Below are 56853 nucleotides of genomic sequence, written 5' to 3' on the forward strand. Positions count from 1 at the left end.
GCGATCGGCGCGGCCGTCGGCAGGCAGCTGACGTTCGTGGAGACCGACCCCCGCGAGGCGGGCCCGGAGCTGTTCCCGCACGTCCCGCCGCACATGCTGGAGCGGCTGCTGCGCACCTTCGAGGAGACGGTCGGCGTGCCGCCGGAGATCACCGACACGGTGCAGAAGGTCACCGGCACCCCGGCCCGCACCTTCGCCCGGTGGGCGCGGGACCACGCGGACGACTTCGGCGGAAGGGCCTGAGCACTCCGCTTCCGCCGTACCCACTTTCGGGTTCCGATCGTTGGGCTTTCGGGACACACGGGGCTCTTCCCGTACAAGGTGGAAGCTCAAGGGTCCGTAAAAGACGGCATCCAGGGGTCGTTCCGCGAGTGGAGGGTCAGCCGATGAGCGGTGAGGAACCTCTGCGCATGCCGCCCCTCGCCTCGGGCCCCAACGGCCCCGCCGCCCTGCGCCCCCTCCTCGGCACCGTCCTCGACGCGCTCGCGGCCGGTACGCGGGCGCGCGGCGGGCCGTTGCCCGGCGGGGGACCGGAGGCCGTCGCCGCGCGCGTCGCCGACGTGCTCGGCGACGCGCTTCCCGGCCAGGGCGACCCCGACGCGCTGCGCGCCCTCGTGCACGCCCTGGCCGAGGGCGCCGCCGACCCCGCCGACCCGCTGTGCGCGGCCCATCTGCACTGTCCGCCGCTCGCCGTGGCCACCGCCGCCGACCTCGCCGTGAGCATCCTCAACCCGTCCCTGGACTCCTGGGACCAGGCCCCGGCGGCCTCCGCCCTGGAAGCCGCGGTCACCCGCGCCCTGGCCCGCGCCGCCGGCCTCTCCGACGCCCTCGTCACCACCGGCGGCACCGAGTCCAACCAGCTCGCCCTGCTCCTCGCCCGCGAGGCGTACGGCGGCAGCGTGCGGCTCGTGTGCGGGGCCAACGCCCACCACTCGCTGCCGCGCGCCGCCTGGCTGCTCGGCCTGCCCGACCCGGTCGTCGTCCCGGCGGCGGGCGGCACCCTCGACCTCGCCGCCCTCGACGAGGCCCTCACCACGCTCTCCGGCCCGCTGCTGGTCGCCGCCACCGCCGGCACCACCGACGCCGGTCTCATCGACCCGCTGCCCGAGATCGCCGGCCTGTGCGCCGTGCACGGTGCCCGCCTGCACATCGACGCCGCCTACGGCGGATGCCTCCTCTTCAGCGACCGGCACCGCGACAGGCTCGCCGGAATCCAGGCCGCCCACACCGTCACCCTCGACCTGCACAAGCTCGGCTGGCAGCCGGTCGCCGCCGGCCTCCTCGCCGTCGCCCGCCCCGGCGAACTCGCCGTGCTCCACCAGCGCGCCGACTACCTGAACGCCGACGACGACACCGAAGCGGGGCTCCCCGACCTGCTCGACCGCTCCCTGCGCACCACCCGCCGCCCCGACGTCCTCAAGATCGCGGTCACCCTGAAGACCCTCGGCCGCACCGGCCTGGGCGCCCTGGTCGACCAGGTCTGCGCCCGGGCGGCCGAGTTCGCGGCGCTCGTCCGGGACCACCCCGGCTTCGAGCTGTACGACCGGCCCGCGATCAGCACCGTCCTGTTCCGGCCCATGGACGCCACCGACGACGCCGTGGCCGCCGTACGCCGCAGGCTGCTGCACGAGGGCCGGGCCGTCCTCGGGCGCGCCCGGCTCGACGGCAGCCTCTGGCTCAAGGCCACCCTCCTCAACCCCCACACCCGGCCGGACCAGCTGGCCCAGCTCCTGAAACTCGCAGAAGAAGGCACCCCCGTATGACCAACCCCCCACGCCACGAGCCCACCTCCCCCCCCGACCTGGTCGGCATCGGCATCGGCCCCTGCAACCTCTCCCTGGCCGCCCTCGCCCATCCGCTCGCCGAACTCGACGCCGTCTTCTACGAACAGCGCCCCGGCTTCGACTGGCACCCCGGCCTCCTCATCGAGGGCGCGACCATCCAAGTGCCGTTCCTGGCCGACCTGGTGACCCTCGCCGACCCCACCAGCCCCTGGAGCTTCCTGAACTACCTCAGGACCCGCGAACGGCTCTTCCCCTTCTACTTCGCCGAGCGCTTCCACATCCAGCGCGCCGAGTACGACGCCTACTGCCGCTGGGTCGCCCAGAGCCTGCCCGGGCTGCGCTTCCGCCACCAGGTCGACGCGGTCCGCTGGAACCCCGAACGGGACGTGTTCGAGGTCGACTTCACCCAGCTCGACGCCGAGGGCGAAGCCGAGGCGCTGGGCCGTACCTACACCCGCAACATCGTCCTGGGCGTCGGTGCCGAGCCCCATGTACCCGATCCGCTCCAGCCCCTCGTGGACGCCCCGGGCGTACCGGTCGTGCACGCCGCCGACTACCTGGACCACCGTTCCGGCATCCTCGCCGCCGAGCACGTCACCGTCGTCGGCTCCGGACAGTCCGGTGCCGAGGTCTTCCTCGACCTGCTGCGCCACCGCCCCGCCGGGCGGGAGAAGCTGCACTGGATCGGCCGCAGCGAGGCGTTCGCGCCGATGGAGTACTCCAAACTGGGCCTGGAACACTTCACCCCCGACTACACCCGCTACTTCCACGCCCTCGCCGAGCCCGTCCGGGACCGGCTGGTCGCCGCGCAGTGGCAGCTGCACAAGGGCATCGACGCCGGCACCCTCGCCGCCATCCACGACGAGCTGTACCGGCGCACCCTGCGCGGCGGCTGGCCCGACGCCGTCCTCACCCCGGGCGTCCGGGTCCGCACCGCCGGCCGGATCGCCACCACCAAGATCGAGCTGCACCTGGAACACCTCCAGCAGGACAGCCGCTCCCGGCTGACGACCGACGCGGTCGTCCTCGCCACCGGCTACCGCGACCGCCCGCTCGACCGCGTCCTCGCCGGGCTCGACCCCTATCTGCGCCGCGACAGCGGCGAACGCCTGCGCATCGACGAGGAGTTCCGGCTCGTCACCGACCCGTCCGTGACCGGCTCGGTGTACGTCCAGAACGCCGAGCTGCACACCCATGGCGTGGGCGCACCCGACCTCGGGCTCGCCGCCTGGCGCAGCGCCACCATCCTCAACTCGCTCACCGGCAAGGAGTCGTACCCGCAGCCCTCGCGAACCGCTTTCACCACATTCGGACTTGAGGCATCCCGGCACCCCGGGCACCGCATGCCGCAGGCCCGCCAGGCACGGCACCTCACGCCACTGGTCGACGGCACATGATCCCGAAGGGAAATTCGCTCATCGGAGCGAGCGACCGCACAATTCAACACTTGTCAATAACCCTTTACGCAAAGGTTGTTGAGTGGTCATGTGGGGCCGATTCTCTACCCGCGGGTAAGGCCTAGGCTCGACATATGCGCCGAGCAAAGATCGTCTGTACTCTGGGGCCCGCCACCGACTCGTACGACCAGATCAAGGCACTGGTCGACGCCGGAATGGACGTGGCCCGATTCAATCTCAGCCACGGCACCCACGCCGAACACGAGGAGCGCTACCGGCGAGTGCGCAAGGCGGCCGACGAAACCGGCCGCAGCGTCGGAATTCTCGCCGACCTTCAAGGCCCGAAGATCCGACTCGCCCGTTTCGGGGAAGGACCGGTACTCCTTGAACGCGGCGACGCATTCACCATCACCGTCGAGGAGGGCGTCGAGGGCGACCGCCACCGCTGCGGCACCACCTACGCCGGACTCGCCGCCGACGTCACCCCCGGTGAGCGCATCCTCGTCGACGACGGCAAGGTCTGCCTGGAGGTCACCGCCGTCGACGGCCCGCGCGTCCGCACCCGCGTGGTCGAGGGCGGCGTGATCTCCGACCACAAGGGCCTGAACCTCCCCGGCGTCGCCGTCTCCGTCCCCGCCCTCTCCGAGAAGGACGAGGAGGACCTGCGCTGGGCGCTGCGCACCGGCTTCGACGTCATCGCGCTCTCCTTCGTCCGCAGCGGCGACGACGCCAGGGGCGTGCACCGGATCATGGCCGAGGAGGGCCGCCGCCTCCCGCTGATCGCCAAGGTCGAGAAGCCGCAGGCCGTCGCGAACCTCGACGACATCGTGGCCGCCTTCGACGGGATCATGGTCGCGCGCGGCGACCTGGGCGTGGAGATGCCCCTGGAGCAGGTGCCGATCGTGCAGAAGCGCGCGATCAAGCTCGCCAAGCGCAACGCCAAGCCGGTCATCGTCGCCACCCAGATGCTCGACTCGATGGTCGACAACGCCCGGCCGACCCGCGCCGAGGCCTCCGACGTGGCCAACGCGGTCCTCGACGGCACGGACGCGGTGATGCTCTCCGGCGAGACCAGCGTCGGCAAGTACCCGGTCGAGACCGTGCGCACCATGGCGAAGATCGTCGCGGCGGCCGAGGAGGACATGCTGGCCAAGGGCCTGCCGCCGCTGACCGAGCGCAACAAGCCACGCACCCAGGGCGGTGCGGTCGCCCGTGCGGCGGCGGAGATGGGTGACTTCCTGGGCGCCAGGTTCCTGGTGGCGTTCACCCAGTCGGGAGACACCGCCCGCCGCCTGTCCCGCTACCGCTCCCCGATCCCCCTCCTGGCCTTCACCCCCGAGCCGGCCACCCGCTCTCAGCTGAGCCTCACCTGGGGCGCCGAGACCTTCCTCGGCCCGCACGTCGACTCCACCGACGCCATGGTCGACCAGGTGGACGAGCTGTTGCTGAAGTACGGCCGGTGCGAGAAGGGCGACGTCGTGGTGATCACGGCCGGCTCCCCGCCCGGGGTCTCCGGCTCGACCAACATGGTCCGCGTCCACCACATCGGCGAGGACGACAGCCCGAGGTGACGGGTCGGGGCCCCTCTTATAGCGGGGCCCCTCTTATAGGGGCCCCTTTTCAGTGCTTGGGGCCGACGTGGGTGTCGAGGAGGGCGACCGAGGCTTTGCGGGCGATGGAGATGTTGAACGGGTGGCTGCCGCGGGCCAGGGTGGTCCACTCGACGCCGACTCGGTCGAGGGCGCCGGTGAAGAGCTTCCGGATGTCGCCCGACTTGTTGGAGAAGAAGTAGCGCGGGTATTCGTACCGCTTGCGCTCACCGGCGACCATGCGGGTCGTCCAGTTGGTGATCCGGCAGCCGTCGGAGTGGATCAGGCCGCGGATGAACTCCCAGGGGTGGGCATTGACGATGGCTTGCTGCCAGGACTCCAGCGCGATCTTGCGGTTGTGCTTCGGGCCGGGGCCGTGCTGGGGGAAGAGACAGGGCCAGTGCTTGCTGCTGACGGTGACCGCCACGCAGCCCTGTTTCCGGACGCGGACGACGCTGTTGTCCGGGCGCACGGCGCGTAATGCCGCCTCGCACGCATCGATGATGCCTGGCCAGGCGTTGTCCAGAACGACGCGCATGAAGTAGACGCCTCTGTGATGAGCGTTGATGCAGCCGTCGCCGAGGTAGAGACCAAGAAGGTAGGCGTAGGCGGACGGGTTCTGAGGCGGGCCGGGGATCTCCTGGCATCGAGGACAGGGCTTGCCTGCGCTTTCAAGGGGCTCGATGCGTGTCTGCCAGGAGCGGATCGCATGCCGGGATATCCCCGTCTCCCTGCTGGCGGAGCTGAGGCTGCGCCCCTGTGCCACCAGCGCGAGGGCTCGCTTGCGCGTGCTGATGTCGTACATGTGAACACCATGCGGGAGTGATCGCGGAGACACGCAGCAAAAAGTGGAAGATCACGCGAACGTGATCCTTCACTTGCCTGGTCGACCTTGGAATCCAAGGAAAAGTGCCCCGGGTCGGACTCGAACCGACACTGTACGGGTTTTGAATCCGTTGCCTGCTGCCAATTGGGCTACCGGGGCTCGCAGAATCCAAGGTTTCCCCCGACCCTCCGCGCGTCCACCATACCGTAGCTAGGTAGGCTCTTGTCAGCAGTACCCTGCCTGGAACAAGGAGCCCCCGTGACCGCCGAGTCGCCCCAGCCCGTAGACGCGCCCGACGACGACAAGTCGCACGTGCCTCCGCTGACGACCCGTGTCGTCATCGCCGAGGACGAGGCCCTGATCCGGCTCGATCTGAAAGAGATGCTGGAGGAGGAGGGGTACACCGTCGTCGGCGAGGCCGGGGACGGTGAGCAGGCCGTCGAGCTGGCCCGCGAGCACCGGCCGGACCTGGTCATCCTGGACGTGAAGATGCCCAAGCTGGACGGGATCTCCGCGGCCGAGAAGATCGCCGAGGAGTCCATCGCGCCGGTGCTGATGCTCACCGCCTTCTCGCAGCGCGACCTCGTCGAGCGCGCCCGGGACGCCGGTGCCATGGCGTACCTGGTCAAGCCGTTCAGCAAGAGCGATGTCGTCCCGGCCATCGAGATGGCCGTCTCCCGCTTCACCGAGCTGAAGCAGCTGGAGCAGGAGGTCGCCGACCTCACCCAGCGCCTGGAGACCCGCAAGCTGGTCGACCGCGCGAAGTCCGTCCTGCAGACCGAGTACGGCCTGACCGAGCCGGCCGCGTTCCGCTGGATCCAGAAGACGTCCATGGACCGCCGGATGTCGATGCAGCAGGTCGCGGAGGCCGTGATCGCGGACAACGAGGAGAAGAAGTCGGCCAAGAAGGGCTGACCTGTACGACGAGGCCCGCGCCCCGGAGAAGGGGGCGCGGGCCTCGTCGTAGCCCTGGTCAGTCCTCGCCCAGGTACGCCTTGCGGACCGACTCGTCGTGCAGCAGGTCCTGACCCGTGCCCGACAGGACGATGTTGCCGACCTCCATGACATGGCCCTGGTCGGCGAGCGAGAGGGCCGCCTGGGCGTTCTGTTCGACCAGCAGGATCGTCGTGCCCTGGGACTTCAGCTCGGCGATCGTCGACATGATCTTCTGCATCATGATCGGCGACAGGCCCATCGACGGCTCGTCCAGCATCAGCAGCTTCGGCCGGGACATCAGCGCCCTGCCCATCGCCAGCATCTGCTGCTCACCGCCGGAGAGGGTGCCCGCGGCCTGCTTGCGCCGCTCGCCCAGGATGGGGAACAGGTCGTAGGCGCGCTGGATGTCCTTCTCGATGCCCTCCTTGTCCTTGCGGAGGAAGGCGCCGAGCTGGAGGTTCTCGGCGATGGTCAGGCGCGGGAAGATGTGCCGGCCCTCGGGGGAGTGGGCGAGACCGAGCGCGACGATCTTGTGCGCCGGCACGCCCGTGAGCGGCTTGCCGTCGAAGACGATCCTTCCCGACGTGGGCTTGAGCAGGCCCGACAGGGTGCGCAGCGTGGTCGTCTTGCCGGCGCCGTTGGTGCCGATGAGGGTGACGACCTGGCCGGCCTCGACACTGAACGAGATGCCCTTGACGGCCTCGATCTTGCCGTAGGCGACCCTGAGATCCTCGACCTCCAGCAGTGCGGTCACTGGGCCTCTCCCTTGGTGGTGCCGGTGCTCTCCGCGTCGGCCGACTCCGCCTCCGAGTCGGCTTCGGCTGTCTCGTCCGCCGCGGCTTCGGCCTCGTCCGCCGCGGCTTCGGCCTCGTCCGCCGCGGCTTCGGCCTCGTCCGCCTCGGCCGCGTCCGCCGCGGCTTCGGCGGCCTCGACCTCCGCGACCTCCGCCGCCCCCGGGTCGCCCTCGAAGGGCTCACCCAGATAGGCGGCGACGACACGCTCGTCGGCCTGTACGACGTCGGAGGTGCCCTCGACGAGCTTCTCGCCCTGCACGAGCACGGCGACCCGGTCGCACAGGTTGAAGATGAAGCGCATGTCGTGCTCGATGACGAGGACGGCGATGCCCTTGTCCCGGATGGCGAAGACCAGTTCCTCGGTGGACCGGGTCTCCTGCGGGTTCATGCCGGCCGTCGGCTCGTCGAGCAGCAGCAGGCCCGGCTCGCTCGCCAGTGCCCGCGCGATCTCCAGCTTGCGCTGCTCGCCGTAGGGCAGGTTGCGCGCGAGGTGCTCGCGCTTGGCGGCGAGTCCGACGAACTCCAGGAGTTCCATGGCCTTCGCCTCGGACTCCTTCTCGGCCTTGCGGAACCCGGGGCCGCGCAGCAGGGCCGACCACAGGCCCTCCTTGGTCCGCGTGTGGCGGCCCACGAGGACGTTCTCCAGGACGGTCATGTTGGCGAACAGCCGGATGTTCTGGAAGGTACGGGCGATGCCCGCCTGCGTCACCAGGTGCGGCTTGGGCGGCAGCACCTTGCCCTCGTAGGCGACCGTGCCCTCGGTGGGGACGTACAGGCCGGTGAGGCAGTTGAAGAAGGTGGTCTTGCCGGCGCCGTTCGGGCCGATGAGGCCGACGATCTCGCCGCTGTTGACCGTGAAGTCGACGGACCGGACGGCGGTCAGACCGCCGAAGCGCATCGTGACGTCGCGGGCTTCGAGTACAGGTGTCGTCATGGTTCCTTACGCCCCTGCCTTGGTGACGGCCGGTTCGTCGGTCAGCGTCTTCTGCGCCGGTACGTCGAGCTGGCCGGTCTCGTGGAACTCCAGCTGGCGGCGGCGGTTGGCGATGATGCCCTCCGGCCGGAAACGCATCAGCAGGATCAGCGCGAGGCCGAAGGCGAACAGCTCGTAGTTCTGCAGGAACTGGAGCTTCTCCGGGACCAGGTAGAGCACGCTCGCGCCGAGCAGCGGGCCGCTGACGGTGCCCATGCCGCCGAGGACGACGGCGGCCAGGAGGAAGGCCGAGTTGGGCGGGGCGGCGCCGGCGAACTGGTACGGCTGCGGGTTGACGCTGTAGTTGACGTGCGCCATCACGGTGCCGGCGAGGCCGGCGAGGGAGGCGCCGAGCGCGAAGGCGATGAGCTTGACCCGGAAGCCGTTGATGCCCATGGCGGTGGCGGCGGTCTCGTCCTCGCGGATGGCGATCCACGAGCGGCCGATACGGGAGTCGGCGGCGCGGGTGAAGACGAGGACGACGATCGCCGTGATGAGGAGCATCAGGAAGAGGTAGTTGGCGAAGCGGCCGAGGGTGAATCCGCCGACGTCGTGGGCGTCACCCAGGTTGAACCCGAAGATCTTGATGTCGGGGATCTGGGTGATGCCGTTGGGGCCGCGCGTGACGTTCGGTCCGGAGTCGCCGTCCAGGCTGTTGACGGTGATGCGGAAGATCTCTCCGAAGCCGAGGGTGACGATGGCCAGGTAGTCGCCGCGCAGTCGCAGCGTGGGGCCGCCGATCAGGACGCCGAAGACCAGCGAGGCGGCCATGCCGGTGAGGGCGGCGGCCCAGAAGGGGAAGTGGACGCCGTAGGGGGAGTACTCGGAGCCGGAGACCAGCGCGGCGGCGTAGGCACCGACGCCGAGGAAGGCGACGTAACCGAGGTCGAGCAGGCCGGTGAGGCCGACGACGATGTTCAGGCCGAGGGCGACGGTGGCGAAGATGAGGATGTTCACGCCGATGTTGGCGTTGTGGTCGTCGCTCTGGGTGAAGGGGAAGATCACGGCGGCGACGAAGGCCAGGGTGGTGGCGAAGCCCTTGTGCCGGGCGGACATCGTCGCGAACCGGTCGAGGAGGCCGGCGTGGACCAGGCCCCAGGCGCCGAAGACGAGGACGAGCAGGAACCCGATGAAGGTCTCGCTGTCGTCGTCGTTGATGCCGATGCCGTAGGTGAAGACCACCAGGGCGAGAGCGGTGCCGACGGTGACGGCGGCACGCTCGGCGAGCGGCGAGAGCGCGCCGGGACGGGGCTGGTCGGGCTTGGTGAGGTAGCCGCGCAGGCCCGTACCGGGGTTCGGGTGGGGCAGCGCGAGGGCGCCGACGACGGGCAGCGCGGAGGCCGCCATCGCCACGAAGGCGCCGGGGTCCAGGTTCACCAGGCCGCCGAGGTCGACGGCGATGGCGATGCCGGTGAACCAGCAGACGGCGAACGCCGAGAGCGTGATCAGCAGGACCGGGGAGGTGGCCCTGCCCGGGTTCAGCCAGTTCAGCCCGCGTACGTTCCACAGGGTGAGCCCGTACAGCAGGGTGAGGGCGCCGGCCACGAGGGCGATGACCTGCAGGCCCGCCGGGTAGCCGTAGATCGTCAGGTCACCGGGGAAGTTGGGGGTCCAGGTCCAGCTGAGGAAGGTGCTGGCGATGGTGCCGATCGCGCCGACCGCGATGAGCGGGCGGGCCGCGGCCGGCGGGAGCGGGACGGGCCCGCGCCCGGCCGATTCCGGGGCCTGGGCGGTGGTCTCGGTGGTGGTGTCGGTCATGCTGCTCACGCCCTGTCCGCGACGCGTTCGCCGAGCAGGCCCTGTGGCCTGAAGAGGAGTACGAGAATGAGGAGGACGAAGGCCCACACGGGAGCCCAGCTGCCGCCGCCGAGCTGGTGCATGCCGGGGATGTCGGCGATGTAGGCGGTGGCCATGGCCTCGGCGAGACCCAGGACGAGGCCGCCGAGCATGGCGCCGTAGATGTTGCCGATGCCGCCGAGGACGGCTGCGGTGAACGCCTTCAGACCGGCGAGGAAGCCCATGTCGTAGGAGACCGAGCCGTACTTGAGGCCGTAGGAGACACCGGCGACGGCCGCGAAGAAGCCGCCGATGGCGAAGGCGATGACGATGATGCGGTTGGTGTCGATGCCCATCAGCTGGGCGGTGTCCGGGTCCTGGGCGGTGGCCTGCATGGCGCGGCCGGTGCGGGAGAGCCGGACGAAGAAGGCGAGGACCGCCATGCACACCGGGGCGGCGATGATCAGGAAGACGTCACCGCTCTGCACGGTCACGGAGCCGATGTGCAGCGGGCCGAACGGCAACTGCGGGAAGACGCGGGCGGACTTGGCGTCGCCGTCGACGTGGTACCAGTTGAAGACCGCCTGCTGCAGTGCGAGCGACAGGCCGATCGCGGTGATCAGCGGGGCGAGGCGTGGCGCGCCGCGCAGTGGACGGTAGGCGAAACGCTCGGCGCCGACGGCGATGAGCACGGCGACCAGTGCACCGCCGATCAGCATCGCCGGCAGGGCTATCCACATGGATATGCCGTCCGGCAGGACGAGGTAGACCGTGAGGGCGCCGAAGCCTCCGGTCATGAAGATCTCGCCGTGGGCGAAGTTGATGAGCTGGACGATGCCGTACACCATCGTGTATCCGATGGCGATCAGCCCGTACATCGAGCCGAGGAACAGCCCGTTGGCCAGCTGCTGCGGCAGGGTGTTCACCGCATGGCCTCCATGTGGTGGGGAGAGTCAAGGGGGCGGTAGAAGGCGGGCCGCGCGGTGACGGTGGTCTGCGCCGCGCGGCCCTGGTGAGGCGATGTGCTTCGGTGGCTTACTTCGGGTTGGCCGTACCGCTCTTGACGGACTTCCACACACCGTTGGTGACCTGGTAGACGGTCAGCTGCTTGTTGGTGGTGTCGCCGTACTCGTCGAACGAGATCTTGCCGGAGATGCCGTCGAAGGAGGTCTTCTGGACGGCGTCGACGACCTGGCTGCGGGCGTCGGACGGAAGCTTGCCGTCCTTCACGACCTGGCCGACGGCCTTGATGATGGCGGTGGCGGCGTCGTAGGCGTACGAGCCGTAAGTGCCGTAGTCACCGGGGTACTTCTTGGCCTTGTAGGTGGCCACGAAGTCCTTGGCGGCGGGCAGGGTGTCGACCGGGACGCCGATGGAGGTGACCAGGTCGCCCTCGGCGGACTTGCCGGCGGTCTTGATGTAGGTCGGGGTGAACATGCCGTCACCGCCGAACAGCGGGATCTTGGCGCCGGCGTCCTTGAGCTGCTTGGTCAGCACCTCGGACTCGTCGTACTGGCCGCCGTAGTAGAGCACGTCGGCACCCGAGTTCTTGATCTTGGTGACCAGGGTGGAGAAGTCACGGTCGCCGGTGTTGACGTGGTCGGTGCCGATGACCTTGCCGCCCTGCTTGGCGAACTGCTCCTTGAAGATCTTGGAGAGGCCCGCGCCGTAGGTCTGCTTGTCGTCGACGACGAACGCCTTCTTCGCGTGGACGCCGTTGAAGGCGTAGTCCGCCGCGTAGGCGCCCTGCAGAGCGTCGGTGGTGGCGGTGCGGAAGTAGGTCTTGAACGGGCGGGACTTGCTGGTCTGCCAGTTCTTGCCCTGGGTCAGCTCGGGGGCGGTGTTGGACGGGGAGATCTCCACCAGGTTGGCGGTGGCGAAGACCTGCTGCATCTGCGTGGCCACGCCGGAGTTGAGCGGGCCGACCACGCCGAGCACGGTCTTGTCGGAGACGAGCTGGGTGGCGTTCTGCTGGCCGGTGGCGGGGATCGCCTTGTCGTCCAGCGATTTGATCTTGAAGGTGACGCCCGGGACCGTCTTGTTCTTGTTGGCGTCGTCGACGGCGATCTGGGCGCCGTATTGAATACCCAGGCCGGTCGCGGAGTTCTGGCCGGTCAGCGGAGCGTCGACGCCGATCGTGACGGTCACGTTGCCACTGTCGCCGCCCTTGCTGTCGTTGTTTCGGGAGCCGCAAGCGGTGAGAGTCAGAGCTCCGGTGGTCAGCACGGAGGTAAGAATCACCAGAGAACGCTGTCGCACTATCGATCCTTTCCGCAGGCACGTTCCGCCCCTTGAGGGTGCGAAGCTGCCGCGCCGGTACCGAACTCCCTATGGAGCGGTGACTGGCGGTGACTCTAAGCGTGTGTGAGGAACGTGGAGGAGTGCTTGACCAAGGCTGTGACGCTCTTGTTATGACACGAGGTAATGCAGAGCGGTACTGCGTGGGGGGAAAGCAGGAATTCGGCCCGATTCACCCTGTCCGCATTCTGAGAACCTGCAGGCCTTGCCGTAATCGGTTCAGGCGTCTCGAGGGTTTTGGTGATTACATCGCGCCGTTGCTGCAGGCGACTTCCGTGGCTCCGGATGATGTTGTGCATCGGGGGCCGCAGGGATGAAAATATGAATGCGTATTGCATGCATATTACGCAGGGTTACGCGCAGGAAAAGGAAGTTGAGGGCTGGGAGGCGAGGGTGGAAAGCGAGGGCGGAAGGGGGGCGCAAGGAAGACGCAAGGAGGGCGCAAGGGAGGGGTAAGGCGAGGCTTCGGAGCTTCTTCGCGTCCCATGCCGGGGCGGGCCGGGGAAGGCCGTGTGACGGGCGGTCAGGCGCGGTGCGTGCGCCACGGGCGGTACGTGCCCGTTGGCCCGTCAGTTCAGCGGCGACACCGGTCCGTTGCCATTCCGCACCCGAGGTCCGCGCCCGGCGAAGGGACCGCTGCAAGGAGCAGCCCCTTCGCCGGCCGTCGTCAGGCGCCGGTGCCCTGGACGCGCCTGGCGTCGGCCTCGTTCACGTCCCGCAGCAGGCAGGTCAGCCGGGCGCTGCACACCCGGCGGCCCTGCTCGTCGCTGATCACGATCTCGTACGTCGCCGTCGAACGGCCCCGGTGCACCGGCGTGGCCACACCGGTCACCAGGCCCGAGCGGGCCGCGCGGTGGTGCGTGCAGTTCAGGTCCACGCCGACCGCGATCTTCGAGCTGCCGCCGTGCAGCATGGAGCCGACCGAGCCGAGCGTCTCCGCCAGCACCGCGGAGGCGCCGCCGTGCAGCAGGCCGTACGGCTGGGTGTTGCCCTCCACCGGCATGGTCCCGACGACCTTCTCCGCCGAGGCCTCCAGGATCTGCACCCCCATGCGGGTGCCGAGGTGTCCGGCCGAGAAGAGGGCGGGCAGGTCGACACCGAGCGCCGCGTACTCGTCGATGACTTCCTGCGGGAATTTCACCTGCTGCTGCTCGCCCATGGGCCCGGCTCCTTCGTCGTACACCTGAATGTGGTGGCTGAGCAAACGCTCAGTCGGTCGCCGATTGTTCCAGACGGCCCTCCGCCTGCCCGGTGTGACCTTCGAGACGTACGACCACGGACTTGCTGGCCGGGGTGTTGCTGGTGTCGGCGGTCGCGTCGAGCGGGACCAGGACGTTCGTCTCCGGGTAGTACGCCGCCGCGCATCCCCGGCTCGTCGGGTAGTGCGCGACCCGGAAGCCGGGCGCCCGCCGTTCCACGCCGTCCTTCCACTCGCTCACCAGGTCGACGTACGACCCCTCGGCCAACCCGAGCGCCCGCGCGTCCTCGGGATTCACGAGCACCACCCGGCGGCCGCCCGTGATGCCCCGGTAGCGGTCGTCCAGGCCGTAGATCGTGGTGTTGTACTGGTCGTGCGAGCGCAGGGTCTGCAACAGCAGTCGGCCCTCGGGCAGTTCGGGGTACTCCACGGGCGCCGCCGTGAAGTTCGCCTTGCCGGTGGCGGTCGGGAAGCGGCGCTCGTCACGCGGGGCGTGCGGCAGCGTGAAGCCGCCGGGGCGGGCCACGCGCGCGTTGAAGTCCTGGAAACCGGGGACCACGCGCGCGATGCGGTCACGGATCGTCGCGTAGTCCTTCTCGAACTCCTCCCACGGCACGACGCTGTCCGTGCCGAGCACGCGGCGGGCCAGGCCGCAGATGATCGCGGGCTCCGACCTCAGCCGCGGGCTCGCCGGTGCCAGCCGCCCGCGCGAGGCGTGCACCATGCCCATCGAGTCCTCGACGGTCACGAACTGCTCGCCGCTCGCCTGCAGATCCCGCTCGGTGCGGCCCAGCGTGGGCAGGATCAGCGCCCGCGCGCCCGTGACGACGTGCGAGCGGTTGAGCTTGGTCGACACGTGCACCGTCAGCCGCGCCCGCCGCATCGCGGCCTCGGTGACCTCGGTGTCGGGGGAGGCGGAGACGAAGTTGCCGCCCATGGCGAAGAACACCTTCGCCTCGCCGTCGCGCAGCGCGCGGATGGCCCGTACGACGTCGAAGCCGTGCTCGCGCGGTGGCGCGAACCCGAACTCCTTCTCCAGCGCGTCCAGGAAGGCCGCAGCGGGCCGTTCGAAGATGCCCATGGTGCGGTCGCCCTGGACGTTGCTGTGCCCGCGCACCGGGCACACGCCCGCGCCCGGTCGGCCGATGTTGCCGCGCAGCAGCAGGAAGTTGACGACCTCGCGGATGGTCGGGACGGCGTGCTTGTGCTGGGTGAGGCCCATGGCCCAGCAGACGATGGTGCGCTTCGAGGCGAGCGCCATGCCGAGGGCCTGCTCGATCTCCGCGCGCGTGAGGCCCGTCGCCCTCAGGGTCTCCTCCCAGTCGGCGGCGCGCGCGGCCTCGGAGAACTCCTCGAATCCGTGGGTGTGTTCGCGGACGAACTCCTCGTCGACCGCGCCCTCCGTCTCCAGGACGAGTTTGTTGAGCAGCCGGAAGAGGGCCTGGTCACCGCCGATGCGGATCTGCAGGAACAGGTCGGTGAGGGCGGCGCCCTTCAGCAGGCCCTGCGGCGTCTGCGGGTTCTTGAACCGCTCCAGGCCGGCCTCGGGCAGCGGATTGACGCTGATGATCCTCGCGCCGTTCGCCTTGGCCTTCTCCAGCGCGGAGAGCATGCGCGGATGGTTCGTCCCCGGGTTCTGCCCCGCGACGATGATCAGGTCGGCCTTGTGGAGGTCCTCCAGCAGAACGCTGCCCTTGCCGATGCCGATGGTCTCGCTGAGCGCCGAACCGGACGACTCGTGGCACATGTTCGAGCAGTCCGGCAGGTTGTTCGTACCCAGCTCGCGCGCGAACAACTGGTAAAGGAACGCGGCCTCGTTGCTGGTGCGGCCCGAGGTGTAGAAGACCGCCTCGTCGGGGGAGGAGAGGGCGGTGATCTCCTCGGCGACGATGTCGAAGGCGCGCTCCCAGCTGACCGGTTCGTAGTGCGTGCCGCCTTCGGCGAGATACATGGGGTGCGTGAGCCGCCCCTGCTGCCCCAGCCAGTACCCGCTCCTCGCCGCCAGGTCGGCCACGGAGTGCGCGGCGAAGAACTCCGGGGTGACCCGGCGCAGGGTGGCCTCCTCGGCCACCGCCTTCGCGCCGTTCTCGCAGAACTCCGCCTTGTGCCGGTGGTCCGGCTCCGGCCAGGCGCAGCCCGGGCAGTCGAACCCGTCCTTCTGGTTCACCCGCAGCAACGTCAGCGCCGTGCGCCGCACGCCCATCTGCTGCTGGGCGATCCGCAGCGTGTGCCCGATGGCGGGCAGCCCCGCCGCGGCGTGCTTCGGCTCCGCGACCTGCGGCGCGTCCTGAACCGGATCACCCTTGGGCGGCTTCGTCGCCATCGCACGCTCCCCTTCGACTGCGTGTGAGAAGTACGGTGCCGATCCTCCCACGGGGCACCGACAACGACACCGCCCCCTTCTCCCGCCCGCCCTCTTCCCGCGAGCGCCACCACTCCCGGGCCGACGGCAACACGCCGAGTGACGGGCCGGCAACCCTCGGCAGCCCGCCGGTGCACGCGGCCCGGAGTGTCAGTGGGGCGTGGCAGGATCGGGGGCGTGGCAGAGACAGCATCGAAGAAGACCGACAAGATCCCCGGCGGCACTCGTCCCCGGCTGATGCTCATGGACGGGCATTCGCTGGCCTACCGCGCGTTCTTCGCGCTGCCCGCGGAGAACTTCACGACCGCGACCGGCCAGCCGACGAACGCGATCTACGGCTTCGCGTCGATGCTGGCCAACACCCTGCGTGACGAGGCGCCCACGCACTTCGCGGTGGCCTTCGACGTCTCGCGCAAGACTTGGCGCTCCGAGCGGTTCACCGAGTACAAGGCGAACCGCTCCAAGACCCCGGACGAGTTCAAGGGCCAGGTCGAGCTGATCGGCGAGCTCCTCGACGCGATGCACGCCCCCCGCTTCGCCGTGGAGGGGTTCGAGGCGGACGACGTCATCGCCACCCTCGCCACCCAGGCCGAGGCCGAAGGCTTCGAGGTGCTGATCGTCACCGGCGACCGCGACTCCTTCCAGCTGGTCACCGACCACATCACCGTGCTCTACCCGACCAAGGGCGTCTCGGAGCTGACCCGGTTCACCCCGGAGAAGGTTTTCGAGAAGTACGGATTGACGCCCGCCCAGTACCCGGACTTCGCGGCCCTGCGCGGCGACCCGTCCGACAACCTCCCCGGCATCCCCGGCGTCGGTGAGAAGACCGCGGCGAAGTGGATCAACCAGTTCGGCTCGTTCGCAGAGCTGGTCGAGCGCGCCGACGAGGTCAAGGGCAAGGCCGGGCAGAACCTCCGTGACCACTTGGAGTCGGTCAAGCTCAACCGCGTCCTCACCGAGCTGGAGCGCCAGGTCGAGCTGCCCAGGGCGGTCGCCGACCTGGAGCGGGCCGCGTACGACCGCAAGACCGTCACGATGGTCCTGGACACCCTGGAGATCCGCAACCCGTCCCTGCGTGAGCGTCTCTTCGCCGTCGACCCCGGCGCCGAGGAGGCCGAGACCACGCCGATCACCACCGACGGCGTGGAGCTGGACGGCAAGATCCTGCGCACCGGCGAGCTGGCCCCCTGGCTCGCCGAGCACGGCGCCGAGACCCTGGGCATCGCCACCGTCGACACCTGGGCGCTGGGCACCGGCTCGGTCGCCGAGGTCGCCCTGGCCGCCGCCGGGGGAGCGGCCGCCTGGTTCGACCCGGCCGAGCTGGACGAGGCCGACGAGAACGCGTTCGCGGCCTGGCTGGCCGACGCCGGCCGCCCCAAGGTGTTCCACAGCGCCAAGGGCGCCATGCGCGTCTTCGCCGAGCACGGCTGGTCCGTCGCGGGCGTGTCCATGGACACCGCGCTCGCCGCCTACCTCGTCAAGCCCGGCCGCCGCTCCTTCGACCTGGACGCCCTCTCCCTGGAGTACCTGCACCGCGAGCTCGCGCCCGCCGCCGCGGCCGACGGCCAGCTGGCCTTCGGCGCCGACGAGGGCGCCGAGGCCGAGGCCCTGATGATCCAGGCCCGTGCGGTCCTCGACCTCGGTACGGCCTTCGAGACCCGCCTCGAGGAGGTCGGCGCGGCCGACCTGCTGCGCGACATGGAGCTGCCCACCTCCGCCCTGCTCGCCCGCATGGAGCGCCACGGCATCGCGGCCGACCGCGCGCACCTCGAGGCGATGGAGCAGACCTTCGCGGGCGCCGTGCAGCAGGCCGTGAAGGAGGCGCACGCGGCCGCCGGTCACGAGTTCAACCTGGGCTCGCCCAAGCAGCTCCAGGAGGTCCTCTTCGGCGAGCTGGCCCTGCCGAAGACGAAGAAGACCAAGACCGGCTACACCACGGACGCCGACGCCCTGGCCTGGCTCGCCACCCAGACCGACAACGAACTGCCGGTGATCATGCTCCGCCACCGCGAGCAGGCGAAGCTGCGGGTCACGGTCGAGGGCCTGATCAAGACCGTCGCGGGCGACGGCCGTATCCACACCACCTTCAACCAGACGGTGGCCGCGACCGGGCGCCTGTCCTCCACGGACCCGAACCTGCAGAACATCCCGGTCCGCACCGACGAGGGCCGCGCGATCCGCCGCGGCTTCGTGGTCGGCGAGGGCTTCGAGTCGCTGATGACCGCCGACTACAGCCAGATCGAACTGCGGGTGATGGCCCACCTCTCCGAGGACGAGGGTCTGATCCAGGCGTTCACCTCCGGCGAGGACCTGCACACCACGGCCGCCTCCCAGGTGTTCGGCGTCGAGCCCGCCGCGGTGGACGCGGAGATGCGCCGCAAGATCAAGGCGATGTCGTACGGCCTGGCCTACGGCCTGTCCGCCTTCGGGCTGTCCCAGCAGTTGAACATCGAGGCGGCGGAGGCCCGCGCCCTGATGGACGCCTACTTCGAGCGCTTCGGCGGAGTCCGCGACTACCTCCGCCGCGCGGTCGACGAGGCACGTGCGACCGGCTACACGGCGACGCTCTTCGGCCGCCGCCGCTACCTGCCGGACCTCAACAGCGACAACCGTCAGCGCCGCGAGGCGGCCGAGCGCATGGCCCTCAACGCGCCCATCCAGGGCACCGCCGCCGACATCGTCAAGATCGCCATGCTCAAGGTGGACGGCGCCCTGCGGGCGGCGGACCTGAAGTCCCGGATGCTCCTGCAGGTCCACGACGAAATCGTCCTGGAGATCGCCCCCGGCGAGCGGTCGGCCGCCGAGCAGATCGTCCGCCGGGAAATGTCCACCGCCGTCCACCTCCGGGCCCCCCTGGACGTCTCCGTCGGCGTCGGCCCGGACTGGGAGTCGGCAGCGCACTAGCCTGCGGCGCTCGGGCGGAGGGGGCGTTGCAACCGGCCTCGGCTGCAATCGCCCCCTCCGCTGCACCGGCAGGGCACCAGACACCGACACCGACCCCCACGTCCCCGCCGGCGCCTCCTTGCCCACCCCAACGGTGCCCCGCCCCCGCGGCGCTCTGCGGCAGGCCGAACCCACCGCAGCACCACGCCCGGGTCCGACCCGCACGCTGAATCCCTGGGCCCCCTCACATCGCGCCGCAACGGTGGCCGGCCGCCGCAACGGTGCCCCGCCCCCGCGGCGCTCTCCGGCAGGCCGAACCCACCGCAGCACCACGCCCGGGTCCGACCCGCACCCCGAAAGCTCGCTCCCCGGCCCGCCCCTCCAGCACAGGAGCCCGGCGCTCACGCCAACAATTCGGCCGAACCCCCGGAGGGACCCGTCACTCACGTGGCCCCCGCCAAAACGCCCCCCACCCCCAACAGCCGCAAAACTGCGGGCATGGGTATACGCATGCTTCACCGCCGGACGCCCGAGGCATACATCCGGGCCTGGGCGGACACCGCCTCGGCGCAGGCCATGCCCGCCTCGCCGGTCCCGGCCCTCGCGGCCGACGCAAGCACCGCCCGCATCCCCGCCGACCTGACCGCGACCGTCCGCAGGGCCGCCACGCATCTCCGGCACAGACTCGCCGGCCTGACCGTCCCCGTCGACCGCGCCCCCGACTGGCGCCAGTGGGCCGACCTCGCCCGCGGCTACCTCGCCCTCGCGCTCACCGCGATCCCGAGACCGCGCCCCCGGCGCACCCTCACCGTCTTCGTCGCGTCGCTCACCGACCGACCGGCCGCCCCCGGCCCGCACCGATCACCCCACCGGGACCACCGGGACCACCGGGACCACCGGGACCAGCGGAACCAGCGGGACCAGCAGGAGCAGCGGGATCCGCGAGACCGCCAGGACCGTCGGGGACCGGGCCCCGACGCCACACCCTGACCCCGACGGCGTACAGCACCACCCCCACCACCAGCCCGGCGCCCACCCCGAAGCACAGCGTCGGCACCAGTTCCCACGGCCGTTCCGGTGCCCCCATGAGCGCCCGCCAACGCGCCGCCCGCTGCACCGCCCCGGCCGCCGCACAGCCGCCGAGCACCGCGCCGGCCCACCACCGGTCCCGTACCGACAGCACGGGCACCCCCGCCGGCGCCCCGCCCGGCGCACGCCGCAGCGCACGCACGGCGAACACCGTGATCACGAGCGCGCCCACCACGGACGAGCCGTACTGCAGCCACGAGAACACCGGCAGGCCCGCCACCCGGTCCCGCCCGATGGCCGGAACCAGCCGGGTCCCCCACCGTCCTTGATGCGTGAACGCGTCCCACACCACATGGGTCAGTGCCCCCAGCACCGCGGAGACGTACCACCGCACCACCGTGACCACGCGGACACGCGCGCGTGGCGCACCGCAGCGCAGCAGCACGGCCGGCCGCCCCTGCCGGCCGCGGGGCAGCAGCGCGAGCAACGGCTCGCGGACGAGCAGCCACAGTCCCACCAGCGCCCACGAGATGAGCACGTCGACCGTGAAGACCCCGGCGAACGCGTGCGTGACGGCGCCGAATTCCATGCCGCCGGGCAGGACGCTCGCCGCATAGAAGGGCATGTCGGGCGCGAAGGAGCCCGCGACGAGCACCGCCGGCACCAGCGGGCCGCGGCCGGTCCCGTCCCGGCGGACCGCGGGCAGCACGGCCGCCGCATGGCTGAGCGTGAACGGCAACAGAGCCCCCAGGTACGGTCGTCGGCCATGGCGTCGAGCCGGTGATCACGTTTGTCCAGTATCTGCCGGTCAGGCCGGCTCTGTGCGAGGGGCCCGCCTTTCGAGCGTCCTGCGTGACAACCGGAGTTGGCCAACTGGTGAAAAACGGGCGCGAACCGGTCCCGACGCGAAGCAAGTTGTCGTAGGGTCACCTGCGGCGTGACCCGCCGGGCGCGTGGTCGAACGCGCGTCGCACAGATGGAAGGATGTCACAGGGGCAACCGGAACACCGGGTCAACCGTCACACCAGGGCGAGGCAGACAGCCGGAGACGGACGCACGACGTCCACAGGAGGGGTTCACTCGATGGCGGCGCATTTCGGAAGGCGGCTGCGCAAGGGGGCGGCGACCACCGCCGTGGCCGCGGCAGCGGTCGCGGCTCTGTCTGCGTCCCAGGCTCCGGGAATGCCCGGCGAGGACCACGGCACACAGGCGACGGCCGGCGCCTCCGTCCCCGTACCCCCCGCGACCTCCGACGGCGACGCCACCGGCAACTCGCCGTACTACACGGACCTGCCGCCGCTCAACAGCCCCAACCCCAGCCCCTCACCGAGCGCCACCGGCACCCCTGTCGCCCAGGGTGACGCCGATGCCGGCATCCCGGCGACGGTCCTCGACGCCTACAAGAAGGCCGAGGCCGAACTGCGTGCCGCCAAACCCGGCTGCAACCTGCCCTGGCAGCTGCTCGCCGCGATCGGCAAGGTCGAGTCGGGGCAGGCCCGTGGCGGCCGGGTCGACGCGTCCGGCACCACGATCGGCCGGATCCTGGGCCCGGCGCTCGACGGCAACGGCTTCGCCCTCATCAAGGACACCGACCACGGCGTCTACGACGGCAACACCGAGTACGACCAGGCCGTCGGCCCCATGCAGTTCATCCCGTCGACCTGGGCCTGGGCGGGCCGCGACGGCAACGGCGACGGCAAGAAGGACCCCAACAACGTCTACGACGCCGCCCTCGCCGCGGGCCACTACCTGTGCCGCAACGGCTGGGACCTCTCGCGCGAGGACGGCCTGCACAGCGCGATCCTCAGCTACAACAACTCGCAGGACTACCTGAACACGGTCCTGTCGTGGCTGGAGTACTACCGCAAGGGCACCCACTCCGTGCCCAACGGCACCGGCGGCGTGCCCACCCACCGCAGCGACGACGGAACCCCGCGCGCCAAGTCCCCGAAGCACACGAAGGCGCCGAAGACCAAGCCGGACCCGAAGCCGGACCCCAAGCCCGGTACGCCCGGCGGCGGGCACGGGAGCCCCACTCCGACGCCGCCGAAGCCGCCCGTTCCGCCGACGCCCCCGCAGACCCCCACCGACACCGTGGACCACCTGCAGGACGCGGGCACCGCCAAGCTCACCGCGATGGCCGGCCACGGCTTCACCGAACAGATCGGCACCCGCGCCGAGACCAAGGCCGGCAAGGCCGTCGCCAAGGTCAGGATCCGGTTCACCATCACCGGGGACACCGACGCCACCTTCGCGGGCGGCGAGACCGTGGCCACGGTCGCCACCGACGCCAAGGGCGTCGCCCTCGCCCCGGCGCTCCAGGCGGGCGAGAAGACCGGCGACTTCAAGGTCATGGCCACCGTCGTGGGCCGCACGGTCGCGGGCCTCGGCTACACGGCCACCGTCACCGAGCGCGCCGCCGACACCCTGGCGCGCACCAGCGACACCCCGCTGACCTGCACCCCGGGCGGCGAGTTCGCCGACCAGGTCCAGGTGAAGGCGACGTACAAGGGCGCCGTCGCGGACAAGGTCGCGGCCACCGCCACCCTGATCAAGTCCGACACCGACGCCACCGAGAACGACAAGGGCCCGTACTTCAAGGACGCCGACGGCAAGCCCGTACGCACCCTCGCCGACCTCCGGACGGACGCCAAGGGCCTGCTGACCCTGCCGAAGCTGTACGCGGACGACACCACCGGCACCTTCCTGCTCCGCATCACCACCACCGGCGGTGCGACGCTCACCGTCGAGCTGAAGGTCGCCGCCGCAGACTCCTCGGCGAGCCCGTCCCCGTTTCCGAGCCCGTCCGCCTCCTGACACCCGCGAACCGGCAGGGCGCCCTCTCCGCACCGGCGGGGAGGGCGCCCTCGTTGGTCCGTGCACCGCTGTTCTCATCTCACCCGCCCGTTGCTACGGTGCCGAACCTGACGTGCCATCAGAAAGCCGTCAGGACACGACCGTCCGCCGGGAGGCCCGTATGCGCGCCCTGATCGCCGCCGCGACAGGTCTCGCCCTCGCGTTCGCCCTGGTCCTGGCGATGACCGCCATGGGCACGCCGACGGGCCGGACATCCCCCAAGCCGCTGCTGACGACGGTGCCCTCGCACCCGTAGCCGCGCCCGTCCGGGAGGGAGGCCTTCCATGCGCCGCAAGGCAAGCCTGGTCCTGCTCGCCTGCGCCGTCTTCTGCGCGGCGCTCGCCCCGCTGCTGCGCTGGTACGCCTTCCCGCGCCTGGCGAGGATCCCCGCGAACCAGTACCAGGACATGGTTCTCGAGGCCAAGGGCGCCACCCTCCTCGACTACGGCACGATGCGCGCGAAGAAGGTCTCCAGGGTCACCATCGTGCAGACCCTCAAGGGCGACGTGGACGCCGCGAAGAAGATCGAGAGGACGGCGGGCCGGCCGGTCGTGGTCTGGGACAGCCTCTCCTACGTCCAGGGCCCCGACGGCAAGATGGTCTCCAAGGTCCCCGAGCGCTACATCTTCGACGCCCACAGCCAGGACCCCGTGCACGCCACCGGCGAGATGGTCGACGGCGACCCCGTCACCCGCCAGGGCATCGAGTTCAAGTGGCCCTTCCTGACACAGAAACGCGACTACGAGTACTTCGACGCCCAGACCCGCACCGCCAACCCCATCCACTACAAGGGCACCCGGACCTTCCGCGGCCTGAAGGTCTACTACTTCGAGCAGGCCATCCCCTGGACCAAGGTCCCCATGCCGAAGACCATGCCCATCCAGGGCATCACGCCCGAATCGGTCGCCAACACGGGAACGACCCGCTGGTACAGCACGGTCCGCAGATTCTGGGTCGAACCCGTCACCGGTGCGCCCGTCTACGGCGAGGAACTCCACAAGGAGGAACTGCGCGGCGGCACCCTGCTCGGCGGCCGGGACCGGGTCACTGCCTTCGCCGGGGACGTGAAGATGCGCGAGGACTACATCGGGCACACGGTCGCCCTGGTCAAGCACAACCGCACCCTGGTGCTGATGCTCACCTCGTACGTCCCCTGGGGTTCCCTGACCGCGGGAGTCCTGCTCCTCGCTCTCTCCCTCTGCCTGGAGGGCCGAGCCCGCCGACCTCGGGACCCGGCACCCGCGGAACCGGCCGAACCCGAACCGGTCAGCGCCTGAGCCGCGCGTTGGTGTGCCGGGTGGGCTCGGCGGCCGCCGGGTCCTCGGGCCACGGATGCTTCGGATACCGTCCGCGCAGCTCCGCCCGTACGCCCTGATAGCCGCCCTTCCAGAAGGAGGCGAGGTCGGCCGTGACGGCGGCGGGCCGCCCGGCGGGGGAGAGCAGATGCACGAGCAGCGGCACGCCCGCGACGGCCGGCGTCTCGCGCAGCCCGAACATCTCCTGCAGCTTGACCGCGAGCACCGGCCGCTCCGGATCCCGATAGTCGATCCGGATTCTGGACCCACTCGGTACGGTGACCCGCTCCGGGGCCAGCTCGTCCAGCCGCGCGGCTTCCCCACTCGCCCACGGCAGCAGCCGTGGGAGCGCCTGCCCGGCGTCGATCCGGCCGAGATCGGCCCGCCGCCGGGCCCGGCTCAGCTCCGGCTCCAGCCAGTCGTCCACGCACGCGTGCAGCGCGTCGTCGGACACGTCCGGCCACGGCTCACCCAGATGCACCCGCAGGAAGGCCAGCCGCTGCCGCAGCACCTCCGCCTCCGGCGACCAGCGCAACACCCCGAGCCCTTCCTGCCGGAGCCCTTCGAGCAGGGCGGCGCGTACGAGCGCCGGGTCGGCCTCCCTCAGGGGCTGTACGGCGAGCTCGACGGCGCCGAGCCGTTCGACATGCCGGGCCACGACATCCCCGCCGGCCCAGCGCACCTCGTCCCCCTCGCCGAACAGCGCCCCGGCGGCGGCCCGCGCCACGTCCTCGCTCACGGCGGCCCCGAGCAGCACGCGCGCGTGCCCCGTACCGGAGGGCCGATCGGCGACGGCGACGACGATCCAGGGCGCACCCCGCAACGCCGACGCACCACTCAACTCGGCCCGCGTGCCGGAGGCCATCAGATACGACCCACCGTCGAGCTTGGCGACCCGCTCGGGAAAGGCGAGCGCGGCGACAAGCCCGGCGAGGTCGTCACCGGTGCCTGGCCCGACCTGGACGGCGCCTCCTGGCCGACAGCGACCGGCGGGCGGGTGGGAAAACTCCTGTGCGACGGCCCGCAGCCGCCGCACCTCCGCAGCCCACCGCGCAGCGTAGGCGTCACCACCACGCCGGGCACGTCGCAATGCACCGGCGAGATCATCCCCGTAGTCCCGCGGCACCTCTTCGGAAAGCAGAGCGACGACCTCGGCGCCCTCACCTGACGTATCCAGCAATGCCCGCCCCAACCGAGGGTGCACCCCCAGCCGAGCCAGCCGCTCACCGACCGACGTGGCCCGACCGGCGGAGTCCACCGCCCCCACCGCCGTCAACGCGGAGCGTGCCGCCGCCATCGCCCCACCCGGCGGAGGATCGAGCAACGCCATCCCGGAGGCGTCCGGATCGCCCCAGCAAGCCGCCTGCAAGGCGAACGCGGTCAGGTCGGCCACCTTGATCTCCGGCGCCGGAAACGCCGGCAGACGCCCGTCCTCGACCTCGGACCAGCACCGGTACACCGCCCCCGGCGCCTCCCGTCCGGCCCGCCCCGCCCGCTGCCGCCCGGCCGCCCGGGACGCCCGGACCGTCGTCAGCCCGCTCAGCCCGCGCGCGTGGTCCACCCGGGGCTCCCGCGCGAGCCCGGAGTCCACCACCACGCGCACCCCGGGCACCGTCAGCGAGGACTCCGCCACCGAGGTCGCCAGCACCACCCGGCGCCGCCCGGCGGCAGACAGCACCGCCTCCTGCACGGCGGCCGGCGCCCGCCCGTGCACCTGGAGCACGTCGACGTCCACCACGGCGCCCAGTTGGCCCGCCACGCGCGCGATCTCGCCCACACCGGGCAGGAAGCACAGCACGTCCCCGTCCCGCTCGGCCAGCGCCCGCCGCACCATCGAGGCCACATGAGTCAGCAGCGCCGGATCGACCCGCATCCCGTGCGGCGGCCGTACCGGACGCGCCGGAGGCGCCCACACCACCTCCACCGGGTGCGCGACGCCCTCCGCCGCCACCACGGGCGCCCCGCCCAGCAGCCGCGCCCAGCCCTCGGCGTCGGTCGTCGCCGACGCGGCCACCAGCCGCAGCTCCGGCCGCAGTGCCTGCCGTACGTCCCACAGGAAGGCGGCCGCCGTGTCGGCGTCCAGATGCCGCTCGTGGCACTCGTCGAGGACGACGGCGTCGACGCCGGGCAGTTCCTGGTCCCGTTGCAGCCGCTGCAGCAGCACACCGGTCGTCACGATCTCCACGCGCGTGTGCCGGCTCACGGCCCGCTCACCGCGCACCGTGAAGCCGATGCTCTCGCCGGGCTTCTCGCCCAGCAGCCACGCCATGCGCCGCGCCGCCGCTCGCGCCGCGATCCGGCGCGGCTCGGCCACCACGACCCGCCGCGCGGGACCGCCCCCGACCAGCCCCGCCAGCACGAGCGGCACCAGCGTCGTCTTGCCGGTGCCGGGCGGCGCCACGAGCACGGCGGTGCCGCCGTCCTCCAGGGCCTCGGTCAGGGCGGGCAGGGCCGAGCGCACGGGCAGCGCGTCCAGGGCGTCGTAACGGATCACGCCCCCAGTGTCGTACGAAGGCGAAACCGGCCCTGCACGCGCGCGTGCACGGGAGAAAGGAGAAGACGCCCCCACGCGCGCATGCCCCTGATGATCAGCAGGGGGTCAGTCCCGCTCGCACACGAAGATCGCCGTCCCCGGGATCAGATGGCCCCGCAGCGGGGACCAGCCGCCCCACTCCGCTGTGTTCCAGGCCGGCCACTCCGGCTCCAGCAGGTCCACCAGGCGGAAGCCGGACGCAACGATGTCCCGGACGCGATCGCCGAGCGTCCTGTGGTGCTCGACGTAGACCGCGCGGCCCTCCTCGTCCTGTTCCACGTACGGCGTACGGTCGAAGTAGGAGGACGCCACCGACAGGCCCTCGGGGCCCGGCTCGTCCGGGAACGCCCAGCGGATCGGATGGGTCGCCGAGAAGACGAACCGGCCGCCCGGCCGCAGCACCCGGTGCACCTCGCGCAGCACCAGCCGCGGGTCGGCGACGAACGGCAGCGCCCCGTAGGCGGAGCAGGCCACGTCGAAGGAGCCGTCGGCGAAGGGCAGCGCACCGGCGTCCGCGCAGACCAGCGGAAACGATCCACCGATCCGCAGGGCGTGCTGGAGCTGGCGGTGCGAGAGGTCCAGCGCCACCGGCCGGGCCCCCTGGGCAGCCAGCCAGCGTGCGCACTGCGCCGCGCCCGCGCCTATCTCCAGGACGTCCTTGCCCTTTAGCTCCTCCGGCGGGCCGAGCAGCTCGGCCTCCACCTCGTCCAGGCCCTCCGGCCCCCACACGAAGCGGTCGTCGCCGAGGAACGTGCCGTGCTCGACCTGGTACTCGTCCGCGTTGCGGTCCCACCAGCCCCGGTTGGCCCGTGAGCTCTCCGCGACACCGGCGTCACGGCGAGTCGCCTCCGGCTCGAGGGTCTCGGTTCCCTCGGGCTCGTACGCTTCCGGCTCTTGGATGATCGGCTCCCTCGTCGTACTCTTCCGTCCAGCCCGCCGGGCGCGCGTCGCGGAAGGGTCCCGAAGGCCTGCGCGGCCTCCTGGGACGTTTCTTGTGCCGGGTATGCGGCGATCCGCCCCGGGTGTGCGCCTTCGCGCATTGACCATGTCCGGCTGCCCCCGTATGCTACAAGTTGCGCTGCGAGCCTGCGCACCTCAGACGTAGCAGGCTGCGCTCGCATCTGTTGTATGTCCCCTCGGTTGTCGAGGCGCCACCGGGCACCCGGTGTCCTTAAGGTGGCGCTTCCTTGGCTGTCCGGCTTCTGCAGAGCGAAACGGGCTCCCGGCGTAAGCAGTACCTACGACTTCAATGTCCGTACCGGAGCCCTTTCCCACATGACGAGCAGCACCGAGACCACCGCCACCACCCCGCAGGTAGCGGTCAACGACATCGGTAACGAGGAAGCCTTCCTCGCCGCGATCGACGAGACGATCAAGTACTTCAACGACGGCGACATCGTCGACGGCGTCATCGTGAAGGTCGACCGGGACGAGGTCCTGCTCGACATCGGTTACAAGACCGAAGGTGTCATCCCGAGCCGCGAGCTCTCGATCAAGCACGACGTCGACCCGAACGAGGTCGTGGCCGTCGGCGACGAGATCGAGGCCCTGGTCCTCCAGAAGGAGGACAAGGAAGGCCGCCTGATCCTCTCGAAGAAGCGCGCCCAGTACGAGCGTGCCTGGGGCACCATCGAGAAGATCAAGGAAGAGGACGGCATCGTCACCGGTACCGTCATCGAGGTCGTCAAGGGTGGCCTCATCCTCGACATCGGCCTCCGTGGCTTCCTCCCGGCCTCCCTGGTCGAGATGCGCCGCGTCCGCGACCTTCAGCCGTACGTCGGCAAGGAGCTCGAGGCCAAGATCATCGAGCTGGACAAGAACCGCAACAACGTGGTCCTGTCCCGCCGCGCCTGGCTCGAGCAGACCCAGTCCGAGGTCCGCCAGACGTTCCTCACGACCCTCCAGAAGGGTCAGGTCCGCTCCGGCGTCGTCTCCTCGATCGTCAACTTCGGTGCCTTCGTGGACCTGGGTGGCGTCGACGGTCTGGTCCACGTCTCCGAGCTGTCCTGGAAGCACATCGACCACCCGTCCGAGGTCGTCGAGGTCGGCCAGGAGGTCACCGTCGAGGTTCTCGACGTCGACATGGACCGCGAGCGCGTCTCCCTGTCGCTGAAGGCGACCCAGGAAGACCCGTGGCAGCAGTTCGCCCGCACCCACCAGATCGGCCAGGTCGTGCCCGGCAAGGTCACGAAGCTGGTGCCGTTCGGTGCGTTCGTCCGCGTGGACGAGGGCATCGAGGGTCTGGTCCACATCTCCGAGCTGGCCGAGCGCCACGTGGAGATCCCGGAGCAGGTCGTCCAGGTCAACGACGAGATCTTCGTCAAGGTCATCGACATCGACCTCGAGCGTCGTCGCATCAGCCTCTCGCTGAAGCAGGCCAACGAGTCCTTCGGTGCCGACCCGTCCGCGGTCGAGTTCGACCCGACCCTGTACGGCATGGCCGCGTCCTACGACGACCAGGGCAACTACATCTACCCCGAGGGCTTCGACCCGGAGACCAACGACTGGCTGCCGGGCTACGAGAAGCAGCGCGAGGAGTGGGAGCGCCAGTACGCCGAGGCGCAGGCCCGCTTCGAGCAGCACCAGCAGCAGGTCATCAAGTCCCGCGAGGCCGACGCCGCTGCCGCGGCCGAGGGCGGCGAGGCTGCGGCTCCGGCCGCGACCGGCGGTTCGTACTCCTCCGAGGGCGCCGACACCTCCGGTGCGCTGGCCTCGGACGAGGCGCTGGCCGCGCTGCGCGAGAAGCTGGCCGGCGGCCAGAGCTGAACGCCAGCCGCTGGGCTTAGCCGATAGCTGGTCCTGAGGGGCCGCACCTTTCGAGGTGCGGCCCCTCAGGCGTTTTTGTGGGAAACCAGCTGACGGGGCGTCAAGGGCTCCGGACGGACACCCCTGATCAGTGGCCGGTTGCGGGAATGCCCGCGTTCCAGGGCACGTTGTCCATGAGGAACACGAGGAGGAGCGGTCACAGTGCTTGATCCGCAGGGTTTGTACGCATGGGAGCCGAAGGGCCTCGCCGTGGTCGACATGGCGCTCGCCCAGGAGTCGGCCGGCCTGGTCATGCTCTACCACTTCGACGGATACATCGACGCAGGCGAGACCGGGGACCAGATCGTCGACCGGCTGCTCGACTCGCTGCCCCACCAGCTCGTCGCCCGTTTCGACCACGACCGGCTCGTGGACTACCGGGCCCGCCGGCCCCTGCTGACCTTCAAGCGGGACCGCTGGACCGACTACGAGGTCCCGGCCATCGAGGTCCGCCTCGTCCAGGACACCACGGGCGCCCCCTTCCTGCTGCTCACCGGACCCGAGCCGGACGTGGAGTGGGAGCGGTTCGCGGCGGCCGTGCGGCAGATCGTGGAGCGGCTCGGCGTCCGCCTCTCCGTGAACTTCCACGGCATCCCCATGGGCGTCCCGCACACCCGCCCGGTCGGTCTCACCCCGCACGGCAACCGCAACGACCTCGTCCCGGGCCACCGCAGCCCCTTCGACGAGGCCCAGGTGCCCGGCAGCGCCGAGTCGCTGGTGGAGTACCGCCTGATGGAGGCCGGGCACGACGTCCTGGGCGTCGCTGCGCACGTCCCGCACTACATCGCCCGCTCGGCGTACCCGGACGCCGCCCTGACCGTCCTGGAGGCCATCACGGCCGCCACCGGGCTGGTCCTCCCGGGCATCGCGCACTCGCTGCGCACGGACGCGTACCGCACCCAGACGGAGATCGACCGGCAGATCCAGGAGGGAGACGAGGAACTCACCGCGCTCGTCCAGGGCCTGGAGCACCAGTACGACGCCGCAGCGGGCGCCGAGACCCGGGGCAACATGCTCGCCGAGCCCGTGGACATCCCGTCGGCCGACGAGATCGGGCGCGAGTTCGAGCGCTTCCTGGCGGAGCGGGAAGGCGACAACTGACCTCCGCCGGGCCCGCTGTCAGTGGCAGGGCCTAAGCTTCCGGACATGCTGAAGGTGGGCCTGACCGGTGGGATCGGCGCCGGCAAGAGCGAGGTGTCACGGCTGCTCGTGGGGCACGGGGCCGTGCTGATCGACGCGGACCGCATCGCGCGCGAGGTCGTGGCGCCGGGCACCCCCGGCCTCGCCGCCGTGGTCGAGGCCTTCGGCGGGGACGTCCTCACCGCGGACGGGAGCCTGGACCGGCCCAGACTCGGCTCGATCGTCTTCGCCGACCCGGAGAGGCTCGCCGTCCTCAACTCGATCGTGCACCCCCTGGTGGGCGCCCGCTCCCGCCGACTGGAGGAGGCCGCGGACGCCGACGCGGTGGTGATCCACGACGTACCCCTCCTCACCGAGAACGGCCTGGCGCCGCTGTACGACCTCGTGATCGTCGTGGACGCGAGCCCCGAGACCCAGCTCGACCGGCTGGTCCGGCTGCGCGGGATGACCGAGGAGGACGCACGCGCGCGTATGGCCGCGCAGGCGACCCGCGAGCAGCGCAGACGGATCGCGGACATCGTGATCGACAACGACGTGCCGCTGGAGGCACTGCACAAGCGTGTCGCCGAGGTCTGGGAGGAGCTCGTACGGCGGGCTCGTGAGGGTACCGAGAAGTAGCGCAGGAATAGCGGCCCTGTCCCGGTGCGTTGAAAGGGCGGAGTGAGGGAAGGACTTAGCCGTGCCCGAGACCAGCGGTTCCACCGGACGTACTCCGGAGACGCATGTCATCGACTTCCGTGCAGCCGAGCATCTGCTCAACTCACGGGACCCGCGGGGTGCGGTGAAGCTGCTCGACCCAGTCATCGCCGCACACCCGGAGAACACCGCGGCCCGGCTGCTCCGCGCGCGTGCGTTCTTCGCCGCGGCGCAACTGCGGCCCGCCGAGCTGGAGTTCACGATCGTGCTGGAGCGCGAGCCGGACAACGCGTTCGCGCACTTCGCACTGGCCCGCACCTACGAACGCCAGGGCCGCCCCGACCAGGCCAAGCGGCATTTCCGTCTCGCGGCCGCACTGGACCCGAACCCGCAGTACGTGCGGGCGGCACACTTCGACGACTGACCTTCGACGACTGACCTTCGACGACCGACCATCGACGACCGACCATCGAGGGCCGAGTGACCGAGCCGATCCTGCCGCGCCGGGCCGGTCACGGAAGGCGGTGCCTCGGTGGGCCCGGATACGGCGGTCCGTTGTCCGGCGGTGGGTACGGCGGCACGTCACGGCCCGGCTGGTAGTGCGGGCCCTGCCGGATGTGCCTGAGGATCATGGCCATGTCGGCGGTGACCACCAGCCACAGCACCCCGCAGGCCGCCGCCCAGCCGGGACGCCCGACGAGCGCGAACGCCACCGTGCCGAAGACTGCCCAGACCAGTCCCCACACGCACAGCCAGAACCGCGCCCGCAGAGCACTGCGCGCGGTCACCGGCTCACTGCCCGTACGCATCGGACCACCACTCCTGACTGCAACGTACTCTTCGGGGACGACGTTCATCAACGGCGCTCGTCGTTGCTCGTCGCGTCGCTCGTCGAAGGGGGATCCATTGCTGCCGGACACCGACGACCTGCCCGAACTGCTCCTCGACCTGGCCGTGCCGCACGAGGACATCAACGATCTGGTGGCCGGTCGGCGCCGGGTGACCGGTGACCCGGGAGCGCTCAGACTCCTGGAGGAGTGCGTCGAGGAACTGTTCCGCGATCCGGAGGAGACCGGTCGCACACCCGAGCTCCCCGAACTCCTCGACGCGGCGCCGAACGAGCTGAACGGCCTCTTCGCCGTGTACGTCTTCGTCGCCGCGGCCCCGCACACCCTTGCCCGGCACCGGGAACGCGGCATCCCGCCCGAGATATCCCGCCGCACCCTGGCCGACCTGGGCCGTCAGATGGCCGTGCACCGCAGACGGCACGGTACGACCGGTGTGCAGTCGCGGCGCTGGCTCGTCCGCCACTTCCGCGGTGAGCTGTACCAGCTGGGCCGACTGCAGTTCGAGCGGGCGCGGCTCGGGCAGTGCACGGCCCCCGTGCTCGCGGCGGCAGGGCTCGACGCGCCTCCCGGCACGGACTGCCTGAGTCTGCACATCCCCGAGTTCCACGGTCCGCTGAGCCCGTCCGCCTGCGACCGCTCCCTGGCCCGGGCCCGCGAGTTCTTCGCGGTGCACTTCCCCGAGGAGCGGCCGGTGGCCGCACTGTGCCACTCCTGGCTGCTCGACCGGCAGTTGAGGCGGTACCTGCCGGACGACTCCAACATCATCCGTTTTCAGGAACGGTTCCGCAGCGTCCGCGAGGAGACCGAGCCGTCCGACACCGAACCCGTCCAGTTCGTCTTCGGCGACCCCGACCTGCCGGTCGCGGAGCTGCCCGCCCGCACGTCCGTGGAGCGGGCCGTGGGGGACCATCTGCGGGCGGGCGGCCACTGGTACATCGGGCACGGCTGGTTTCCGTTCCCGGACGCATAGCGCGGACTAACTCGAACGAGTGAACCGTGGTGGGACGGGAACGACCGTGCGGGGGCGGGCCGTTGTTCGGGCATGACGGTCGAAATGCGTGAGGGATACGAGGGCACAGGACCCGGTTCGATCACCCCGGACGGCTGCGCGGTCGAGCTCTACGAACGGCTGCCGGTCGGCGACGAGCCCGACGTCATCGCCGCCGCGGTACCACCCGGGGCGCACATCCTGGAACTGGGCAGCGGAGTGGGCCGGATGACCCACCCCCTGCTCGAGCGTGGCTTCACGGTCACGGCGGTGGACGAGTCCGCCGACATGCTGAGCCGGGTCCGCGGGGCGCGCACGATATGCGGGTCCGTCGAACAACTCGACCTGGGCAGCGAGAAGTTCGACGTGGTGATGCTCGCGTCGTTCCTGGTGCACGCCGGTGACGAGGAGGTCCGCAGAGGCATGCTGCGCACCTGCGCCCGGCATGTGGCGAAAGGCGGCTGCGTGCTCATCCAGCGGGAGGGCGAGGACTACCACACGAACGTGCCCAGGGAGCGGGTCGACCCGAGCGGCTTCACCGTACGGATCGTCTCAGCGGAACCGGTCGGCAACGGAGCGAACTCGGTCCACGTCGAGTACGACTTCCCGGACGCGCACTGGACCCAGACGTTCCTGGCCCGGCCGCTCACCAAGGAGCAGTTCGAGTCGGCGCTGGAGGAAGCGGGGCTGGAGGTGGAGGCGTATCTGACACCGGACCGGACATGGGTGCGGGCGGTACTGAAGGGATAGCGTCCACTCGGTCGCACAGGGCGGCCGGAGAGCGATGAGTTTCCGGACCCCGTCGGGTCTACCTCGGTGAAAGCAATCGGCACCGCTTCCCCAGGAGACCCTCATGTCCGAGACCACCGCTCCCGCCGCACGCACCGCTCCCGCCGCTTCCGCGGGCTCCCTCAGCGGCCGGAGGCGCGCGGCCCGCGTCGCCCTGCGGACCATGCAGGTGCTGCTCGCGTTGTTCTACGGCATCGCTAGCGCGCTGCCCAAGCTCATCGCGCACCCCTCGGCCGTCGAGTCCTTCGACAGGATCGGCTGGGGCAGCGGGGCCATGTATACGATCGGCGCGCTCGAACTCGCCGGAGCCGTCGCGCTGTTGATCCCCGTGCTGCAGTCCGTGGCGGCGGTCGCGCTCAGCGCCCTGATGGTGGGCGCGTTCATCGTCCAGCTCACGGTCTTCGACGGGGAGAACGCGGCGACCCCGCTGATCCTGATGGTGCCGCTCGTCCTGATCGCCCGGGCGCGACGCGCGCACAACGGGGAACTGCTGCGGTTGGTGCGGCGGCGGTGACCCTGGTGCATGGCGCCGACGCCGCCGGCCGGGCGCGGGGGGCCCGGCCGACGGCACCGGCGTGTGCATGCCCGTACATGGGCGTGCATGCCTGTACATGGGTGTGCGCGGGATGGCAGCGCAGTAGCGCCTTGGTATCACCGTCCCCGGGGACGCCCACCGCTCCCCCTGGACCCGGATCCACCACGCCTGCCGGACCCGGATCCGCCAGACCCACCGGACTCGCCGGATCGACCGCGTCCACCGGATCCGCTACCGAGGCCCGACCCGGACCCGCCCCGGCCCCCGGACCCGCCCTGGCTCCCGGACCCGCCCCGGCCCCCGGACCTATCCCGGCCGCCGGATCCACCGGGGCCGCCGAGTCCAGGGGGCCCGCCGAGTCCGGCGAAGCCGCCGGGGCCTCCGGCGCCGCCGAAGGCGTCGACGCCGCCCGGGACGCCGCCCGAGACGCCGCCCGGGCCCGCGAGGCCGCGGAGGCGTTCCATTTCGCGGCGGTCGCGCTTGGTGGGACGGCCGGTGCCGCGGTCGCGAAGGCCGGCGGGGGCGACGGCCTCGCGGGGCGGGGGCGGAGGGGAGTTGTCGATGTAGCACTGGGCGGCCACGGGGGCACCGACCCGCTTGCGGATCAGGCGCTTGACGATCACGATCCGTTCCCGGCCCTCGTGCCGCAGGCGCACCTCGTCGCCGACGCGCACGGAGTAGGCGGGCTTCACCCGCTCGCCGTTCACATGGACGTGGCCGCCCCGGCAGGCGGTGGCGCCCAGGGAACGCGTCTTGATCAGTCGCACGGCCCAGATCCAGCTGTCGATGCGGACCGTCTCCCCCTTGCCCGGCCCCGCGGCCTCGGCGGCGGCCACCGCGGCGGCGACCTTCGGATCGACGGGCTGCCCGGCGGAGGCACCGGAGCTGCGGGTGTCCTGGGCGTCCTGAGCGTCCTGGGCGGGGACGGGCCCGTCCGGTCCGCCGGTCCCACGGTTCACGTTCTCGTCCGCATCCTCGGAAGCCATGCTCCCGACCTTAACTCTCCGGGCGGGGTGAGCCGGAGGCGATTTTCCCGGGGTGTGGTGGGGTGCTGGTGCGGACCACGGGCGGAGGCACCCGCCCCGCTCGGTGAGCGCCGCGTTCACGAGAGCCGGTCGAGGCATACGGTGGCCGTATGGACGACAGCAGCGCCCTCGCTCAGCTCGACCGGCGGGTCGCGGGCTGCCGGGCCTGTCCTCGGCTGGTCGAGTGGCGTGAGGAGGTGGCCCGCACGAAGCGGGCCGCGTTCGCCGACTGGACGTACTGGGGGCGGCCGGTGCCCGGCTTCGGCCCCGCCGACGCACGGCTGTTGATCATCGGGCTGGCCCCCGCCGCGCACGGCGGCAACCGCACCGGGCGGATGTTCACCGGTGATCGCTCCGGAGACGTGCTCTACCAGGCGTTGTACGACGAAGGGCTCGCCTCGCGGCCCACGTCTGTCAGCGCCGACGACGGGCTGGAGCTGTACGGCGTCCGTGTCACCGCGCCCGTGCACTGCGCCCCGCCCGCCAACAAGCCGACCCCCGATGAGCGGGACACCTGCCGCCCCTGGCTGGTCCAGGAGCTGAGGCTGCTGCGCCCGACGCTGAGGGCCGCGGTCGTGCTCGGCGCCTTCGGCTGGCAGGCCGCGCTGCCCGCGTTCAGCGAGGCGGGCTGGACCGTGCCCCGGCCCCGTCCGGCCTTCGCCCACGGCACCCGGGTCGCGCTCGACGGCCTGGACCTCTTCGGCTGCTTCCACGTCAGCCAGCGCAACACCTTCACCGGCCGGCTCACCACGGAGATGCTCCGCGAGGTACTGCGCAGGGCGGCGAACGCGGCCGGACTGCGGTAACCGGCCTTCCAGCACCAGACCTCGACCGACAGCCGACCGCCAGAGGGACCGCAACGGTCCGTCGGCAGCGGTCCGGCGCCCGTCGTCACCCGCACCGTCGCATCAGGATCCGATGGCCGCCGCCCGTCAGAATCCTGCGGCGGTCCCTCAGCAGGCCGAACCGCAGGGAAGGCATACGGGAGTTGATGGAGGTCCCGGTCGTGGACATCACCGAGGCCGCCGCCCACCTCGCCTGCCTCCTCGGCCGCCGCTACGGCGTGGTCACCATCCTCGGCCGTTCCTGCGGCCAGATCGAGGACAGCCTGGAGACGGCCGGTGTGGCGCAACACCGGCGCCGCCGTCGTCGGCACCGGCCTCGGCGTCCTCGTCGGCGATCCCGGCCGCACCGAGGCCGCGTTCCTGACGGCGGTGGGGGAGAAGCTGGGGGTGCCCATGGTCGACGGCGTCGCGGCGGCGGTCAAGCTCGCCGAGTCCCTGGTCGCCCTGGACCTGACCACCGGCCGATCGGGCAGTTACGACACTCCGCTGCCCAAGGAGAGGAGATGGGGACGGTCGTCACGGTGAGCCGCAAGGTGTAGCTCCCGCTCGCCACGGCAGGAAGGTGTGGCTCCCGCTCGCCACGGCAGGTGGGACGGGCCGGGCTCACGGTCGCCAGACGTACCGCACGTCCGGCTCCCGCTCCTCGTTCCCGCTGCCGTCGGTGAACTCGGCCGCGGCGAAACCATGGCGTTCGTAGAAGCGGTGGGCGGGCTTGTTGACCTGGAAGGTCCACAGGGTCAGCCCGCCCGGGCTGCGCTCCTTGGCCAACGCCACGAACCGGTCACCGATACCGCGCCCCCGCCACTCCGGGGCCAGATACAGCTGCGACAGCAACTCCCCGTTCAGCACCATCAGTCCGACGACCCCGCCGTCGGCGGCCTCCGCCACCCAGGTCTCCCGCAACGGCACCACGACATCCCGGATGTACTCGCGCACCTCGTCGTCGGTGTGCGGCCGCACGACGGTGGGCAGGGCGGCATCGAAGGACCGCAGATACACATCCGCCGCGGCACGGGCGTCCGCCGCCACAGCCCGGCGCAGCACGACCTCGTCCGACATCACCGGTTCCACTCCTGTTCCGGCACCTCGGCCGTGGCCCGCGCCCCCGGAACGACGGCCGTGCCCCGCTCCTCCGGCACCACGGCCGTGGCCGTGATCTCCACCAGCTGCCCGGTGTAGCCGAGGCAGGCGACCCCGAGCAGCGTGGACGAGTGCGGACCCGTGCTCAGCCCGGAGGCCTCCACGACCTCCCACACCGCGGACAGCACCGAGGGCTCGCTGCTCACCACGTACACGTCCGTCGCGACCACATGCGCCAAGTCGCTGCCGACAGCGGCCAGTTGCTCCCGGAGATTGGCGATCACCTGCTGGGCCTGCTGCACCGGATCACCCGGGCCGACGATCTCGCCCTCGGCGTCGAGAGGCACGGCCCCGGCGAGGAAGGCCAGCTTCGTCCCGGCCTCGACGACTGAGACGTGGGAATAGGCGGGCGGCGGGAAGAGGGCCGGTACGGTCACGCGCTGGATCACGAGAGCTGCTCCTACGGCGGCTGGGGACAACCTCACGATGATCGGTTCCCCTCGGCCCTGAGCGCATCCGAATTCTCGGCGCGAGCGGACACCGAGGGCAGTTGCGTCGGCGTAAGGGCTCTCCACCCGCCAACCGTCCTCGCTTGCCACCCGCTCCAACATCCCGATCTCGTGGGCCGATCCCTCCGGCGCTCCGGTGTCGCAGGACCGGTCGGCGCTCGCCCACTCCTCCTCCCCGCCGGTGAGCCGCCGGCAGCCGGCGGTCTCCCGGAGGAGCCGCCGCCCCCATTCCGGCCTGCGGGGGCCCCGATCCGCGCCCCAAGCCCGGTGAGGGAGGCACCCGGCAGGACGATCGGGCCCCCGACCCCCGCTGCCTGCTGGAGGGTGCGGGCCAGGGACGTCGGTGTGCGCCGCACCTGCGGACGTGCGGGCCGACCTCGTGGCGCTCCGCGGTCCGTTGCCGCGGAGCGCGGAGGGCGTCGCGGAAATCCCGGGAGCGGACTTCGGGACGGCTGAGGCAGGCTGAGGGCATGCCCCGGTCCTCCGAAGCCGAATTCCTCGCCCGCACCACCGAGCGCCTCGCCGTCCTGCCCACGGTGGAGGCGGTGACCCTCGGCGGCTCCCGCGCCCAGGGCACCCATCGCCCCGACAGTGACTGGGACATGGCGATCTACTACCGCGGCCCCTTCGACCCCGACGACCTGCGCGCCGTCGGCTGGGAGGGCGAGGTGTCCGAGGTCGGGGGGTGGGGCGGCGGGGTCTTCAACGGCGGGGCCTGGCTGACCGTCGAGGGACGCCGGGTCGACGTCCACTACCGGGACCTGGACGTGGTCGAGCACGAGCTGGCGGAGGCGGCGGCCGGACGGTTCCGGGTGGAGCCGCTGCTCTTCCATCTCGCCGGCATCCCCACCTACCTGATCGTGGCCGAACTGGCCGTCGACCAGGTGCTCCGAGGCACCCTGCCCCGCCCGGCGGGCTACCCGGCCAAGCTGCGCGTCACCGCCGCCGACCGCTGGCACGGCACCGCCCGCGCCACCCTCGCCTACGCGAAGGCCAACCACGCCGCCCACGGCCGCCTCACGGAGACCGCCGGCGCCATCGCGACGGCCGCCACCCAGGCCGCACACGCAGTGCTCGCGGCACACGGCGAGTGGGTGACGAACGAGAAGCGGCTGCTGGAGCGGGCCGGGCTGCGGCGGATCGACTCGGTGGTGGGCGAGTTGCGGGCCGCACCGGAGGCCCTGGTCGCCGCCGTGACCGAGGCCGAGGAGATCGTCGGCGGTGCATTGCCTTCATGCGGATTGCGTTCAAGTGGATTGCGTTCATAAAGAAACCGGCCGCCCGGGCGTCGTTCACGTGCCTGAAACGTGATCGCCCGGTCAGCACCGGGAACGCCCTTTACCGTGTAGCACAGCCCACCCGGCCACCGCCGTCCGAAGGCAACGCACTTTCCGCCCGCGTACGACAGGAGCCCCGTGTCCCGGCCCGCCGCACCCCTCTGGCTGACCCATGCCCTGCGCGCCCAGCGCGGCCCCGTTCCCTGGAGCGCGGTGACCCGGGGCGCGCTCGCCGCCGGTCCGCTGCTGCTCGCCGGAGTCGGCACGGGACACACCGCCCACGGCGTCCTCGCCGCCATCGCCGCGATGCTCGCCGGCATCAACGACCGGCCCGGCAGCCGGCGCGCCTTCGTCAGGCGGCTCGGGGTGCCCGCGCTGGCCGGGGCGCTCGGGCTGCTCGCGGGTACGTACGCGGGGCAGGGGCTGGCCGCCGTACCCCTGACCCTGGCGCTCACCCTGCTCGGGCTGGTCGCCGGTGGCATCAGCGCGGTCGGGCCCGTCGCCTCCGCCGCCGGAACGCAACTGCTCGTCGGAGCCGCGATCGGCGCCGGGATGCCGGCGGCCGAGAGCGGCTGGCAGCGGGCGCTCGCCTTCCTCGCCGGGGCCGGCTGGCTGCTTGTACTGCGGCTCGCCCTGCCCACGCCCGGCTCGCTCGCCGGGGACTTCCGGTTCGACGGGGAGCGGGCGGCGGTCGCCGAGGTGTACGACGCCGTCGCCGCGCTGCTCGACGCCGTGGGCGGTGAACGGGCCACCGCCCGGCGGGCCGCTCTCACCGCCGCACTCGACCATGCCCAGGACGCCCTCGCCGGACCGCGGTTGCGCCGGTACGCCAGTTCCGCCGCCGAGCGTCGGCTGCACGCGCAGTTCGCGGCCGCGCTGCCCCTCGCCGAGGCCGCCACCGCCCTGTTCTGGACCGGGGAGCCGGTTCCGGCGCGCGCCGCGCAAGGGCCCCGGCGGCTCGCCGCCGCCGTCCGTGACAACACAGGCACCGGCCCGCTGCCCGCCCCCCACCGTTGCGCCCCTGCCCTGCGCGCCCTCGACGACGCCCTGCTGCGCGCCGCCGAGGCCTTCGACCGGGCCGAGGACGCACAGCAGCGGCCGCCCGCCCGGCGCCGGGATGTGCGACACGCCGTCCGTGCCGCGCTCGGCACCGGCGGACGCGAGTACGGGCTGCGGGTCGCCCTCTGCTTCGGGGCCAGCGCCGCCATCGCCCAGGCGCTGCACCACACCCGCTGGTACGGCAACCACCAGCACTGGTACTGGCTGCCCGCCACCGCCGTCTTCCTCGTCAAGCCCGACCTCGGGCCGCTCGCCTCCCGCGTGCTGTGCCGGGCCGCCGGAACCGTACTGGGCGCCCTGGTGTTCGCCGGGCTCGCCGAGCTGTTGCCCCGGCCCGCCGGGCTGATCGCGCTGGTTGCTCTCTGCGGGGCGCTCGTGCCGGTCGCCACCCGGCACTTCGCCGCGCTGACCGCCGTCGTCACCGTCCTCGTCCTCGCCCTGGTCATGGCCGGCGGCGAGCCGCAGGCCTCCGTCAGCCGGATCGGCGAGACCCTGCTGGCCTGCGCGCTCGTGCTGGTCATCGGCCATCTGCCGATGCCGGGGGAGCGCGGCGGCGGCGTGCGCGCCCGCCTCGCGGCGGCCGGAAGCGCCGCGCACGCCTATCTGGTGCACGTCCTCGGCGAGTCCGGCGACCGCGCCGAACGGTGGGCGCTGCGCCGGGAGGCCTACCGCACCCTCGCCGAGGCCCGTACCGCCATCGCGTTCGCCGCCGCCGAACTGCCCGCCCTCGCCCGGCACACCGCCGGCACGGACGCCGTCGCGGACGTCCTGGAGCGACTTGTCGACACGACCACGGCCTGCGCCGTCCACCTCGACGAGACGGGCCGGCTCACGCCCCGGCACACCAGGCAACTCCAGGAGGCACTGGGAGAGTTGAAGCTTCAAGGGGTCGTCGAGGTGCCACTGCCCGCCGCCGCGTAGCCGCGCGTGGGCCCCTGCGGACCTGAGCCGGCCGACACCGTGCGGCGTCGGTGCCGAAAAAAATCTTCGCGCGCGGCGATGAGTTCCGCTCCCGGCGACGGTCACCACCCCGGACCGACCGTCGGACAGGAGGGCCCATGTCGCTTCCGGAGATCGTCTCGCGTGAGCGGTGGCGCGCCGCGCGCGAGGAATTGCTGCGCAAGGAGGAGGCGGTCGGACGGGCCCGCGAGGTGCTCGGGCAGGAGCGGCGCCGGCTGCCCATGGTCGAGGTCGACGCGGAGTACGTCTTCGAGGGCGGCGACGGCAAGGCCACCCTCCTGGACCTCTTCGAGGGCCGGGCCCAGCTCGTCGTCCACCACTTCATGTTCGCCCCGGAGTGGGAGGCCGGCTGCCCGTGCTGCTCGGCCTTCCTGGACCAGGTCGGTCACCTCGCCCACCTGCGCTCCCGGAACACCGCCTTCGCGGCCGTCTCCCGTGCGCCGTTCACCCGGATCCTGCCGTTCAAGGCGCGCATGGGCTGGGTCGTGCCCTGGTACTCCTCGTCCCACGGCGACTTCAACCTCGACTTCGAGGCCACCGTGGAATCGGGCCAATGCCAAGGCGAAGACCAGGGCCAGGGCGAAGACCAGGGCCAGGGTCAAGGCCAGGGCGAAGACCAGGGCCAAGGCCAGGGGCAAGGTCAGGGTCAAGGTCAGGGCCTGGTCGAGAGACCGGGCATCAGCTGCTTCCTGCGCGACCACGACCGGGTCTTCCACACCTATTCGGTGTTCGACGACGGGCTGGACGGACTCGGCACCCTCGCCGGTCTGCTCGACCTCACCGCGCTCGGCCGCAGCCCCGCCGGCAGCGACCGGCTGCGCCTTCACGACGAGTACGACCACTGACACGGTGGGTGCGATTCATGTCGGAAAGTGAACGGTTCCTCACTCTCCGCGCCGGACGAGTGTAGGTAATGTCTCAGTCCCGTCACCGAGCGAGGCTTTTCCCTTCTCCAGGTCGTTAACTCCTACGAGTACGACGCTTTCTGGAGGTGCGAGATGGTGAACGGGCGAACGGTGCTCGAACGCTTTCCCGCCGGTGGTCCGCGGGGATCCTGGCCCGCGGAGGAGTTCGCGCACGCGCGGCGTCTGGAAGGCCTGCCTGCCGAGGTCGTCATGGACCTCGCGACGGACACGTTCCTGGTGATCGTGCGGGGCGCCGAGTCGGCCGAGTGAGCGCGCGACGGCCGTCCGCTGTGCTCAGGCCCACGCCGTCGCCCGTGCTCGGGAGCGCCGTGCTCAGGCCCACTTCGGCGCCAGCGTCTACGCCCGTGACCCGTTGCCGGTGTCTGCGCCCGTGAACCGTTCCGCCTGCAGCGCGTACGGCTCGGCATGGACACCGCCCCTGGCCGGCATTTCCTGAGGCGTCCCGGACTTCACGCACGCCGTCCGGCACGGCCGTCGGCCCGTCCACGCTCAGCAGCCGAGAACCGAGCCCGCCCAACCCCGCCACGCCCCACGGCCGCGTCCAGGGCCGAAACCAGCGCCGCGTCTACGCGACGGCCCTGGACCAGTCCGGGGCCGTCCCGGTCACCCGGCACAGGGCCAGGTACAGAGGGATCGGCGGGGTGTACGGGACCGTGCCCGACGGGCGATGGATGAGCCGGGCGGTGCCGGTCACCAGGGCGCCGGGGGCGTACTGGGCCGGGGACGGCCAGGGGAGGGCGTAGTCGGAGTCCGACGGGACGATCCACCACCAGCGGGCGCCGTCCGTGTACACACAGCCCAGCCGGGGCAGCCGGGGTACGACGAGCGGGCCGAGGCGGTCGGGCACGGCCACGGCGTCGCAGCCGAGCGGTGCGGTCATGCCGTCCGGCACCGCGAGCCGGCGGGGCACGCCCGGGACGGACCTGCGCCGCTGCAGCCGCACCAGGGTGTCCAGACCGAGGGTCGGTTCGGGCGCCCGGCCGACGGTACCGGCGGCACTGGCGGAACGGGCGGCACCGAAGACACCGGCGGCGCCGGGCGGGAAGGGGCTCGTGACGTTGTGCCTGTCGCCGCCGAGGAGGCGGCCGGTGACACCCTCCGGGTCGGAGTCGTAACTGCCGGAGTCGTTATTGCCGGAGTCGTACCTGCGGGAGTCGTACTCGCCGGAGCCGGAGCCGGAGCCGGAGCCGGGCCCGTAGTCGCCGGAGTCGTACTCTGCGGTCACGGCCGTTCCCCCGCGCGGTGCTGCTCGGGGAACCGGTGCAGAGGCTGGTGCGGGGGCCGGTCCGGGGCGCGGTGCCGGTGGGGGTCCGGTGTCCCGGGGCGGTGCTGGTGCTCGTGTGTGTGAGTGTGGGGACGCCCGGCGGCCCGTTGCCGGCCCTCCGGCGTCTCGTCCTCGCCCGAGTCGTCCGGGCGGCCCGGCTTGGGGCGGGCGCCCCAGCCCAGGTCGGCTCGTGGAGCGGCGGTGTCGCGGTCCGCTTCGGTCCGGCGGGCCAGCTCGGCCCAGACCAGCAGCCCCGCCCCGTGTTCCTGGGCGCCCCAGGCCCGGCACAGCGCGTCGACGAGGAGCAATCCCCTCCCGTGCTCCTCATCGGGTCGCTGTGGAGACGGGTGGGGTTCGCCGGGGGCGCAGCCCTCGTCGCGTACGGCTATGCGCACGGTGTCGTCGTGGTCGTGCAGCTCGCACACCACACGACTGCTCGCGGTGTGCACGATCGCGTTCGTGACCAGCTCGGATATGACCAGGGCCGCGCTGTCGCAGGTGTCCGCGCACACCGACCAGCCGGTCAGCCGGGCGTGTGCGAGGTGTCTCGCCCGGGCGACGGAACCCGGATGTGCGGCCAGCTCGAAGCGGAACCGGCGCCCGGCAGCGCCCCCGTCAGGGGCTGCTCCCGTGGCTGCGCCGAGACCGGGACGGTCTGCGGCGGCGTCTGTTCCTAAGGGCGCGGACGGAATCACGCTTGCCACTATCTCCCCGCCGTGAACACTTGGCAAGTATCACTCTGAAAAATGCAGAGTGCCGTGTGACTCGGTCAGACGCCGTGGCACACTGCTCGCAACAGCACGTCGAGCGGCGCCAATTGGGGGCATCGGAGACCCGGCCCGGTCTTCGGATGCATCTTCGAATGGCGCCGCAGGGCTGTCGGGAAACATCTGTCAGGAAACGTTCGGTGGAGGCGTGCGGTGGAGGTGAGAGCGTGAGCGAACCGCGGTCCGCGCCGACGGTGGGCCAGGTGGTCCTCGGCCGACGCCTGTTGGACCTGCGGGAACGCGCCGGACTGAAGCGCGAGGATGCCGCCCGCGTCCTGCGCGTCGCGCCCGCCACCGTCCGCCGCATGGAGATGGCCGAGGTCGCCCTCAAGATCCCGTACCTGCAACTGCTGCTGAAGGCCTACGGCGTACCCGACGACGAGGCCGAACTCTTCGTCCAGCTGGCCGAAGATGCCAACAAGCCCGGCTGGTGGCAGCGCTTCCACGACATCCTGCCCGGCTGGTTCTCGATGTACGTCAGCCTCGAGGGCGCGGCCGGTCTCATCCGCTCCTACGAGCCGCACTTCGTCCCCGGCCTGCTCCAGACGGAGGACTACGCGCGTGGTGTCCTCAAGTCCGGTGCCATCGGCCAGACCAGTCCGGACGACATCGAGCGGCACGTCGCCCTGCGCATGCAACGCCAGCAACTGCTCACCCGTCCCGACGCCCCCCGCTTCTGGGCGGTGATGGACGAGACCGCCCTGCGCCGCCCGGTCGGCGGGCCGGAAGTGATGCGCGCGCAGATCGACAAGTTGCTCGAGGCCACGAAGCTGCCTCATGTGACGCTCCAGGTCGCCCCGTTCGCGAGCGGGCCGCACCCGGGGACGTACGGGCCCTTCGTGCTGTTCCGATTCGCCATGCCGGAGCTGCCGGACATGGTCTACAGCGAGTACCTGACCGGCGCCGTCTATCTGGACGCGCGTGCGGAGGTGGCGACGCACCTCGAGGTCATGGACCGCATGGCGGCGCAGGCCGCTACGGCACAACGCACGAAGGAGATCCTCCGGGATCTCCGCAAGGAGCTGTGAATGGATCGCATCACGCCGCGCGGACGCGTCTACAACGGCATGCCCGCACGGGAGTTGGGCAGCGAGGGCTGGCACAAGCCCTGGAGCGGCGGCAACGGCGGGAACTGCCTGGAGGCGATGAAGCTGGCCGACGGCCGGATCGCCGTACGCCAGTCCACCGACCCGGACGGGCCGGCGCTGATCTACACCACCGCCGAGATGACCGCGTTCATAGAGGGTGCCAAGGCGGGGGAGGCCGACTTCCTGCTGTCCTGACCCGACCTGTGTTGCTTCTCGCTCAACTTCCTTATCGTGGTACAGACTTGATCATTGACAGCGCCGGACGCCCATGACGCTTATGGAGTGCCGCATGACAGGGCAGGACCCGACGGCCGTGGCGATCGACACCAGCAAGCCGCATCCCGCGCGGATGTACGACTGGTATCTCGGCGGCAAGGACAACTACCCCGTCGACGAGGCGATGGGCCGGCAGATGCTGGCCCTCGACCCCCGGGTGCCGGTGATGGCCCGGGTCAACCGCGCGTTCATGCACCGCGCCACCCGCTGGCTGGCCCAGCAGGGCCTACGGCAGTTCCTGGACCTCGGCACCGGCATACCCACCCAGCCGAACCTGCACCAGATCGCCCAGCAGGTCGCGCCCGACGCCCGGATCGTCTACTGCGACAACGACCCGATCGTGCTGGCCCACGCCGCGGCGCTGCTGCGCAGCACACCGGAGGGCGCGACCGAGTACCTGCAGGCCGACGTGCGCGATCCGGACGCGATCATCGCGGGTGCCAAGGAGATCCTGGACCTCGACCGTCCGGTCGCGCTCTCCCTGATCGCCCTGCTGCACTTCATCTCCGACGAGGACGGCGCGCACGACCTGGTCAGCCGGCTGCTCGGCGAACTGCCCTCCGGCAGCTACCTGATGATGACCCACGCCACGGCCGACTTCACCCCCGAGGAGTCGGCGGCCGCCACCGAGAAGCTGAAGGCGGCCGGCGTCACGCTCGCCCTGCGCTCCCGCGACGAGTTCACCCAGTTCTTCACCGGCCTCGACCTGGTCGAGCCCGGCGTCGAGATCGTGCACAGGTGGCACCCGGAACTGGGCGAGCCGGTCCCGGGCCAGGACGACGGGGTGATTCCGGGGTACGGGGCGGTGGCCCGGAAACGGTAGGCCCGCGCCGCGCACCTGCTGGGCAGCGGGCTCGCCCCGGGTCCAGCGGCGGGATCGCCCGGTGATCGGAGGGTGGGCCTGCCCGGGCCTCCTCGGCGCTTATTCGGCTGCGCGGCCGCACGCACAGCGCTTACGCTGCTCGCGGTTCAGGTGCGCAGGCAGCGGATCCTTCCGTCGCAAGTCGTCGCTACCCCCCGATCCGCCGGACCCGCTCCGGCCGACCGGATCCCGGCAGTCGGCCGCAGCCGGCCACCGGGCGCGAAGGTTTACGTCACCGCCGCCGACCCCGATCTCTGAACCACCGCACCGCAGGCCGAAGGCAAACCGCTGCGCAGGCCGGCGCCGGCCCGATTCCGCACACCGGAGGCAACCTGCTGTGCGGCGGGACGCGACCGGGTTCCGCGGGCCGGAAAAGACCCGCTGCGCAGGCCGGAGGGAACTTGCTCCGTAGGCCGGCGGCGTCCGGGTTTCGTGGGGCGGGGGGAAGTTGGTCCGTAGGCCGGCGGCGTCCGGGTTTCGTGGGGCGGAGGGAACTTGCTCCGTAGGCCGGCGGCGGCCGGGTCACGTGGGCCGGCGGCAACCAGCTCCGTAGGCCGGCGGCAACCCGCTGCGCACGCCGGCGGCAACCCGCTGCGCACGGCGGCGGGAATCCGCTGCGCGCGCCGGCGGCAACCCGCTCCTCACCCGGGAGGCAGCACCCCGCACAGCGCCTCCAACGCCGCCCCGTAGGCGTGTTCGGCGGGGGCCGCGTAGCCCACGACCAGTCCGTCACCCGCCGTCGCCGCCGCCTTCGGATGCCGGAACGCGGCGAGTCCGTCCAGGGCGATCCCCTGCCAGGCGGCGGCCTTCACCGTGGACCGCTCCGTGCCCGGCGGCAGCCGCAGCACCGCGTGCAGCCCGGCCGCGATACCCGTCACCTCGACATGCGGCGCGTGTTCGGCGAGCGCGGCGACGAGCCGGTCACGCCGGTGCCGGTAGCGCTGCCGCATGCGCCGCACATGACGGTCGTACGCCCCGGAGACGATGAACTCCGCCAGGCCCAGCTGGTCCAGGGCACTCGCCCAGCTCTCCCGCTCGCCCTTCGCCGCCAGCACCGGCCCGACGTAGCGTTCCGGCAGCACCATCCAGCCCAGCCGCAGTGCCGGTGACAGGCTCTTGCTGACCGACCCGAGGTGGATCACCCGCTCCGGATCGAGGCCCTGGAGCGCACCGACCGGCTTGCGGTCGTACCGGAACTCGCCGTCGTAGTCGTCCTCCAGTACGACCGTCCCACGCGCGCGTGCCCAGTCGATCACGGCCGCCCGGCGCTCCGGGTGCAGCGGCCCGCCCGTCGGGAACTGGTGCGCCGGCGTGAGCAGCACGGCCCGCTCCCGTCCGAGTACGTTCACCAGCGCGCCGTGCTCGTCCAGCGGCAGCGGCACCGTCCGCACCCCGGCCGTGGCGAGCAGCTCCCGGTGGAAGCCCAGCCCGTACGCCTCCACGCCCAGCGGACCGCGCAGCACCCCGCCCGCACCCTGGCCGAACAGCAGCCGCAGCGCGTGCGCGAAGCCCGAGCAGATCACGATCCGGCCCGGCTCGGTCCGCACGCCACGCGCGCGTGCCAGATATTCGGCCAACGCCTCACGCAGTTCCCGGCGCCCGGCCGGATCCCCCGGCCCGAACGCCTCGTTCGGCGCCACCTGTAGGGCCCGCCGGTAGCAGGCCGACCAGGCCGCCCGCGGGAACGCCGACGCCTCCGGGGTGCCCTGCCGCAGATCGTGTCGCGGGCCACGCGTGCGTGGAGGTGCTGTTGCGGGCGTGCACACGGCGTGCCGCAACGGCTCCGCCCGGTCGGCGACCCGGGTGCCCGAACCCTGGCGGGCGGTCAGCCAGCCCTCCGCCACCAGTTCCGCGTAGGCGTCGGCCACCGTGTTGCGGGCCACGCCCAGATCGGCGGCGAGCGAACGGTACGGCGGCAATCGGGTGCCCGCTGCCAGCCGGCCGCTGCGCACGGCCTCCCGCAGCGCCCGGGTCAGCGCCGCCCGCCGCCCGCCCGGACCCGACAGCTCCAGATGCAGGTCGGCGCCGATTCCCTCCGCGGAATTGACCCACGATTTCGTCATGAAAATGCACCCTACAGCCGGTCTATCGGGCTCGTAGGTTGAAGCCATGACGACGAACACGAGCACCACCGCGGCCGACATCACCACCGCGATCGCCGAGGCCGAGGGCGCCCGCGCCCGACTGGACTTCGCCAAGTCCGCCCCGAAGGTCTTCCGCGCTCTCATCGGATTCGACGCCGCCGCCCGCGCCGGCCTCGACCCGGCACTGGTGGAGCTGATCCAGGTCCGCGCCTCCCTTCTCAACCACTGCGCCTACTGCCTGCACATGCACACCAACGACGCGCGCAAGGCCGGCGAGAGCGAGGACCGGCTGCACATGGTGGCCGTCTGGCGTGAGGCCCGGCACTTCTTCACCCCCCGGGAACAGGCCGCCCTCGCGCTCACGGAGGCCCTGACCCTCGTCGCCGACGCCGGTATCCCCGACACTGTCTACGCCGAGGCCGCGGCCCACTTCGACGAGGAGGAACTGGCCCACGTCATCGCCATGATCTGCACGATCAACACGTGGAACCGGGTGGCCCTGTCGACGGGGAGGGTGGCCGGGACGGACGAGCGGAAGGGATGACCCGAGCACGTCCGGCGTCGGCCCCGATCACCTGATCCCGTCAGTGACCTTCATCCCACCACGATCGCGATCAACCGCAATCCGGGTCAACCGCAATCCGGGTCAACCGCAATGCCGATCAACCGCAATGCCGATCAACCGCAATGCTGATCAACGGCAATGCCGATCAACCACGATGGCGTGATTCGGCGGTGCCGAACCGGCAGCACCCCCGTAGGCCAGGACAACCCACGGCCACAGGAAACCGTCGGCCGTACCTACACCATCTCCGGCTACACCATCTCCGGCTACACCATCTCCGGCTACACCCTCATCGGCCGATCCCTCGGAGAGACCGGTGCAGGTAGCCTTGAACTCCCGGTCAGATACAGGTCGACGGCCGCCGCCACCGCCCGCCCCTCCGCGATCGCCCAGACGATGAGCGACTGCCCGCGCGCCGCGTCCCCGGCGGCGAAGACCCCGGGAACGTTGGTCGCGAAGCCGTCGTCCCGGGCGATCGTGCCGCGCGGATCGAGCCTCAGCCCCAGTTGTCCGATCAGCCCGTCCTCCTGGTCCGGCCCGGAGAACCCGAGGGCGAGCAGCACGAGATCGGCGGGAAGCGCCCGCTCGGTGCCCGGCACCGGGCGACGCGCCTCGTCGACCTCCACCAGGTGCAGAGAACTCACCCGGCCGCCGTCGTCCCCGGTGAAGCGGAGCGTGGACGCCGCGAACAGCCGCGCGTCCGCGTCCGCCGCCGGTGCCGTACGCAGGTCCCGGGCCTCCTCGTGCGCGGCCGAAAGCCGGTAGGTCTTCGGGTACGTCGGCCACGGCTCGGCGTATTCGTCGCGCTCGGCGCCCGGTTGCGCGTAGATGTCCAGCTGGGTCACGGACGCGGCCCCCTCGCGCACCGCGGTCCCCAGACAGTCCGCCCCGGTGTCCCCGCCGCCCACGATCACCACATGCCTGCCGGCCGCGGACAGCGGTGAAACCTCCAGATCCCCCTCGCAGACTCGATTCGACAGCGGCAGATACTCCATCGCCTGGTGTATCCCGTTCAACTCCCGGCCCGGCACCGGAAGTTCCCGCCACGCCGTGGCTCCCGTGGCGATGACGACGGCGTCGTACCGTCCGCGCAACTCCACCGCCCCGACATCCCGCCCGACGGCCGTCGACGTACGGAACTTCGTCCCCTCGGCCCGCATCTGCTCGATCCGCCGCTCCAGATGCCGCTTCTCCATTTTGAACTCGGGGATCCCGTACCGCATCAGCCCGCCGATCCGGTCGTCCTTCTCGTACACAGCGACCGTGTGCCCGGCTCGCGTCAGCTGCTGAGCCGCGGCGAGCCCGGTGGGTCCGGAGCCGATGACGGCGACCGTCTTCCCGGAAAGCCGATCGGGCGGCCGCGCCTGGGTGAAACCTTCCTCCCAGGCCCGGTCGGCGATCGCGCACTCGACGTTCTTGATGGTGACGGCCGGCTGGTTGATCGCCAGCACGCACCCCGCCTCGCACGGCGCCGGGCACAACCGACCGGTGAACTCGGGGAAGTTGTTCGTCGCGTGCAGCCGGTCGCTCGCCGCCCGCCAGTCCTCCCGCGAGACCAGGTCGTTCCACTCGGGGATCAGATTGCCCAGCGGACAGGCGTCGTGGCAGAACGGGATGCCGCAGTCCATGCACCGGTCGGCCTGCTTGCTGATGATGGGCAGCAGCGCTCCCGGAACGTACACCTCGTTCCAGTCCTGCACCCGCTCCCCGACCGGCCGCCGCGCCCACTCCTGGCGCGGCGTGGTCATGAATCCCTTGGGATCGGCCATGGTCGTCTTCCTCGCGTACGGATACCGCGCGGGTATCGGGTGTACGACGGGCCGTACGCCATCGGGCGGCAACCCTCGGCACTCTTCCGGCACTCTTCCTGCGCTCTTTCGGCCACGATACGTCCGCGCCGACCACCGCGCAGAGTGGCGGACAGCGCTTTCTCGCGCTGCATCCCCAGCCGGGCACGAGCAACTTTCCGGCTCGCTGCCAAGGAGACCTCGGGGGCGGAAAGGGGATGGTCAGGGGGTGATCAGGGGGTGGTCTGGGAGTGGTCAGGGCTTGAGCGGGGGAGCAGTCACGGGCCGATCAGGGCGTGATCGGGGGCGATCACGGGGCGTCAGTCGGGCGTCAGGAGGGCGTCGGCAGGGTGGCGATCAGGGAGTGGTCGGGGGCTGGTCAGGGGAGTGGTCGGGGAGCGACCGGGTGTTGATCAGGGAGTGGTCGGGGGTCGATCAGGGATCAGTCAGGGGGCCGTCGGAGGTGGGTCGGGGGACACTCGGGCATGAGCGGACCAGGGGGACCGTCGGTTGTCAGGATCGGGTCAGAAGATGGGGCCCGGGCCCTCACGGAGATCAGGCGAGCGCGAGTACGTAGACAAGGGCGGCCGCTGCGGAGGCGACGGTGCGGACGTGGTTCCAGAACGTCCACTCGCGCACATACGTCGGCCAGTACACGGTGGCCTCCGGCGCGCCCGGGGTCAGCCGTGCCAGCCTGTCGTTGCGCGGGACATTGGCGACGATCGTCAGTCCGAACGAGCCGAAGAGGTACAGCGCGCTGCCCAGCAGCAGTTCGGGCTTTCCCTCGTCCGGCCACACCACGAACGTCACCACCGCGATCATCGCGCTCAGCACCGCCGAGCCGGAGAACACCGTCATGAAGGCGGGCCGGACCGCGGCGACATTGATCGCGTTCATCGCTGCGACACCCTGCGCCGGCGGCAGGGCGGCGAGCCCCCGCATCACAAAGGTCGAGAACGCGCAGAAGACCCCGGCCACCAGCCCGGTGCCGAGAATCCCCACCACGACCAGCACGAAGAACGGCCCCTCGATCATTCCACGCCCCATCTCGTCTCGTTCCGGCCGGTACGCGCCCGGCGTCACCATCCCCCCAGTGAATGCCCGGGAGCGGGCCCAGACCATGGCCGGGGAGCGCGACGACAGACGCGAGCTTCTCCCTCTTCTTCCTCACCCTCCCCCCTCTTCCCCGCCGCCTCCCTCCCCCCTCCCCCCTCCCCCCTCCCCCCGCCTCCCCTCCCGCTCAGCCTGCCTCCGCCGCCGCGTTCTGCCAGGCCCGCAGCACGCTCTCCACGGCCGGGGCGATCCGGCGGCGTGCCTCGAACCGTGACACCCCGCTCATCAGCAGCTGGTCGTACGGTGTGTCGACATGCCGTACGGCCGCCACGACCGCCGAGACCACCGCGCCCTCCGACAGCGCCCGCCCGGCCGCACTGCGCCCGACCCGCCCACTGCCGCGCACGGACGCGTGCCCCGCGATGGCTCGCGCGCGATCGGCAGGGCAGCCGGGAAAGAGCCGCAGGATCTCGGCAGCGAACGCCGCCGCGAAGCGTTCGTCCTCCGCCGCCCGGCGCCGTGCGTCCCGCGCCTGCCGCCTGCGCCGCGCCTCCGCGTCCGCCAGACAGCGCGCCTCGGCCCGGGCCAGCGCGGCCTCCTCCACGAGCACGCCCTGCCGCTCGTAACGGCTCTTGCGCCGGTTGAACCGCACCACGACCACCGACAGCCCGCTCTCCTCCCTCGACCTGCGGGTCAGCGCCGTGTCGCCGCGCGGCAGGAACACCAGGTGTCCGAGGTCCGCGCAGTCCAGGCAGCGCGGTGCCCCGTCCTCCAGCACGAGCAGCGACAGGGGCCCGCGCCGGCACCTGGCGCACCGCTTGGGCTTATGCGCCTGGATGACGACAAGCCGACCGGGGGAGTGGGGAGTTGAGGGAAGCGCCATACGCGGTACTTTCCCCGTCGCCGCCCGCACCTCCCACGCCTTGCCACTCCTTCTGGAAGTCCAACACCGACACCCGCGTACGGTGCCGCGCCGGAGTCTGGATCTCGTCCACCACCGCCACCGCGAGACCGGCGTACGACAGCCACGGCTCACCCGATCTGCCCTCGCCTCCGGCGACACCGGGCAGCCACTCCCCGCCTACGCGCTACGATCCCGTCCGCGGTCCGCCGTGCCCCCAGGTGTCCGGCGGGCGGGAGCATCACCCAGTCGACGGGGCCGTTCGCGCCTTCACAGCAGGCGCTCCGTTCCCGCGGTGCGAGTCCGTGCGAAGCGGCGGAGCTCCGTCGGCAAGGTCACGGGGTCGCCCATCACCCGTTGTCCGACCGCGCCGAGCAGATTCGCGCCCAGCCCCACCGCGCGGAACCGCCCGCTCCGGCCCCGGCGAGTCCGTCGAGCAGCGCGCCGGCCCGCCCTTCCCGCGCCCAATCGCGCAGCTCTCCCCGGCAGGCTCCGCCAACTCGTTCTCTATACGGGCCTGGGCCGTGCCCGGTCTCAGCGCCTCGCCCGTCCGCCGACAGGCGCTGTCACTTCGCTCTCCACCGGCCGGGTCCGTCCCGGCAGGCACTGTCACCTCACCTCCCGCCACCCGGCATCATGACCCTGTGCGACTCGAAGCGATCACCTGGGACCGGCTCGCCGAGCTGCTCGCCGACCGGCTGGCCGGGATGGAGCCGGCCGACGGCAGCGCCTGGCCGCGTGTCGGCTTCGACGGGGCCCCGGCCGCCCGGCCCGGCGCTCTCGCGGAACGCGTCGGGGAGGCGCTGCGGGTGCGCGGCCGGCCCTCACTCGTGGTCGGCACCGAGGGCTTTCTGCGCCCCGCCTCGCTGCGCCTGGAACACGGGCGGCGCGACGCGGAGTCGTACTACGGCGGTTGGTTCGACACAGGCGCCCTGTGGCGCGAGGTATTCGGCCCGCTCGACCCCGGCGGCAGCGGACGCGTCCTGCCCGATCTATGGGATCCGGCCACCGACCGGGCCACCCGCAGCCCTTATGTCCAACTCCCGCCCGGCGGCGTCCTGTTGCTCCACGGCCCCCTCCTGTTGCGACACTGGTTCCCCTTCGATCTGACCGTGCACCTCCTCCTCTCCCCGGGTGCCCTGCGCCGCCGTACCCCCGAGACCGAGCACTGGACGCTCCCCGCCTTCGAGCGCTACGAGTCCGAGACCGATCCCGTCGGCACGGCGGACGTCCTGGTACGCGCCGACGATCCGCGTCATCCGGCCTGGAGCGGCTGATCCGAGCGGCCGGCGGCAGGTACCCGAGGCTCGGGCGGGCCCCCGCGGCTCAGAGCCAGCCGTTGCGCCGGAAGCCCCGGTACAGCACCACACACGCCGCCGCCATGACGGTCATGACCAGCGGATAGCCGAACCGCCAGTGCAGCTCCGGCATGTGGTCGAAGTTCATGCCGTACACCCCGCACACCATTGTCGGCACGGCGATCACCGCGGCCCAGGCAGTGATCTTCCGCATGTCCTCGTTCTGCGCGACGGTCACCTGTGCGAGGTGGGCCTGGAGAATCGAGTTGAGCAGTTCGTCGAAGGCGGCGATCTGTTCCTTGGCCCGTATCAGGTGGTCGAGCACGTCCCGGAAGTAGGCCTGTATCTCCGGGGCGACGACCCGTATGGGCCGGGTGGCAAGGTCTTCCACGGGGCGGCCGAGCGGCACCACCGCCCGCTTCAGCTCCAGCAGTTCACGCTTCATCTGGTAGATGCGGCCGGGGTCGAGTCGTGCGCTGTTCTCCGAGAACACCTCCGTCTCCACCTGGTCGATGTCGGCCTGCACCGCGTCCGTGACGTTCAGATAGTCGTCGACGACATGGTCGGCGATCGCGTGCAGCACAGCCGCCGGTCCCTTGGCGAGCTGATGCGGATGCGCCTCCAACTCCTCGCGCAGCGGGCCCAGTGAGCCGTGCCGGCCGTGCCGCACCGTGATGACGAAGTCCTCACCGACGAACACCATGATCTCGCCGGTGTTGACCACCTCGCTGGTCGCCGTCAGTTGTTCGTGCTCCACGTAGCAGACCGTCTTGAACACCGCGAAGAGCGTGTCGCCGTAGTGCTCGAGCTTCGGACGCTGATGAGCCTCGACCGCGTCCTCCACCGCCAGGGGATGCAGGTCGAAAAGTTCGGCGATGCCCGCGAACTCACGGTCCGTCGGCTCGTGCAGCCCGAGCCAGACGAACCCCTCGCCCGTCTTGCGCACCATCCGCACGGCATCCACCAGGTCCGTGCACTGCGGCACGCGCACGCCGTCCTGGTATGTCACACAGTTGACCACCGACGAGCCCAGCGGTGACCGTGCGGGGTGACTCAGGTCCACGCGCGGCTGCCGTCGGGCCAGCCGCGCCACCTTGCGCAGACCGCCGACCCTGCTCAGCCCTGTGACCTTCCGCAGATTCCCCGCCATGGACATCTGGATCTCCTCGCCTGGATCTCCTCACGCAACGCTTTTGCGCCTTGCCCGGCAAGTCTGCCAGCCGAGGGCAAAGCGCGGGTAAGCCTGTGGGAACAGGATGTTCCGCTTGGTTCCCGGCTGTGGACGGGCCTTGTTGCCGGCTGTGGATGGACTTCGTTGCCGGCTGTGGACGGAACTCGTTCCCCGGCCGTGGATCATCGATGCTGCGGCGGCCGCGGCCCGGGCCGCCCCTGGCCGGAGCGTCGGCGGGTCCGGCCAAGCCGGGTGACTGGAATGATCGTGGCATGACCTCATCCGACCGATACCTCCTGGACAACCGGCAGAAGGAGGCCGCAGAGCGTTTCGACGCCTTCGCCGCCCTCTTCGATCCCACGACCTTCCGGCACATCGAGGCGTTCGGTATCGGGCCCGGCTGGCGCTGCTGGGAAGTCGGGGCCGGCGGCACCTCGGTGGTTTCCTGGCTCGCCAGAAAGGTGGGCCCCACCGGTCGGGTCGTCGCCACGGACATCGACACCTCGCGGATCACCGCTGCGGCCCAGGCCGGCAACCCGCCTGTGGACGTCCGCGTCCACGACGTGGGCGCCGAGGAACCGCCGGGTGAGGGCTTCGACCTGGTCCACGCCCGGCTCGTCCTCGTCCATGTGCCGGACCGGGAAAGGGCGTTGCGGTCCATGATCCAGGCACTCCGTCCCGGCGGGCGACTGCTCGTCGAGGATGCCGACCCCGCTCTCCAGCCCTTGATCTGCCCCGAGGAGTACGGCCCCGAACAGCGGCTCGCCAATCGCCTGCGTCAGGGCTTCCGCAAGCTGCTCGCCGAACGTGGTGCCGATCTGTCGTACGGCCGAAAGCTCCCGCGTCTGCTCCGCGAGGCCGGACTGAGCGAGGTGGAGGCCGATGCGTTCTTCCCCATGACGTCACCTGCCTGCACCGCTCTCGAGGCCGCGACGGTCCGTCAGATCCGGGACCGGCTCGTCACCGCGGGGCTCGCCACAGACGAGGACATCGACCAGCACCTGGCCAACGTCGAGGCCGGCGGCATGGACCTGGCCACCGCGCCGATGATCTCGGCGTGGGGAAGGAAGGACTAGCCGGGCGAGGAAGAAGGCCTGCAGCGTTCGCTCCTCGGTTCGATACGGATCCCAGTCGGCCCCCCTGCCACGGCGTCAGCGGCGCGGCGCGGGCCGAGTCTGGGCTGCCGACGTCCTCAGGGCGCCGGCCGGTGGCTGGTCGCCGCGGTCGGGACGCGGCGGTCTGGCGCCCACCCGTTCCACCGCCTCCGCACCCGCCCGGCAGCCGCGTACCGCGGCCTCCTCGGGGTGCGCGCCCGTGAGCAGGGCGGCGAGGAACGCGCCGGTGAAGGCGTCACCGGCGCCCGTGGTGTCCAGCGGGACCGCCGGTGTGGCCGGGATCCTGGTCGGTGTGCTTCCGGAACGGGCCACCAGCGCACCGTCCGCACCCGCCTTGGCGACCACCAGCGGGACGAGACGGCTCAGCTTGGCCGCCGCGTCCGCCGGATCCGGCAGCCCCGTCAGCAGGCATGCCTCGTCCCGGCTGGGAAGCAATACGTCCAGCTCCTGCGCGAAGGGCAGGAAGCGATCCAGTCCCAGCCGCACCAGGAAGCCGGCCGACGCGGGATCGAGGCTGACCGGCACGCCACGCGCGCGTGCCGCCGCGAGCGCGGTCCGTGCGAGTCCCCGGCTCGGCTCGGTGAACAGCAGATAGCCCGACAGGTGCAGTCGGCCGACACCCTCGAGCAACGCGTCCGACCAGTCGGCGGGTTCGAGCCGCAAGGAGGCCC

At 71.4% G+C, this 56853-nt stretch carries 50 protein-coding genes, 1 tRNA gene and 1 pseudogene (2 of these 52 only partly in view); 28 read left to right on the forward strand and 24 right to left on the reverse strand.

Annotated features, from left to right (window positions below; translation table 11 throughout):
* From ACWGJ5_RS23550 to pyk, 4 genes are all read left to right on the forward strand, one after another.
* Positions 1-243, forward strand: the 3' portion of a protein-coding gene (locus ACWGJ5_RS23550) for an NAD(P)H-binding protein (protein WP_453311642.1). Its footprint begins 588 nt before the window's first position; 243 of the gene's 831 nt are visible here — the last part of the coding sequence; its start codon lies off the left edge, out of view; it ends in the stop codon at positions 241-243.
* Positions 244-386: 143 nt separating this feature from the next.
* Complete coding sequence (locus tag ACWGJ5_RS23555) at positions 387-1763, forward strand: pyridoxal phosphate-dependent decarboxylase family protein (RefSeq protein WP_453311643.1); 1377 nt, start codon at positions 387-389, stop codon at positions 1761-1763.
* Positions 1760-3181, forward strand: coding sequence for a lysine N(6)-hydroxylase/L-ornithine N(5)-oxygenase family protein (locus tag ACWGJ5_RS23560; RefSeq protein ID WP_453311644.1), 1422 nt, complete (start codon positions 1760-1762; stop codon positions 3179-3181). Before ACWGJ5_RS23555 ends, ACWGJ5_RS23560 begins: the two co-directional genes overlap by 4 nt.
* A gap of 134 nt (positions 3182-3315) precedes the next feature.
* The gene (gene pyk / locus ACWGJ5_RS23565; protein ID WP_453311645.1) at positions 3316-4752 is read left to right on the forward strand and encodes a pyruvate kinase; all 1437 of its coding nucleotides are present in this window, start codon (positions 3316-3318) and stop codon (positions 4750-4752) included.
* A 49-nt stretch (positions 4753-4801) separates the two neighbouring features.
* Here the strand turns inward: pyk and ACWGJ5_RS23570 are convergent, their stop codons facing one another.
* Positions 4802-5575, reverse strand: coding sequence for a transcriptional regulator (locus ACWGJ5_RS23570; RefSeq protein ID WP_453311646.1), 774 nt, complete (start codon positions 5573-5575; stop codon positions 4802-4804).
* Between the two features lie 105 nt (positions 5576-5680).
* Positions 5681-5755 (reverse strand) — tRNA-Leu (locus ACWGJ5_RS23575).
* A 99-nt stretch (positions 5756-5854) separates the two neighbouring features.
* Between ACWGJ5_RS23575 and ACWGJ5_RS23580 the strand changes: the two genes are divergently transcribed.
* Positions 5855-6511: an ANTAR domain-containing response regulator gene (locus ACWGJ5_RS23580; protein ID WP_453311647.1), complete on the forward strand. Its 657-nt coding sequence runs from the start codon at positions 5855-5857 to the stop codon at positions 6509-6511.
* A gap of 58 nt (positions 6512-6569) precedes the next feature.
* Here the strand turns inward: ACWGJ5_RS23580 and ACWGJ5_RS23585 are convergent, their stop codons facing one another.
* The 7 genes from ACWGJ5_RS23585 to ACWGJ5_RS23615 form a co-directional block, all read right to left on the reverse strand.
* A complete protein-coding gene (locus ACWGJ5_RS23585; RefSeq protein ID WP_453311648.1) occupies positions 6570-7286 on the reverse strand; it encodes an ABC transporter ATP-binding protein in 717 nt (238 codons plus the stop codon).
* Positions 7283-8260, reverse strand: a complete 978-nt coding sequence (locus ACWGJ5_RS23590; protein WP_453311649.1) for an ABC transporter ATP-binding protein — start codon at positions 8258-8260, stop codon at positions 7283-7285. Before ACWGJ5_RS23590 ends, ACWGJ5_RS23585 begins: the two co-directional genes overlap by 4 nt.
* A gap of 6 nt (positions 8261-8266) precedes the next feature.
* Positions 8267-10057 carry a branched-chain amino acid ABC transporter permease gene (locus tag ACWGJ5_RS23595; RefSeq protein WP_453311703.1) on the reverse strand — a complete coding sequence of 597 codons (1791 nt, stop codon included), beginning with the start codon at positions 10055-10057 and terminating at the stop codon, positions 8267-8269.
* 5 nt (positions 10058-10062) lie between these two features.
* On the reverse strand, positions 10063-11001 hold the full coding sequence (locus ACWGJ5_RS23600) for a branched-chain amino acid ABC transporter permease (RefSeq protein ID WP_228622589.1): 939 nt from the start codon (positions 10999-11001) through the stop codon (positions 10063-10065).
* A gap of 109 nt (positions 11002-11110) precedes the next feature.
* The gene (locus ACWGJ5_RS23605; protein WP_453311650.1) at positions 11111-12334 is read right to left on the reverse strand and encodes a branched-chain amino acid ABC transporter substrate-binding protein; all 1224 of its coding nucleotides are present in this window, start codon (positions 12332-12334) and stop codon (positions 11111-11113) included.
* Between the two features lie 706 nt (positions 12335-13040).
* Positions 13041-13532, reverse strand: a complete 492-nt coding sequence (locus ACWGJ5_RS23610) for a hotdog fold thioesterase (protein ID WP_453311651.1) — start codon at positions 13530-13532, stop codon at positions 13041-13043.
* Between the two features lie 49 nt (positions 13533-13581).
* Positions 13582-15894 carry an FdhF/YdeP family oxidoreductase gene (locus ACWGJ5_RS23615; protein ID WP_453311652.1) on the reverse strand — a complete coding sequence of 771 codons (2313 nt, stop codon included), beginning with the start codon at positions 15892-15894 and terminating at the stop codon, positions 13582-13584.
* A gap of 216 nt (positions 15895-16110) precedes the next feature.
* On the opposite strand from ACWGJ5_RS23615, the gene polA reads away from it, so the two are divergent.
* Positions 16111-18837, forward strand: coding sequence for a DNA polymerase I (gene polA, locus ACWGJ5_RS23620; protein WP_453311653.1), 2727 nt, complete (start codon positions 16111-16113; stop codon positions 18835-18837).
* 805 nt (positions 18838-19642) lie between these two features.
* Here the strand turns inward: polA and ACWGJ5_RS23625 are convergent.
* Positions 19643-20584 carry a DUF4184 family protein gene (locus ACWGJ5_RS23625; protein WP_453311654.1) on the reverse strand — a complete coding sequence of 314 codons (942 nt, stop codon included), beginning with the start codon at positions 20582-20584 and terminating at the stop codon, positions 19643-19645.
* Positions 20585-20928: 344 nt separating this feature from the next.
* Here ACWGJ5_RS23625 and ACWGJ5_RS23630 point away from each other — a divergent pair, with 344 nt between their 5' ends.
* The 3 genes from ACWGJ5_RS23630 to ACWGJ5_RS23640 all read left to right on the forward strand — a co-directional run bounded on the left by ACWGJ5_RS23630 (position 20929) and on the right by ACWGJ5_RS23640 (position 23978).
* Positions 20929-22662: a lytic transglycosylase domain-containing protein gene (locus ACWGJ5_RS23630; protein ID WP_453311655.1), complete on the forward strand. Its 1734-nt coding sequence runs from the start codon at positions 20929-20931 to the stop codon at positions 22660-22662.
* Positions 22663-22822: 160 nt separating this feature from the next.
* Complete coding sequence (locus ACWGJ5_RS23635) at positions 22823-22957, forward strand: SPW_0924 family protein (RefSeq protein WP_228622578.1); 135 nt, start codon at positions 22823-22825, stop codon at positions 22955-22957.
* Positions 22958-22985: 28 nt separating this feature from the next.
* Complete coding sequence (locus tag ACWGJ5_RS23640) at positions 22986-23978, forward strand: DUF3068 domain-containing protein (RefSeq protein ID WP_453311656.1); 993 nt, start codon at positions 22986-22988, stop codon at positions 23976-23978.
* On the opposite strand, the gene hrpB is transcribed toward ACWGJ5_RS23640, so the two are convergent.
* The gene (hrpB, locus tag ACWGJ5_RS23645; RefSeq protein ID WP_453311657.1) at positions 23968-26490 is read right to left on the reverse strand and encodes an ATP-dependent helicase HrpB; all 2523 of its coding nucleotides are present in this window, start codon (positions 26488-26490) and stop codon (positions 23968-23970) included. The two genes, ACWGJ5_RS23640 and hrpB, sit on opposite strands and share 11 nt — an antisense overlap.
* Positions 26491-26595: 105 nt before the next feature.
* Entirely contained in the window at positions 26596-27432 is an 837-nt protein-coding gene (locus ACWGJ5_RS23650; RefSeq protein WP_453311704.1) for a class I SAM-dependent methyltransferase, read from the reverse strand.
* A 372-nt stretch (positions 27433-27804) separates the two neighbouring features.
* On the opposite strand from ACWGJ5_RS23650, the gene rpsA reads away from it, so the two are divergent.
* The 4 genes from rpsA (at position 27805) to ACWGJ5_RS23670 (ending at position 31534) form a co-directional block, all read left to right on the forward strand.
* Positions 27805-29295, forward strand: coding sequence for a 30S ribosomal protein S1 (gene rpsA / locus ACWGJ5_RS23655; protein ID WP_361691375.1), 1491 nt, complete (start codon positions 27805-27807; stop codon positions 29293-29295).
* 201 nt (positions 29296-29496) lie between these two features.
* The gene (locus ACWGJ5_RS23660; RefSeq protein ID WP_453311658.1) at positions 29497-30435 is read left to right on the forward strand and encodes a PAC2 family protein; all 939 of its coding nucleotides are present in this window, start codon (positions 29497-29499) and stop codon (positions 30433-30435) included.
* Between the two features lie 45 nt (positions 30436-30480).
* Positions 30481-31092, forward strand: a complete 612-nt coding sequence (coaE, locus tag ACWGJ5_RS23665; RefSeq protein WP_453311659.1) for a dephospho-CoA kinase — start codon at positions 30481-30483, stop codon at positions 31090-31092.
* Positions 31093-31153: 61 nt separating this feature from the next.
* Positions 31154-31534: a tetratricopeptide repeat protein gene (locus tag ACWGJ5_RS23670; RefSeq protein WP_228622568.1), complete on the forward strand. Its 381-nt coding sequence runs from the start codon at positions 31154-31156 to the stop codon at positions 31532-31534.
* Positions 31535-31622: 88 nt separating this feature from the next.
* Here ACWGJ5_RS23670 and ACWGJ5_RS23675 read toward each other — a convergent pair whose 3' ends face one another.
* Positions 31623-31919 (reverse strand): DUF6343 family protein, encoded by a 297-nt coding sequence (locus ACWGJ5_RS23675; RefSeq protein ID WP_453311660.1) that lies wholly within the window; start codon positions 31917-31919, stop codon positions 31623-31625.
* 97 nt (positions 31920-32016) lie between these two features.
* Here ACWGJ5_RS23675 and ACWGJ5_RS23680 point away from each other — a divergent pair, with 97 nt between their 5' ends.
* The 3 genes from ACWGJ5_RS23680 to ACWGJ5_RS23690 all read left to right on the forward strand — a co-directional run bounded on the left by ACWGJ5_RS23680 (position 32017) and on the right by ACWGJ5_RS23690 (position 34249).
* On the forward strand, positions 32017-32928 hold the full coding sequence (locus ACWGJ5_RS23680) for an acyltransferase domain-containing protein (RefSeq protein WP_453311661.1): 912 nt from the start codon (positions 32017-32019) through the stop codon (positions 32926-32928).
* Positions 32929-33000: 72 nt separating this feature from the next.
* Positions 33001-33696, forward strand: a complete 696-nt coding sequence (locus ACWGJ5_RS23685) for a class I SAM-dependent methyltransferase (RefSeq protein WP_453311662.1) — start codon at positions 33001-33003, stop codon at positions 33694-33696.
* 103 nt (positions 33697-33799) lie between these two features.
* On the forward strand, positions 33800-34249 hold the full coding sequence (locus ACWGJ5_RS23690) for a DoxX family protein (protein ID WP_453311663.1): 450 nt from the start codon (positions 33800-33802) through the stop codon (positions 34247-34249).
* A 137-nt stretch (positions 34250-34386) separates the two neighbouring features.
* On the opposite strand, the gene ACWGJ5_RS23695 is transcribed toward ACWGJ5_RS23690, so the two are convergent.
* Positions 34387-35256, reverse strand: coding sequence for an RNA-binding S4 domain-containing protein (locus tag ACWGJ5_RS23695; RefSeq protein ID WP_453311664.1), 870 nt, complete (start codon positions 35254-35256; stop codon positions 34387-34389).
* 149 nt (positions 35257-35405) lie between these two features.
* Here ACWGJ5_RS23695 and ACWGJ5_RS23700 point away from each other — a divergent pair, with 149 nt between their 5' ends.
* Both ACWGJ5_RS23700 and ACWGJ5_RS23705 read left to right on the forward strand, forming a co-directional pair.
* Positions 35406-36101, forward strand: coding sequence for a uracil-DNA glycosylase (locus ACWGJ5_RS23700; RefSeq protein WP_453311665.1), 696 nt, complete (start codon positions 35406-35408; stop codon positions 36099-36101).
* Between the two features lie 164 nt (positions 36102-36265).
* Positions 36266-36665 (forward strand): annotated as a pseudogene (locus tag ACWGJ5_RS23705) (aspartate/glutamate racemase family protein); the annotation flags it as partial.
* A 78-nt stretch (positions 36666-36743) separates the two neighbouring features.
* Here ACWGJ5_RS23705 and ACWGJ5_RS23710 read toward each other — a convergent pair.
* Both ACWGJ5_RS23710 and ACWGJ5_RS23715 read right to left on the reverse strand, forming a co-directional pair.
* Positions 36744-37199, reverse strand: a complete 456-nt coding sequence (locus ACWGJ5_RS23710; RefSeq protein ID WP_453311666.1) for a GNAT family N-acetyltransferase — start codon at positions 37197-37199, stop codon at positions 36744-36746.
* Complete coding sequence (locus ACWGJ5_RS23715) at positions 37199-37669, reverse strand: RidA family protein (RefSeq protein ID WP_453311667.1); 471 nt, start codon at positions 37667-37669, stop codon at positions 37199-37201. The genes ACWGJ5_RS23710 and ACWGJ5_RS23715 overlap by 1 nt, the downstream gene beginning before the upstream one ends.
* A 530-nt stretch (positions 37670-38199) precedes the next feature.
* Between ACWGJ5_RS23715 and ACWGJ5_RS23720 the strand changes: the two genes are divergently transcribed.
* The 4 genes from ACWGJ5_RS23720 to ACWGJ5_RS23735 all read left to right on the forward strand — a co-directional run bounded on the left by ACWGJ5_RS23720 (position 38200) and on the right by ACWGJ5_RS23735 (position 42200).
* Positions 38200-38997 carry a nucleotidyltransferase domain-containing protein gene (locus ACWGJ5_RS23720; RefSeq protein ID WP_453311668.1) on the forward strand — a complete coding sequence of 266 codons (798 nt, stop codon included), beginning with the start codon at positions 38200-38202 and terminating at the stop codon, positions 38995-38997.
* 147 nt (positions 38998-39144) lie between these two features.
* A complete protein-coding gene (locus ACWGJ5_RS23725; RefSeq protein ID WP_453311669.1) occupies positions 39145-40986 on the forward strand; it encodes an FUSC family protein in 1842 nt (613 codons plus the stop codon).
* Between the two features lie 137 nt (positions 40987-41123).
* Positions 41124-41870, forward strand: a complete 747-nt coding sequence (locus ACWGJ5_RS23730) for a DUF899 domain-containing protein (RefSeq protein ID WP_453311670.1) — start codon at positions 41124-41126, stop codon at positions 41868-41870.
* 153 nt (positions 41871-42023) lie between these two features.
* Positions 42024-42200 (forward strand): hypothetical protein, encoded by a 177-nt coding sequence (locus ACWGJ5_RS23735; RefSeq protein WP_228622548.1) that lies wholly within the window; start codon positions 42024-42026, stop codon positions 42198-42200.
* A gap of 316 nt (positions 42201-42516) precedes the next feature.
* Here ACWGJ5_RS23735 and ACWGJ5_RS23740 read toward each other — a convergent pair whose 3' ends face one another.
* Together ACWGJ5_RS23740 and ACWGJ5_RS23745 are read right to left on the reverse strand one after the other, a co-directional pair.
* On the reverse strand, positions 42517-42906 hold the full coding sequence (locus ACWGJ5_RS23740) for a hypothetical protein (RefSeq protein ID WP_453311705.1): 390 nt from the start codon (positions 42904-42906) through the stop codon (positions 42517-42519).
* Between the two features lie 266 nt (positions 42907-43172).
* Positions 43173-43946, reverse strand: coding sequence for an ATP-binding protein (locus ACWGJ5_RS23745; protein WP_453311671.1), 774 nt, complete (start codon positions 43944-43946; stop codon positions 43173-43175).
* Positions 43947-44149: 203 nt separating this feature from the next.
* Between ACWGJ5_RS23745 and ACWGJ5_RS23750 the strand changes: the two genes are divergently transcribed.
* The 3 genes from ACWGJ5_RS23750 (at position 44150) to ACWGJ5_RS23760 (ending at position 46169) form a co-directional block, all read left to right on the forward strand.
* Positions 44150-45010 (forward strand): helix-turn-helix domain-containing protein, encoded by an 861-nt coding sequence (locus tag ACWGJ5_RS23750; RefSeq protein WP_453311672.1) that lies wholly within the window; start codon positions 44150-44152, stop codon positions 45008-45010.
* Positions 45011-45265 (forward strand): DUF397 domain-containing protein, encoded by a 255-nt coding sequence (locus ACWGJ5_RS23755; RefSeq protein WP_228622545.1) that lies wholly within the window; start codon positions 45011-45013, stop codon positions 45263-45265. It abuts the gene before it with no gap.
* A 94-nt stretch (positions 45266-45359) separates the two neighbouring features.
* Positions 45360-46169: an SAM-dependent methyltransferase gene (locus ACWGJ5_RS23760; RefSeq protein WP_453311673.1), complete on the forward strand. Its 810-nt coding sequence runs from the start codon at positions 45360-45362 to the stop codon at positions 46167-46169.
* Between the two features lie 680 nt (positions 46170-46849).
* Here the strand turns inward: ACWGJ5_RS23760 and pdxR are convergent.
* Positions 46850-48271, reverse strand: a complete 1422-nt coding sequence (gene pdxR / locus ACWGJ5_RS23765) for a MocR-like pyridoxine biosynthesis transcription factor PdxR (protein WP_453311674.1) — start codon at positions 48269-48271, stop codon at positions 46850-46852.
* A 46-nt stretch (positions 48272-48317) separates the two neighbouring features.
* On the opposite strand from pdxR, the gene ACWGJ5_RS23770 reads away from it, so the two are divergent.
* Positions 48318-48836, forward strand: coding sequence for a carboxymuconolactone decarboxylase family protein (locus ACWGJ5_RS23770; RefSeq protein ID WP_453311675.1), 519 nt, complete (start codon positions 48318-48320; stop codon positions 48834-48836).
* 302 nt (positions 48837-49138) lie between these two features.
* Here ACWGJ5_RS23770 and ACWGJ5_RS23775 read toward each other — a convergent pair whose 3' ends face one another.
* The 3 genes from ACWGJ5_RS23775 to ACWGJ5_RS23785 all read right to left on the reverse strand — a co-directional run bounded on the left by ACWGJ5_RS23775 (position 49139) and on the right by ACWGJ5_RS23785 (position 52580).
* Positions 49139-50626: a glutamate synthase subunit beta gene (locus tag ACWGJ5_RS23775; protein ID WP_453311676.1), complete on the reverse strand. Its 1488-nt coding sequence runs from the start codon at positions 50624-50626 to the stop codon at positions 49139-49141.
* 573 nt (positions 50627-51199) lie between these two features.
* A complete protein-coding gene (locus ACWGJ5_RS23780) occupies positions 51200-51679 on the reverse strand; it encodes an anthrone oxygenase family protein (protein WP_453311706.1) in 480 nt (159 codons plus the stop codon).
* A gap of 205 nt (positions 51680-51884) precedes the next feature.
* On the reverse strand, positions 51885-52580 hold the full coding sequence (locus ACWGJ5_RS23785; RefSeq protein WP_453311677.1) for a DUF2293 domain-containing protein: 696 nt from the start codon (positions 52578-52580) through the stop codon (positions 51885-51887).
* A 662-nt stretch (positions 52581-53242) separates the two neighbouring features.
* On the opposite strand from ACWGJ5_RS23785, the gene ACWGJ5_RS23790 reads away from it, so the two are divergent.
* On the forward strand, positions 53243-53875 hold the full coding sequence (locus ACWGJ5_RS23790) for a uridine kinase (protein WP_453311678.1): 633 nt from the start codon (positions 53243-53245) through the stop codon (positions 53873-53875).
* A 49-nt stretch (positions 53876-53924) separates the two neighbouring features.
* Here the strand turns inward: ACWGJ5_RS23790 and corA are convergent, their stop codons facing one another.
* The gene (gene corA / locus ACWGJ5_RS23795; protein WP_453311679.1) at positions 53925-55052 is read right to left on the reverse strand and encodes a magnesium/cobalt transporter CorA; all 1128 of its coding nucleotides are present in this window, start codon (positions 55050-55052) and stop codon (positions 53925-53927) included.
* A gap of 287 nt (positions 55053-55339) precedes the next feature.
* Here corA and ACWGJ5_RS23800 point away from each other — a divergent pair, with 287 nt between their 5' ends.
* Positions 55340-56143, forward strand: coding sequence for a methyltransferase domain-containing protein (locus ACWGJ5_RS23800; RefSeq protein WP_453311680.1), 804 nt, complete (start codon positions 55340-55342; stop codon positions 56141-56143).
* A 75-nt stretch (positions 56144-56218) separates the two neighbouring features.
* Here ACWGJ5_RS23800 and ACWGJ5_RS23805 read toward each other — a convergent pair whose 3' ends face one another.
* Positions 56219-56853: the 3' portion of a carbohydrate kinase family protein gene (locus ACWGJ5_RS23805; RefSeq protein WP_453311681.1), read on the reverse strand. The gene runs 361 nt beyond the window's last position; only the last 635 of its 996 coding nucleotides appear in the window; its start codon lies beyond the right edge, outside the window — the gene reads right to left on this strand; its stop codon occupies positions 56219-56221.

It is taken from the genome of Streptomyces sp. NPDC054783, assembly GCF_053611725.1.

Coding starts and splice junctions, on each gene's coding strand:
- ACWGJ5_RS23555 (WP_453311643.1), top strand. CDS start 387: ATGAGCGGTGAGGAACCTCTGCGCATGCCGCCCCTCGCCTCGGGCCCC.
- ACWGJ5_RS23560 (WP_453311644.1), top strand. CDS start 1,760: ATGACCAACCCCCCACGCCACGAGCCCACCTCCCCCCCCGACCTGGTC.
- pyk (WP_453311645.1), top strand. CDS start 3,316: ATGCGCCGAGCAAAGATCGTCTGTACTCTGGGGCCCGCCACCGACTCG.
- ACWGJ5_RS23570 (WP_453311646.1), bottom strand. CDS start 5,575: ATGTACGACATCAGCACGCGCAAGCGAGCCCTCGCGCTGGTGGCACAG.
- ACWGJ5_RS23590 (WP_453311649.1), bottom strand. CDS start 8,260: ATGACGACACCTGTACTCGAAGCCCGCGACGTCACGATGCGCTTCGGC.
- ACWGJ5_RS23595 (WP_453311703.1), bottom strand. CDS start 10,057: ATGACCGACACCACCACCGAGACCACCGCCCAGGCCCCGGAATCGGCC.
- ACWGJ5_RS23610 (WP_453311651.1), bottom strand. CDS start 13,532: ATGGGCGAGCAGCAGCAGGTGAAATTCCCGCAGGAAGTCATCGACGAG.
- ACWGJ5_RS23615 (WP_453311652.1), bottom strand. CDS start 15,894: ATGGCGACGAAGCCGCCCAAGGGTGATCCGGTTCAGGACGCGCCGCAG.
- ACWGJ5_RS23630 (WP_453311655.1), top strand. CDS start 20,929: ATGGCGGCGCATTTCGGAAGGCGGCTGCGCAAGGGGGCGGCGACCACC.
- ACWGJ5_RS23635 (WP_228622578.1), top strand. CDS start 22,823: ATGCGCGCCCTGATCGCCGCCGCGACAGGTCTCGCCCTCGCGTTCGCC.
- ACWGJ5_RS23640 (WP_453311656.1), top strand. CDS start 22,986: ATGCGCCGCAAGGCAAGCCTGGTCCTGCTCGCCTGCGCCGTCTTCTGC.
- rpsA (WP_361691375.1), top strand. CDS start 27,805: ATGACGAGCAGCACCGAGACCACCGCCACCACCCCGCAGGTAGCGGTC.
- coaE (WP_453311659.1), top strand. CDS start 30,481: ATGCTGAAGGTGGGCCTGACCGGTGGGATCGGCGCCGGCAAGAGCGAG.
- ACWGJ5_RS23675 (WP_453311660.1), bottom strand. CDS start 31,919: ATGCGTACGGGCAGTGAGCCGGTGACCGCGCGCAGTGCTCTGCGGGCG.
- ACWGJ5_RS23685 (WP_453311662.1), top strand. CDS start 33,001: ATGACGGTCGAAATGCGTGAGGGATACGAGGGCACAGGACCCGGTTCG.
- ACWGJ5_RS23690 (WP_453311663.1), top strand. CDS start 33,800: ATGTCCGAGACCACCGCTCCCGCCGCACGCACCGCTCCCGCCGCTTCC.
- ACWGJ5_RS23695 (WP_453311664.1), bottom strand. CDS start 35,256: ATGGCTTCCGAGGATGCGGACGAGAACGTGAACCGTGGGACCGGCGGA.
- ACWGJ5_RS23700 (WP_453311665.1), top strand. CDS start 35,406: ATGGACGACAGCAGCGCCCTCGCTCAGCTCGACCGGCGGGTCGCGGGC.
- ACWGJ5_RS23710 (WP_453311666.1), bottom strand. CDS start 37,199: ATGTCGGACGAGGTCGTGCTGCGCCGGGCTGTGGCGGCGGACGCCCGT.
- ACWGJ5_RS23720 (WP_453311668.1), top strand. CDS start 38,200: ATGCCCCGGTCCTCCGAAGCCGAATTCCTCGCCCGCACCACCGAGCGC.
- ACWGJ5_RS23730 (WP_453311670.1), top strand. CDS start 41,124: ATGTCGCTTCCGGAGATCGTCTCGCGTGAGCGGTGGCGCGCCGCGCGC.
- ACWGJ5_RS23735 (WP_228622548.1), top strand. CDS start 42,024: ATGGTGAACGGGCGAACGGTGCTCGAACGCTTTCCCGCCGGTGGTCCG.
- ACWGJ5_RS23755 (WP_228622545.1), top strand. CDS start 45,011: ATGGATCGCATCACGCCGCGCGGACGCGTCTACAACGGCATGCCCGCA.
- ACWGJ5_RS23760 (WP_453311673.1), top strand. CDS start 45,360: ATGACAGGGCAGGACCCGACGGCCGTGGCGATCGACACCAGCAAGCCG.
- pdxR (WP_453311674.1), bottom strand. CDS start 48,271: ATGACGAAATCGTGGGTCAATTCCGCGGAGGGAATCGGCGCCGACCTG.
- ACWGJ5_RS23770 (WP_453311675.1), top strand. CDS start 48,318: ATGACGACGAACACGAGCACCACCGCGGCCGACATCACCACCGCGATC.
- ACWGJ5_RS23775 (WP_453311676.1), bottom strand. CDS start 50,626: ATGGCCGATCCCAAGGGATTCATGACCACGCCGCGCCAGGAGTGGGCG.
- ACWGJ5_RS23780 (WP_453311706.1), bottom strand. CDS start 51,679: ATGATCGAGGGGCCGTTCTTCGTGCTGGTCGTGGTGGGGATTCTCGGC.
- ACWGJ5_RS23785 (WP_453311677.1), bottom strand. CDS start 52,580: ATGGCGCTTCCCTCAACTCCCCACTCCCCCGGTCGGCTTGTCGTCATC.
- corA (WP_453311679.1), bottom strand. CDS start 55,052: ATGTCCATGGCGGGGAATCTGCGGAAGGTCACAGGGCTGAGCAGGGTC.
- ACWGJ5_RS23800 (WP_453311680.1), top strand. CDS start 55,340: ATGACCTCATCCGACCGATACCTCCTGGACAACCGGCAGAAGGAGGCC.